Annotated in this window: 48 protein-coding genes (1 of these 48 cut by a window edge); 16 read left to right on the forward strand and 32 right to left on the reverse strand. The window is 72.6% G+C overall.

The window, feature by feature from the left end; translation table 11 throughout:
- Nucleotides 1–227: 227 nt before the first annotated feature.
- The 4 genes from ABZ861_RS07275 to ABZ861_RS07290 form a co-directional block, all read right to left on the reverse strand.
- Nucleotides 228–3,107 carry a DUF87 domain-containing protein gene (locus ABZ861_RS07275; protein WP_361625093.1) on the reverse strand — a complete coding sequence of 960 codons (2,880 nt, stop codon included), beginning with the start codon at nucleotides 3,105–3,107 and terminating at the stop codon, nucleotides 228–230.
- Complete coding sequence (locus ABZ861_RS07280; protein WP_361625096.1) at nucleotides 3,091–3,834, reverse strand: hypothetical protein; 744 nt, start codon at nucleotides 3,832–3,834, stop codon at nucleotides 3,091–3,093. The genes ABZ861_RS07275 and ABZ861_RS07280 overlap by 17 nt, the downstream gene beginning before the upstream one ends.
- A gap of 163 nt (nucleotides 3,835–3,997) precedes the next feature.
- Nucleotides 3,998–5,290, reverse strand: a complete 1,293-nt coding sequence (locus ABZ861_RS07285) for a hypothetical protein (protein WP_361625099.1) — start codon at nucleotides 5,288–5,290, stop codon at nucleotides 3,998–4,000.
- A gap of 237 nt (nucleotides 5,291–5,527) precedes the next feature.
- Nucleotides 5,528–6,139, reverse strand: coding sequence for a hypothetical protein (locus ABZ861_RS07290; RefSeq protein ID WP_361625102.1), 612 nt, complete (start codon nucleotides 6,137–6,139; stop codon nucleotides 5,528–5,530).
- Between the two features lie 693 nt (nucleotides 6,140–6,832).
- On the opposite strand from ABZ861_RS07290, the gene ABZ861_RS07295 reads away from it, so the two are divergent.
- The gene (locus ABZ861_RS07295; RefSeq protein WP_361625105.1) at nucleotides 6,833–7,549 is read left to right on the forward strand and encodes a response regulator transcription factor; all 717 of its coding nucleotides are present in this window, start codon (nucleotides 6,833–6,835) and stop codon (nucleotides 7,547–7,549) included.
- Between the two features lie 43 nt (nucleotides 7,550–7,592).
- Nucleotides 7,593–8,801: an ATP-binding protein gene (locus ABZ861_RS07300; protein ID WP_361625108.1), complete on the forward strand. Its 1,209-nt coding sequence runs from the start codon at nucleotides 7,593–7,595 to the stop codon at nucleotides 8,799–8,801.
- A 21-nt stretch (nucleotides 8,802–8,822) separates the two neighbouring features.
- Here ABZ861_RS07300 and ABZ861_RS07305 read toward each other — a convergent pair whose 3' ends face one another.
- Together ABZ861_RS07305 and ABZ861_RS07310 are read right to left on the reverse strand one after the other, a co-directional pair.
- Nucleotides 8,823–8,954, reverse strand: coding sequence for a hypothetical protein (locus tag ABZ861_RS07305; RefSeq protein ID WP_361625111.1), 132 nt, complete (start codon nucleotides 8,952–8,954; stop codon nucleotides 8,823–8,825).
- A gap of 56 nt (nucleotides 8,955–9,010) precedes the next feature.
- Nucleotides 9,011–9,463 (reverse strand): MarR family transcriptional regulator, encoded by a 453-nt coding sequence (locus ABZ861_RS07310; protein ID WP_361625114.1) that lies wholly within the window; start codon nucleotides 9,461–9,463, stop codon nucleotides 9,011–9,013.
- Nucleotides 9,464–9,572: 109 nt separating this feature from the next.
- On the opposite strand from ABZ861_RS07310, the gene ABZ861_RS07315 reads away from it, so the two are divergent.
- Both ABZ861_RS07315 and ABZ861_RS07320 read left to right on the forward strand, forming a co-directional pair.
- Nucleotides 9,573–10,877, forward strand: a complete 1,305-nt coding sequence (locus ABZ861_RS07315; RefSeq protein WP_361625117.1) for a multidrug effflux MFS transporter — start codon at nucleotides 9,573–9,575, stop codon at nucleotides 10,875–10,877.
- A complete protein-coding gene (locus ABZ861_RS07320) occupies nucleotides 10,874–11,857 on the forward strand; it encodes an amidohydrolase family protein (RefSeq protein WP_361625120.1) in 984 nt (327 codons plus the stop codon). Before ABZ861_RS07315 ends, ABZ861_RS07320 begins: the two co-directional genes overlap by 4 nt.
- A gap of 140 nt (nucleotides 11,858–11,997) precedes the next feature.
- Here the strand turns inward: ABZ861_RS07320 and mgtE are convergent, their stop codons facing one another.
- The 18 genes from mgtE to ABZ861_RS07410 form a co-directional block, all read right to left on the reverse strand.
- Nucleotides 11,998–13,353 (reverse strand): magnesium transporter, encoded by a 1,356-nt coding sequence (gene mgtE, locus ABZ861_RS07325; protein ID WP_361625123.1) that lies wholly within the window; start codon nucleotides 13,351–13,353, stop codon nucleotides 11,998–12,000.
- Between the two features lie 500 nt (nucleotides 13,354–13,853).
- Nucleotides 13,854–14,600, reverse strand: a complete 747-nt coding sequence (locus tag ABZ861_RS07330) for a VOC family protein (protein WP_361625126.1) — start codon at nucleotides 14,598–14,600, stop codon at nucleotides 13,854–13,856.
- A 273-nt stretch (nucleotides 14,601–14,873) separates the two neighbouring features.
- Nucleotides 14,874–16,058, reverse strand: a complete 1,185-nt coding sequence (aroC, locus tag ABZ861_RS07335) for a chorismate synthase (RefSeq protein WP_361625129.1) — start codon at nucleotides 16,056–16,058, stop codon at nucleotides 14,874–14,876.
- A 66-nt stretch (nucleotides 16,059–16,124) separates the two neighbouring features.
- Nucleotides 16,125–17,072 (reverse strand): methylenetetrahydrofolate reductase [NAD(P)H], encoded by a 948-nt coding sequence (gene metF / locus ABZ861_RS07340; protein ID WP_361625132.1) that lies wholly within the window; start codon nucleotides 17,070–17,072, stop codon nucleotides 16,125–16,127.
- Nucleotides 17,069–18,037, reverse strand: a complete 969-nt coding sequence (locus tag ABZ861_RS07345; protein WP_361625135.1) for a carbohydrate kinase family protein — start codon at nucleotides 18,035–18,037, stop codon at nucleotides 17,069–17,071. Before ABZ861_RS07345 ends, metF begins: the two co-directional genes overlap by 4 nt.
- A 1-nt stretch (nucleotide 18,038) precedes the next feature.
- A complete protein-coding gene (gene metK, locus ABZ861_RS07350; protein ID WP_361625138.1) occupies nucleotides 18,039–19,202 on the reverse strand; it encodes a methionine adenosyltransferase in 1,164 nt (387 codons plus the stop codon).
- Between the two features lie 130 nt (nucleotides 19,203–19,332).
- Complete coding sequence (wrbA, locus tag ABZ861_RS07355) at nucleotides 19,333–19,953, reverse strand: NAD(P)H:quinone oxidoreductase (protein ID WP_361625141.1); 621 nt, start codon at nucleotides 19,951–19,953, stop codon at nucleotides 19,333–19,335.
- A gap of 8 nt (nucleotides 19,954–19,961) precedes the next feature.
- Nucleotides 19,962–20,513, reverse strand: coding sequence for a flavin reductase family protein (locus ABZ861_RS07360; RefSeq protein WP_361625144.1), 552 nt, complete (start codon nucleotides 20,511–20,513; stop codon nucleotides 19,962–19,964).
- A gap of 30 nt (nucleotides 20,514–20,543) precedes the next feature.
- On the reverse strand, nucleotides 20,544–21,182 hold the full coding sequence (gene phzG, locus ABZ861_RS07365; RefSeq protein WP_361625147.1) for a phenazine biosynthesis FMN-dependent oxidase PhzG: 639 nt from the start codon (nucleotides 21,180–21,182) through the stop codon (nucleotides 20,544–20,546).
- Between the two features lie 10 nt (nucleotides 21,183–21,192).
- Entirely contained in the window at nucleotides 21,193–22,029 is an 837-nt protein-coding gene (locus ABZ861_RS07370) for a PhzF family phenazine biosynthesis protein (RefSeq protein ID WP_361625150.1), read from the reverse strand.
- The gene (locus ABZ861_RS07375; protein WP_361625153.1) at nucleotides 22,014–22,397 is read right to left on the reverse strand and encodes a hypothetical protein; all 384 of its coding nucleotides are present in this window, start codon (nucleotides 22,395–22,397) and stop codon (nucleotides 22,014–22,016) included. Before ABZ861_RS07375 ends, ABZ861_RS07370 begins: the two co-directional genes overlap by 16 nt.
- Complete coding sequence (locus tag ABZ861_RS07380; RefSeq protein WP_361625156.1) at nucleotides 22,387–24,300, reverse strand: anthranilate synthase family protein; 1,914 nt, start codon at nucleotides 24,298–24,300, stop codon at nucleotides 22,387–22,389. Before ABZ861_RS07380 ends, ABZ861_RS07375 begins: the two co-directional genes overlap by 11 nt.
- A complete protein-coding gene (locus ABZ861_RS07385) occupies nucleotides 24,297–24,920 on the reverse strand; it encodes an isochorismatase family protein (RefSeq protein ID WP_361625159.1) in 624 nt (207 codons plus the stop codon). Before ABZ861_RS07385 ends, ABZ861_RS07380 begins: the two co-directional genes overlap by 4 nt.
- A 43-nt stretch (nucleotides 24,921–24,963) precedes the next feature.
- The gene (locus ABZ861_RS07390; protein WP_361625162.1) at nucleotides 24,964–26,148 is read right to left on the reverse strand and encodes a 3-deoxy-7-phosphoheptulonate synthase; all 1,185 of its coding nucleotides are present in this window, start codon (nucleotides 26,146–26,148) and stop codon (nucleotides 24,964–24,966) included.
- A gap of 72 nt (nucleotides 26,149–26,220) precedes the next feature.
- Nucleotides 26,221–26,700, reverse strand: coding sequence for a PhzA/PhzB family protein (locus ABZ861_RS07395; protein WP_361625165.1), 480 nt, complete (start codon nucleotides 26,698–26,700; stop codon nucleotides 26,221–26,223).
- 43 nt (nucleotides 26,701–26,743) lie between these two features.
- Complete coding sequence (locus ABZ861_RS07400; RefSeq protein WP_361625168.1) at nucleotides 26,744–27,967, reverse strand: acyl-CoA dehydrogenase family protein; 1,224 nt, start codon at nucleotides 27,965–27,967, stop codon at nucleotides 26,744–26,746.
- A gap of 168 nt (nucleotides 27,968–28,135) precedes the next feature.
- Nucleotides 28,136–29,524, reverse strand: a complete 1,389-nt coding sequence (locus ABZ861_RS07405; protein WP_361625171.1) for an FAD-binding protein — start codon at nucleotides 29,522–29,524, stop codon at nucleotides 28,136–28,138.
- A gap of 419 nt (nucleotides 29,525–29,943) precedes the next feature.
- On the reverse strand, nucleotides 29,944–30,792 hold the full coding sequence (locus tag ABZ861_RS07410; RefSeq protein WP_361625173.1) for an SAM-dependent methyltransferase: 849 nt from the start codon (nucleotides 30,790–30,792) through the stop codon (nucleotides 29,944–29,946).
- A gap of 294 nt (nucleotides 30,793–31,086) precedes the next feature.
- Here ABZ861_RS07410 and ABZ861_RS07415 point away from each other — a divergent pair, with 294 nt between their 5' ends.
- Complete coding sequence (locus tag ABZ861_RS07415; protein ID WP_361625176.1) at nucleotides 31,087–32,112, forward strand: AsnC family transcriptional regulator; 1,026 nt, start codon at nucleotides 31,087–31,089, stop codon at nucleotides 32,110–32,112.
- Nucleotides 32,113–32,189: 77 nt separating this feature from the next.
- On the opposite strand, the gene ABZ861_RS07420 is transcribed toward ABZ861_RS07415, so the two are convergent.
- Nucleotides 32,190–33,641 carry an MFS transporter gene (locus tag ABZ861_RS07420; protein WP_361625179.1) on the reverse strand — a complete coding sequence of 484 codons (1,452 nt, stop codon included), beginning with the start codon at nucleotides 33,639–33,641 and terminating at the stop codon, nucleotides 32,190–32,192.
- A 390-nt stretch (nucleotides 33,642–34,031) separates the two neighbouring features.
- On the opposite strand from ABZ861_RS07420, the gene ABZ861_RS07425 reads away from it, so the two are divergent.
- From ABZ861_RS07425 to ABZ861_RS07475, 11 genes are all read left to right on the forward strand, one after another.
- Nucleotides 34,032–35,054, forward strand: coding sequence for an NADP-dependent oxidoreductase (locus ABZ861_RS07425; protein ID WP_361625182.1), 1,023 nt, complete (start codon nucleotides 34,032–34,034; stop codon nucleotides 35,052–35,054).
- A 41-nt stretch (nucleotides 35,055–35,095) separates the two neighbouring features.
- The gene (locus tag ABZ861_RS07430) at nucleotides 35,096–36,196 is read left to right on the forward strand and encodes a phenazine antibiotic biosynthesis protein (protein WP_361625185.1); all 1,101 of its coding nucleotides are present in this window, start codon (nucleotides 35,096–35,098) and stop codon (nucleotides 36,194–36,196) included.
- Nucleotides 36,196–37,581 carry an aldehyde dehydrogenase family protein gene (locus ABZ861_RS07435; RefSeq protein ID WP_361625188.1) on the forward strand — a complete coding sequence of 462 codons (1,386 nt, stop codon included), beginning with the start codon at nucleotides 36,196–36,198 and terminating at the stop codon, nucleotides 37,579–37,581. The genes ABZ861_RS07430 and ABZ861_RS07435 overlap by 1 nt, the downstream gene beginning before the upstream one ends.
- Before the next feature lie 145 nt (nucleotides 37,582–37,726).
- On the forward strand, nucleotides 37,727–38,737 hold the full coding sequence (locus tag ABZ861_RS07440) for an AsnC family transcriptional regulator (RefSeq protein WP_361625191.1): 1,011 nt from the start codon (nucleotides 37,727–37,729) through the stop codon (nucleotides 38,735–38,737).
- A gap of 203 nt (nucleotides 38,738–38,940) precedes the next feature.
- Nucleotides 38,941–39,753, forward strand: a complete 813-nt coding sequence (locus ABZ861_RS07445) for an alpha/beta fold hydrolase (RefSeq protein ID WP_361625194.1) — start codon at nucleotides 38,941–38,943, stop codon at nucleotides 39,751–39,753.
- A 163-nt stretch (nucleotides 39,754–39,916) separates the two neighbouring features.
- Nucleotides 39,917–39,991, forward strand: coding sequence for a putative leader peptide (locus ABZ861_RS07450; RefSeq protein WP_361625350.1), 75 nt, complete (start codon nucleotides 39,917–39,919; stop codon nucleotides 39,989–39,991).
- A gap of 217 nt (nucleotides 39,992–40,208) precedes the next feature.
- Nucleotides 40,209–41,300: an LLM class flavin-dependent oxidoreductase gene (locus tag ABZ861_RS07455; RefSeq protein WP_361625197.1), complete on the forward strand. Its 1,092-nt coding sequence runs from the start codon at nucleotides 40,209–40,211 to the stop codon at nucleotides 41,298–41,300.
- Nucleotides 41,301–41,398: 98 nt separating this feature from the next.
- Nucleotides 41,399–42,697, forward strand: coding sequence for an extracellular solute-binding protein (locus ABZ861_RS07460; RefSeq protein WP_361625200.1), 1,299 nt, complete (start codon nucleotides 41,399–41,401; stop codon nucleotides 42,695–42,697).
- Entirely contained in the window at nucleotides 42,672–43,559 is an 888-nt protein-coding gene (locus tag ABZ861_RS07465; RefSeq protein ID WP_361625203.1) for a sugar ABC transporter permease, read from the forward strand. Before ABZ861_RS07460 ends, ABZ861_RS07465 begins: the two co-directional genes overlap by 26 nt.
- Nucleotide 43,560: 1 nt before the next feature.
- Nucleotides 43,561–44,376 carry a carbohydrate ABC transporter permease gene (locus ABZ861_RS07470; RefSeq protein WP_361625206.1) on the forward strand — a complete coding sequence of 272 codons (816 nt, stop codon included), beginning with the start codon at nucleotides 43,561–43,563 and terminating at the stop codon, nucleotides 44,374–44,376.
- Between the two features lie 411 nt (nucleotides 44,377–44,787).
- A complete protein-coding gene (locus tag ABZ861_RS07475; RefSeq protein ID WP_361625209.1) occupies nucleotides 44,788–47,619 on the forward strand; it encodes a lectin in 2,832 nt (943 codons plus the stop codon).
- 101 nt (nucleotides 47,620–47,720) lie between these two features.
- On the opposite strand, the gene ABZ861_RS07480 is transcribed toward ABZ861_RS07475, so the two are convergent.
- The 7 genes from ABZ861_RS07480 to ABZ861_RS07510 form a co-directional block, all read right to left on the reverse strand.
- Nucleotides 47,721–50,072 carry an SWIM zinc finger family protein gene (locus ABZ861_RS07480; RefSeq protein ID WP_361625353.1) on the reverse strand — a complete coding sequence of 784 codons (2,352 nt, stop codon included), beginning with the start codon at nucleotides 50,070–50,072 and terminating at the stop codon, nucleotides 47,721–47,723.
- 485 nt (nucleotides 50,073–50,557) lie between these two features.
- Nucleotides 50,558–53,497: a DEAD/DEAH box helicase gene (locus tag ABZ861_RS07485; protein ID WP_361625212.1), complete on the reverse strand. Its 2,940-nt coding sequence runs from the start codon at nucleotides 53,495–53,497 to the stop codon at nucleotides 50,558–50,560.
- A gap of 131 nt (nucleotides 53,498–53,628) precedes the next feature.
- A complete protein-coding gene (locus tag ABZ861_RS07490) occupies nucleotides 53,629–54,204 on the reverse strand; it encodes a sugar kinase (protein ID WP_361625356.1) in 576 nt (191 codons plus the stop codon).
- A gap of 2 nt (nucleotides 54,205–54,206) precedes the next feature.
- Nucleotides 54,207–55,358, reverse strand: coding sequence for an ROK family glucokinase (locus ABZ861_RS07495; RefSeq protein WP_361625215.1), 1,152 nt, complete (start codon nucleotides 55,356–55,358; stop codon nucleotides 54,207–54,209).
- Nucleotides 55,359–55,475: 117 nt separating this feature from the next.
- Nucleotides 55,476–56,288: an ATP-binding cassette domain-containing protein gene (locus tag ABZ861_RS07500; protein WP_361625218.1), complete on the reverse strand. Its 813-nt coding sequence runs from the start codon at nucleotides 56,286–56,288 to the stop codon at nucleotides 55,476–55,478.
- Complete coding sequence (locus tag ABZ861_RS07505) at nucleotides 56,285–57,346, reverse strand: ABC transporter permease (protein WP_361625221.1); 1,062 nt, start codon at nucleotides 57,344–57,346, stop codon at nucleotides 56,285–56,287. The genes ABZ861_RS07500 and ABZ861_RS07505 overlap by 4 nt, the downstream gene beginning before the upstream one ends.
- A protein-coding gene (locus ABZ861_RS07510) for a sugar ABC transporter substrate-binding protein (protein ID WP_361625224.1) crosses the window boundary here: on the reverse strand, nucleotides 57,343–57,671 show its final stretch. It continues 676 nt past the right edge of the window; only the last 329 of its 1,005 coding nucleotides appear in the window; its start codon lies off the right edge, out of view — the gene reads right to left on this strand; its stop codon occupies nucleotides 57,343–57,345. Before ABZ861_RS07510 ends, ABZ861_RS07505 begins: the two co-directional genes overlap by 4 nt.

A 57,671-nucleotide genomic window follows, 5' to 3' on the forward strand; every position in this document is an offset into this window, starting at 1 on the left:
TCCGCCCATCGGACTGGTCAGCGCTCGAATCGCCCCCCGGCCCAGGCGGAGGCATGTCAGGCCGCTTACCCGAATGATCTGCCTGACTCGCTTTTTCTCCGGGAAAAGTGAATTCGGTATCACCTTTGATGCTTTTTTCTTCGCCGTGCTCACTCACGGTATTTCCTTCCACTGCTGATTTCCTGTACTAGATCCAATTTCGCGACAGACCCAAGATCCTGCAGAGCTCACGATGTGTGTTTCCGGTAGAGCCGGATCCAGGGCAGGATGTCGTTCCGGTAGGCGGCGCGGCTGGTGTGGACGAACACGCAGGCTTCGTAGTCCGCTGTCTCGGCGGGGGTCGCGTCGTGGGGGGCGAGGGGGTCGGCGGCGTCGCGTATGAACGCGGTCATGTCTGCCCACCAAGGGCCGCGATCTTCGGCCCGGTCCGGATAGCCGCCGATCCGCTTCCGGAACGCGAGTGCGTGTTCCGCGGTGGTCACCGTGGCGGCGCGGGTGCGGAATTGGCAGCGGTGGGTGCAGCCTTCGCATTCGGGGAAGGGGGCGAGGGCCTGGTCGATGGCGGGTTCGCTGGTGGTGACGGCTTCGAAGCGTCGGCGGAGTTCGGTGTCGTCGGCGAGGGGTGCGCGAGGGAGGCCGGCGGTGCGGGCGGCGTCGGCGCGGACGTCGGGGACCTGGATGAGGGCGGGCCGGTCGAGGGCGTCGTGGTGGGCGAAGGCGGTGAAGGGGGTGAGGGCGGCGGCGTAGCGTCTCTGGTCGTCGGAGAAGCGCATGGCCGATCCGACGACGGTGCGGTCGTCGTCGGCGGGCAGCCGGTGCATGATCTTGAGGTTGGTGTTCTTGTAGGCGTCCTCGACGAGTTTGCCGGGGACCTGTTCGACGATGACCAGCGCTTCGCCGTACTTGCGGTTCTCCGCGAGGGTGTTGACGAACGCCTGGGCGGCGCGGGCTTGGGCGTTTCCTTCCTTGGCGTCGCCGCCGGTGACGGGTTTGCCGAGCAGGCGGTGGGCTTCCTCGATGACGGTGACGTGGGCGAGTCCGCCGCCGGAACGGGTGGCCTTGTAGTGCTCGGTCATGGTCTGCAACAGGAGCGCGGTCAGGAGGGACTGTTCCTTCTCGTTGTCGCCGACGCCGGCGAGTTCGACGACGACCGGTCGCCGCAGCAGGTGGTCGACGGGGTAGGAGTGGGTGCAGTCCAGGGTGGTGGCGCAGGCGCCTTCGGCGAGGGACTCGGCGCGCAGGCGGGAGGCGGCGATGATGTTGGAGCGGACGTCGCCGGAGTAGTCGAGGTTCTCGGTGGCTTCGTGCATGCGGGTGACGAAGTCGGTCAGGGTGGGCCAGTTGCCGTCGTGGCGCGGTGCGGAGATGTCGGTGGTGACGATGCCGCGGCGGGCGTAGGCGGCGCGCAGGGCGCGGTTGTAGATGGCCGGCAGCGGGTCCCACAGGCCGAAGGCGGCGTCGAAGCAGGCCAGCAGCGCGGCGATGTGCCCGCTGATGCGGACGCCGTGGGGTACGGCGAAGGGGTTGAGCCGCAGGGGCGCGACGCTTTCGTCGCCGACGGTGAGGACCAGCAGGTCCTCCATGCCGGGGCGGGTGGCGAGCCAGCGGTAGTCGTCCAGGGCGGTGTTGACCGGTTCCAGGACGAGGAAGGGGATGCGGTGGTCGCGCCAGAGCTGTTCGCACAGGGCGAGGCTGGTGTTGGTCTTGCCGGAGCCGGTGGCGCCCACCAGCAGGGTGTGGCGGGTGAGGGAGGGCAGTTCGACGCCGAGCGGGCCGGTGGGCCGGTCGTCGACGAGTTGGCGGCCGAGGACGAGGTGGGGGCCGGTGGGGGTGTAGGCGGTCTCCAGAGCCATGCCGGGGCGGCGGACGGGGAAGCCGGGCATGTGGCCGTGCACGGCCAGCGGGAAGCGCAGGACGGCGCCGGCCTCGCGGGTGTCGGCCAGTTCGGCGGTCAGCCGGATGACGGGGGGCGGCGGTGCGGGCAGGTCCCGCAGGTAGGCGGTGTCCCAGCGGCGGTGGTCCAGGGTGACCACGTTGTGCCGCGCGATGCCGACCTCCTCGCCGACGGGCCGGACGACGATGTGGGCGGGGCCGTTGAGTGCGGGCCTGCGTTCGGAGTCCTCGGTCGCCCGCTCCGGTGGGGACATCACCGAGGCGACGAGTTGGGTGAGCGCGTCGGTCAGCGGGGCGGGCGAGGCGAGGGTGACGCGGGTGCGGAAGGCGCGGGCGGGGTAACGGCGGGCGGCGTCGGCGTACCAGCGGGCCGCGTCGACCGCGAACGCCTCGGGCGCCAGGTCGGCGCCCTGGGACCACAGGCCGTCGGGCTGCCGTCCGGCGGTGGCCAGCCGTCCGTAGGCCGTGGCCAGTTCGTGCAGGGCGATCCCGAGCTCACCCCGGTCGTCGTAGGGCGCCAGCCCCACTGCCAGCAGGACCGGTTCCGGGTGTGTGGCCAGTACCTGCCACAGGGGTTCCCAGGAGGGGGCGGCGGCGGAGAAGGGCTGGACGGCCAGGTAGTGGTCGACCCCGGCGTCCGGCCGGTTGGGCCGGCCCGGCCGGATCCGCTTGCGGATGTCGGCCAGGCCGGCCGGGTGCGGCGTGAACGGGGCCAGCCACGCGGTGAGTTCGTCGGTGTCGGTGATCTCGGTGGCCTGGACGTGGCGCGGGGTGCGGGCGAGCCGGGCGCGCAGAGCCGAGGCGGCGGTGACCGCCTCGGGTTCGCTCGGGGCGGTCACCCGGCCCAGCAGGGCGCACGAGATGCGCTGCGTCGCGGGGTCGTTGCGGTAGCGCAGTTCGACGCGGGCACGGCGTGCGTGCTCCCACTGGCCGGCCAGCCACGCCGCCTCCGCGGCGGCGGCCTTGACCAGGCGTTCCTGCTCGGGCAGGTCGGCGTACTCGCGGGTCTCGGTCAGGTCCGCCGCGGCGTCCACTCGCACCGCGACCCAGGCCGTGACCGCTCCCTCGCCTTGGGCGAGCAGCAGGCCGGGCGCGCCGGCGGGAACCGCCCCGCCGGCCGGGCTCGGCGCGAGGGCGGCGGGGCGCGGTGGGACGGCCGGAGGCTTGAGGGCCGGTGCGCCGGTCGTGCGGGCGCCGTCACGTCGTAGGCGCATCGGGGTCGTCCAGGTCGAGGATGGGCAAATCGGTTCCGAAGGTCGCGGCCAGCGGGACGTCGACGCCGTTCATGGCCGCCTCGGCGCCCTCCAGGACCGCGGAGTGCACCGCTTCGCGCATGGCCCGCACCTTCTCGGTGCGCAGCATCTGGTTGACGTCGCCGGAGCGCCCCCCGATGCCGCCCAGGAGGTCCTTCCAGATCAGGTCCTTCCAGTAGGTCCGGATCAGGACGTGGCGGCGGCGGTTGCGGTACATCGACCAGCCGATGTAGAGGCTGGTGCCGTAGGCGAAGACGGTCACGTAGATCTCGTAGGACCGGTCGCGGACCAGCAAGCGGTTGTTGACGACCTCGCGGGTCAGGATGTCGCTGCGGATCCGGGTGGGCTTGGCGCGGACCGGGATGTGCCGCCGGTCCAGGGCGGCGAAGACCGCCGCGTACGCCGAGGCCGCCGCGTCGGCCCGGTCCTCGATCACCGCCCGGTACTCCGAGATGGCGTCGGTCTCGATCGGCAGGAACTGCAGGATCGTGATCAGCAGCCACCACACGAGGAGCTGGTACCGGGGGGCGGTGGGCACGAAGGTGAGGCCGTGGGCGTGGAAGGGGACCACTACCAGGTTGACGACGATCGCGACGGGCAGGAAGGCGAGCGTGCCCAGCACCAGTGAGGACAGCGCGTTGTAGAGCACCCACTGGAAGGAGACGGCCTCGCTGAGGCCGGTCTCCACCGGCAGGTATCCGGGTCGCTGCGCGGGGAAGGGGCTGGCTCCGGCGGCGGCCCATCGGCCGGAAGGCGGAGCTGTCGCGGAGGGCGGCGGAGGAGTCATCGGAGTTCTCCTGTCGGTTGCGCGCGGCTGAGGGGCGGTCGGGTGGCGCCGGCGGGCAGCGCGGTCACTGGAAGGTGACGGCGATCCCGTCGGCGGCGGAGGCCGCGGCGCCCTGCACGTCGAAGTCCAGGTCGCCGGTGGTGTGGGCGGGTGTGCCGAAGTCGTCGTAGGCAGCGCTGTAGTGGACCCGCCCCTGGTGACCGTCGTCGCTGAAGTCGGCCTCGCCCGCGTCGCTGGACATCGAGTCGGGATCGGCGGCGGTGACGGTCAGGGTGGGGTAGCCGGAGATGCTCCAGGTGATGGCGGTGACCTCGCCGGGAACGGCGGTGAGCGCGTTGAAGGGGCAGCCCTTGGGGGCGCCGTCGTGGGAGGCGGCGCAGGCGTCGAGGGCCTGTCTGACCTCGGTGGTCACCAGGGCCTGTGCGCCGGGGAGCAGGTGCGGCTTCCCGAGGTCGGCGGTCAGTCGCGGGCGGTCGGGAGTGCTGTCCGGGTCGGTCCGGGCGGTGGCGCGCTGCGCGGCCAGCAGGGAGGTGGCGGGAACGGACGCGGTGTAGGCGCCGGGCAGTACCCGTAGCGGCGAGGAGGCGGCGTCCGCGGGAACCGGGATCCCGTTGACGGTCACCGTGCGGCCCGCCGCCGCGGTGAGGTCGAGACCGAGGAACGGGTCGTCCAGCCGGTAGCGGGAGTCCGCGGCGGAGCCCTTGCCGACGCCGAGGGTCTGCCGGACTGTGCGTCGGTGCACCTGGTAGGTGACCTCCACCTGCGTCTCGGACATGCCGCCGAAGCCGACCTCGGTGCTGCGCACGACCTTCAGCCCGGTGGGGCGGTCCGACGCCGCGGACAGCGCCTTGTCCACCAGCAGCGGGCTGTCGCCGGTCGCCGGCGCGTTCGACGGGTCCACCAGGGCGAGGGCGTCTGCGACGTCGCCGCGTGCCAGGTCGGAGAAGTACTTCTGCACGGTGGACGTCGCGGTCACCGGAGCGGGACGGGTGATCTCGTACGCGCTCACACCGGCGGTCAGCGCGACGGCCGTGGCGGCGGCGATCAGCGCGGTGCGCCGGCTCGGCCTGCGCAGCCGCAGGGCCGGCCGCGCGCTGTGGTCGGACAGGTCCAGCACCAGCCCGGGACTCGCCTGCCGGGTGGCCGGCGCCTCGGCGGCGAGCCGCGGGCCGGGGCCCGGCGCCGGGACGGCCGGGGTCGTGGGCGCCGCGGACGGCGCGTGGGCGGGCAGAGGAGGAGGCGTCGGCACGTCGCTCGTCGTGACGTGGCCGCACGCGGGGCAGAGCTTGTCGTGCGACGCCAGTGGCGCCTGGCACCGGTCGCACCTCAGAGCGGTGTTCGGTGTGGTGTGGTTCATGGCTCCCCCTCGCCTGTACGTCATCGGGTCGTCGAAGGACGCGCGGTCTGTTCCGGGCGGCGACCGAAGGCCGCGGCGCCCGCCTCCGGCCGCGATCCGGCGTCTGGAACTGCCAGAAACGTACGAGCGGGGCTGGTCGCGGAAACAGTCGGCCGGGTGTCGGCTGTTCGCACCACAGCGGTCGCACCACAGGGGCCGAGCGGGCTTGTGGCGCATTCTGGGATGAGGTCCTTGCGTCTAGAGCGGGCCCGTGGGCGGGGCGGGTCGCGTCTGGGAGTCGAACGCCTCGGGGTCGTCGACCGCCCGGCCGTAGCGGGTCGCCGGGTCGTCGCTGTGGGCGCCGTGGAAGCAGGAGACGGGCATCCAAGTGCGCAGGGCGGTGAGGGCGGCGGGCAGCCAGCGGGTGTGCCACTGGATCCGGGCGGTGCCGCTCGCGCCCTCGTCGGCGGCATTCCAGGCGTCGTACAGCGCGAACACGACGTCCGCTGCGGCGCGGTGGCGCCACCAGCACGCGGGCAGGTCGTCCGCCAGTGGGTAGCGGGTGTGCAGCCACTCCAGCCATGCGGCGACCGCCGGCCACGAGAGCCGAGCGTCCGGAACACGCCGGTCCGGCCCGGCGCGTGGTGTGCCACGCGCGCCGCCGCGGTCATCCGTCGCCCCCGCGACCTCGTCCAGCCGACTGGTGAGCGTGCCGAACGCCCGGTCGACCTCGGACAGCAGCAGGTGCACGTCCTGGCGTAGCTGGTCGATCTCCGTCTGCTGCCGTTCGCTTTCGCGTGCGACCGCGTCGAGCCGACGCAGCGATGCGGCGTGCAGGTCGTCGGCGTCCCCCGTGCCGCGGCCGGTCACCGTGCTCCCCGGCGCCCGGCCGATGGCCGCCGGACAGCGTCCGGTTGGGCCCGCCCCAGGTGACGGCGGGTGCACGCCGCGGCGGCCGCGGGACCAGGGGACGCCGGCCGCGCCCTGCCGGGCCCGCCGACCCGGCGGGCGATCGACGACCGGGCTGCCCGGGGAGGCGTGCGCGCACCGCCGCGCCCGGCGCCTTCCTTCATGGCTGGTCTTCGGTGGCCGGTGCCGCGGCGGTGCCGACGCATCGCATCCCCTGTCGCGCTCGGGTGGTCGGATCGAATCCGCTCAGCGTGGCGCGCTCCCCACCCGTGGCAACAGTCGGCTCTTCACAGGACACCTGGCGTGTGGTGCACCTGTCGTGCGCGCCCTTCGCATCGTCGTCTCCGTCGGGTCAGGGACGGCCAGGGGCGTGAAGCGGGCGCTGTGCGGCGGCCGGGAGAGAGCGGGGGCTGTGCGGCGGCCGGGAGAGAGCGGGCGCTGTGCGGCGGCCGGGAGAGAGCGGGCGCTGTGCGGCGGCCGGGAGAGAACGGGCGCTGTGCGGCGGGCCGGGAGAGAACGGTGAGACCCGTCACCGGCTGTCCCGGGGCAGGAGCGCGCGAGCGGTCGGACTCGTTCTGAACTCGATTGCACATCATTGCCGTTGGGCGTAGCGGACTCTTGCCCTGCCGCTCATCGCTCCGCCAAGGTGACCTCATGTCAGATGTCATTCGGATAGCGATCGTGGACGACCATCCACTGACCCGTCACGGGGTGGAGTCGATCCTGCGGGAGCAACCGGACTTCGAGGTCATCGGCTCCTACGGCGACGCCGGGGCGCTGCCGGACCCGGCACGCTTCGACGTCCTGGTCCTGGACCTGTACCTCGGGACCGACGAGCCGTCCCTCGACGTGGTCGAACAGTGGGCGGGACAGGCCAGGGTGCTCGTGGTCTCGGCCTCGGGCCGGGCCGCCGACGTCGTGGCATGCATCCGCCTGGGCGCGAGCGGCTACCTCACCAAAAGCGCCGGCACCGCCATGTTCGCCTCCGCGGTCCGCACCGTCGCCACCGGCGGCTTCGCCCTGTCACCTCAACTGGCGGACATCCTCAGCGGGGAACTGGCACGCGAGCGGCGGATGCGCGGCGGCCGCCCGGCGGCCTCCGCCGCGGCCGGCGGCACCGACCGCCCGGAGCTTTCCCCTCGGGAGGAAGAAGTCCTCGGGCACATCGCTCACGGCTACACCCACGCGCAGATCGCCACCCGCATGAAGCTCGGCAAATCCACCGTCGACACCTACGTCGAGCGCATCCGTCACAAACTCCAGGCCGGCAACAAGGCGGAACTCACCCGGCTTGCCATCGAACGCGACAGCGCAGGGCACGGGCCACCCGCTCACCCGCAGGCCACGGCCATGGACACGGACCCGCGGTGACCACTTCTCCAGCCGGCGCCCTCCGCTGCGCCCGCCTCGCGCGGTGACCGCTCCCGTGACCCAGGCCGTCACGCCCTCCGCCGCCCCTGCCGCCGAGTCCGCGCTGGCGCGGGTGGACCGCCTCGAAGTGCTCATCGCGATCCTCGCCAAAGCCTCCGGACTGGCCAACATCCTGATCGCCCTGCTGTCGGTGGGGTCGCGATTCCCCACCCTGACCGGGCCGCTGCTGCTCGCCCTCGCGGTGACCGCCGAGACGATCATCCTCTGCGGCTACGTCCACCACCGGGGCCGTCTGCCGCCCCGGCCGGTCGCCGCCGACACCCTCTTCTGCGCCACGGCCCTGACCGCCAACGCCGCGCTGGAGGCATCCGACGCCCAACTCCTGCACACTTGGGGCTTCTTCGTCTATCCCTTCAGCGTCATCAGCCCCGTCCTCATCGGCGCCTGCTTCCGCCGCTTCCCGGTGATGTACGCCTGGAGCGCGCTGCTGGGCCTGACCTACATCACCGTCTCCACCATTCTGACCGGCGAACCGGCATGGAACGCGGCGCCCAACTCCGTCACCTACTTCGTGGTCGGCCCGATCGCCTGGCTCATCGACCGCGAACTGCGCCGCACCGCCCGGTCAGCGGACGACAACCGGGCCGAGGCCGTCGCCCAGGCCGCCATCGCCGCCAAGGAACGCGAACGCGCCCGGCACCAACGCCTCCTGCACGACCGCGTCCTGCAGACCATGGAACTCCTCGCACAAGGCCGGCCCCTGCCGCCCACCAGGATCGCCGAGGAAGCCGTCTGGCTGCGCGCCCTGGTCGACGGCGCCGACCCCGAACAGCCCGGCGACCTCCTCACCGCCCTCAACGTCCTCGTCCAACGCCACACCCGCGACGGCCTGACCGTCGGCCTGCTCGCCTCCGCCCTCCACCAACCCGACAGCACCCACCACACCCTCACTCCCGACGCCACCGCGGCCCTCCTCGGCGCCACCCACGAAGCCCTCACCAACATCCGCAAACACGCCGGCGCCGACCACGCCGTCCTCCACGCCACCGCCGACACCGGCCACGTGACCATCAGCGTCCTGGACCACGGCCGCGGCTACGACCTGGCCACCACCACCCCCGGCACCGGCCTCACCCACTCCGTCCACGCCCGCATCCACGAAGCCGGCGGCACCGTCACCATCGACACCGCCCCCGGGGAGGGAACCCGCATCGAACTCCGCATCCCCTTGACCGACCCACTTCGCCCCTGATCACCCGTCAGCCCGAGACCATCACTGGCCGAACTGAGGGTCGGGGGTCATGACGTCGATGACGATGTCGGGTGCCGGATGCCCTGCGGCGCGGATGTCGCGGACGAGCGCGGCGACCGCGGATTCCACCAGGAAGGTGCGGCGCGCCCTCACGTGGGGGGGGCGAGGTCGTCGGCAGCCAACAGATCTCTGCGACCTGCGCGACCTGTTCAGTCGCGACGCGCACCGCTGCGGGTGCGGTCGAGGAGGTGCGACTCGATGCGTCGGAGCGTGGTGATCACCGCGTCCGTCTCCGCGGGGTCGGGCACGGTCTCGTCCAGGAGGCGGCTCCAGGCGTCCTGAAGGGAACCCAGGTTCTCGCCTGCCTTCTGCGTCGGATACAGGCGCACCCGCCGTGCATCGTGAGGGTCGGCTTCGCGGCGCACCAGGCCCTTCTCCGCCAGCTTGCGCAGCGCCCGGCTGAAATTGCTGGAGATCAGCTTGGTCGCCTCGGCCGCCTCGGTCGCCGTGGCCCCGGGCTGGTGGTCGATGAAGCGCATGACCGCCGCCTCCAGCGGCGTCCAGGGCTCCGCTGCGTCCGCCTTGGCGGCGTGAAGGTGCCGACCGATCGCCAGGATCAGGTCGGCCAGCTCGAACAGTCTGGCTTTCTGCTTCTCGTCCACGTCCTCAAGTGTAGGTTAACTGTCATTTAATAGGTATCATTTGACAGGCAACTGAATTTCGCCTAGCTTTACACCCGTATGGAAGGAATCGCCAGACAGGAGATGTGCGGTGCCGGTGTCCTCACAGGAGTCTGCGGGAAGCGAGATCACCGTTGCGATGCTCGCGACGCTCGCGGTGCTCGCCAGCGTCGCTCCGTTCGGGATCGACATGTATCTGTCGGCATTTCCGCGCATGGCGGTGGACCTGCACACGAACGCCTCAGCCATCGGACTGACGTTGACCGCATTCCTGCTGGGGCTGACCGGCGGGCAACTGGTGTTCGGACCGGTGTCCGACCGTCACGGGCGGCGGGGGCCGTTGCTGGTCGGTTCCGCCGTGCTCGTCGCCGCGAGCGTCCTCACGGCGTTCGCCCCGACCATCGGCGTCCTCTTGGCAGCGCGACTGCTGCAAGGAGCGAGCGCCTCGGCCGGGATGGTCATCGGCCGCGCGGTCATCGCCGACCTGGAGACAGGCCGTGCCGCGGCGCGCGCGTTCAGCATGATGATGATCGTGAGCGGGGTGGCGCCGGTGGTCGCTCCGTTGCTGGGCAGCGTGCTGATCGGTGCGATCGGATGGCGAGGCGTACTCCTGGCGGTGGCCGTTCTGGCCGTGGCCATGCTCGCCGGTTCCGCCGCGATCGTGCGCGAAAGCCTGCCGCCCGAGAAGCGCGGCACGGGCCGCCGAGGCGGATTCCGCCTGCTGGGGCGCCGGGCCTATCTGTCCGCTACGGGGACGCTGGTGTTCTCCTTCGCGGTCCTGATGGCGTACATCTCAGCGTCGCCGTTCGTGTATCAGACGGTCATCGGCGTCGGCGCCGTCTCCTACGGTCTGCTGTTCGCGCTCAACGCGCTCGGCCTCGTGGCGAGCAGCGCGCTGTCATCCCGGCTGCTGCGCCGCGCCGACCCGCACCGCGTCGTGGCCGTCGGCATCGCCTGGCTGCTCCTGGCCTCGCTCGCGCTGCTCGCGCTGGCGCTCCTGCCCATCGGACCCGTCTGGCTGACCGTGCCCCTCTTCTTCGCGGTCGCCTCGCTGGGCTTCATCCACGGCCCGGCCACCGCCCTCGCCCTCGATGCCGTGCCCCAGGCGGCCGGCGCCGGATCGGCCGTCGTCGGAGCAGCCCAGTTCGGTCTCGCCTCCCTCATCACCCCGGTCGTCAGCCTCGCAGGCCCCCACACGGCCCTTCCCATGGCGGCCGTGATCGCCGCGCTCGCCGTCCTCGCCGCCGCCTCGTACGCGCTGATCCCCCAGAGCGCGCCCGCCTTGCCGTCCCCCTCCACGGCCGGCGAAGCAGCCGACGAAGTCCCTCGCCCTCGACACACCTCCACCGACGCGCAAAAGCTCGCTACCGTGACACGGAAGGAACGCCGACCATGACCCTCATCGGCATCGAAGAACACTGGATGCTGCCGGAGCTGACCTCCGCCCTCAAAGCCGTCGCCCATCCGGATGAGAGTCTCGCGTTCAATGAGCGGGGCGACGCCCTCCAGCGGCTGGAGGACCTCGGCGCCGGCCGGATCGCCGCCATGGACGCCCAGGGCATCGACCTGGCCGTCCTCGCCCTCACCCCGCCGGGAACCCAGGCGCTGCCCCCTGAGGAGGCAGTGGCGCTCAGCCGCCTGGCGAACGACACCGCCGCCGAGGCGGTCAGCGCGCACCCGACCCGGTTCCGGTCGCTGTCGACCCTGCCGATGTCGTCCCCGCGCCACGTCGCCCAGGAGCTGGAACGCGCCGCGGCCCAGGGTCACGTGGGAACCATGGTCTACGGCCGGTCCGGCGACCGGTTCCTCGACGATCCCGCCTACGAGGACTTCTTCGCCGCCGCCGCCGACCTGCGCCAGCCGGTCTTCATACATCCGCAGATCCCCTCCGACGCGCTGCGCGACGCCGCCTACCGGGGCTTCGACCCCATGACCGACCTCGGGCTGGCCACGTTCGGCTGGGGCTGGCATCTGGAAGCGGCGACTGCGGCACTGCGGCTCATCCTGCGCGGCGTCTTCGACCGGCGCCCCGACTTGCAGATCGTGCTGGGCCACTGGGGCGAGCTGCTGCCGTTCTGGCTCGACCGGGCCGACAGCCTCTCCCGGCTCGCCGGCCTCCAGCGCCCGGTCTCGGACTACATCCGCACCAACGTCTTCCTCACGACCTCGGGAATGCTCAACCCCGCCCTGCTGCACCACGCCCTGACGGTGACGACCACCGACCGGCTGATCTTCTCCACCGACTACCCCTTCCAGCAGCCCAGCCGAGCGGAGATCGACGCCTTCTTCGGCCACCTCGCCACCGACGCCGACCGGCACAAGGTCCGCTCCGCCAACGCCGCCGCCCTCTTCGGCATCGACCACACCGCACCCTGACCGCCCGCCCAGCCCACCTCGGCACCACCCGCCCTCGACACCACCCGCCTGAGACGACGAAGCCCTCGCGAGAGATCGCCCCACCGGCACGGAGACGACGCGACATGTCGCAGCACGTGCGGGGACCGGCCTCCCTCCGGTCAGATCCCCAGCACCGCACGGGCGGTGAGGAAGTAGATCACCAGTCCCGTGGCGTCCACCAGGGTCGTCACCATCGGGGCCGACACCACCGCGGGGTCGATGCGGAGGCGTCGGGCCAGCAGCGGCATGGCGCCGCCGACCGTCGCCGCCCATCCGCAGATGATCACCAGCGCGACGCCGACCACGACCGCGATGCGCGCGCCCACGAACAGCGTGCCCAGCACCATCCCGAGGGCCGCCAGCATCGTTCCCAGCACCACGCCCACCCTGCACTCGCGCCAGATGACCGCCGGCAGATCGGTGACGCGCACTTCGCCCACGGCCAGCGCCCGGACCGCGGCGGTGGCCGCCTGCGCCCCCGCGTTGCCGCCGGTGCCGATCAACAGCGGGATGAAGATCGCCAGTTGGGTGACCTTCGCAAGGGTGTCCTCGAAGACCTCCGTCACCGTCACCGTGAGGGTCGCCGCCAGCAGCAGGAGCAGCAGCCACACGACGCGGTAGCGCGCCAACTGCCACACGGACGCCGCCATGTAGTGCCCCATCCACGGAGCGGACCCGGACTGCAACGCGACGTCCTCCGTGTCCGCCTCCTCGATGACCTCGACCGCGTCGTCGATGGTGAGCAGCCCCACGAGCCGCTCCTCGCTGTCGACCACGGGCAGGGCCAGTGCGTTGGTCTCACGCATCAGACGCGCGGCCTCCTCGGCGGAGTCAGCGGCGTGCGCTCGGGCGGCGCCCGTGACGACGTGGTCCGTGACGACGTCGGCAGGCGCGCTGAGCACCAGCTCGCGCAGGGTGACCACGCCGGTCAGGCGGCGCCCCGAGTCCACGACCGGCAGGGTGTAGACCGTTTCGGCGTCCGCGCCCCTGCTGCGGACCTCCCGGAGTGCCTCCCGCACCGTCATCCGAACATTGAGAGCGATGACTTCCGGGGTCATGTACCGCCCGACCGATCCCTCGGGGTAGCCGAGCAGCGCGGCGGTCACCTGCCGCTCGCGCACGCTGAGCCCGGCCAGGACCCTCCGGACCACCTTGGCGGGCGCCTCGCGCAGCATGCGCACCCGGTCGTCGGGGTCGAGCCCCTCCACCAGTTCACGGAACGCCACGTCCCGCAGCCCCATCAGAATGGCCTGCTGGTCCACGGGCTCCAGTTCCTCGAAGACCTCGATGGCCTGGTCCTTGCCCAGCAGCCGGAACGCGACGACCGCGTCCACGGCGTCCATCCGGGCCAGGTCGTCGGCGATCACGTGCGGAGGGCGCCGCCACAGCAGGTGCTGTGCGTCGCGCAGGTCGTGGCGTTCCAGGGCGTCCTTCAGCTCGGTGGACGGTTCGTCGGGCAACTGGGTGTGCGTCATGGCGGGATCACCTCGGCGGGACGGAGGGGCGGGGCATGCTCTCCTGCTCGAAGGCGCGCACCGGAGCCCGTCACCCGCCCGGACGAGGTTCAGCCGTGAACCGTCACGGCACGCCCAGGTGTGGGGCGGCGGTACGCGGGCGCTGACTGGGAGGCTCGCTCTGCACGGCGAACCACCTCCTTCCGCGTACGAAACGTCTTGGACCAGCCGCGGACCAGCACCGGACCACCAACGGACCAGCAACGGACCAGCAACGGGCCCGCAGGCAGATCGTGCTCACGACGACGGACACGCGCGAGCTGTGCGGCCGATCTGCGGGGTTTCTTCCGTGCCGGATCGGTCGGCTGAAGGATGCGTGCAGATGATCAGGGCCTCGAAGCGACGACGAGCCGCGCCGCACCCCCACCCCCACACCCGCATGGGCAGGCAAGCCCCAGCGACAGGCAGGCGGCACCCCGGCGGGACGGGGCGCCCAGGCCCGCCGGGGCGGCCCGCCGCCGTCAGGCGTGTTGGACCAGGGCGAACGTCACGCCCGCCGGGTCCTTGAGCAGGACGACGCGTCCGACGCCAGGCGTGTCGGCGGGCTCGGACACGACGGCGCCGCCCAGTGCGACCGCCTTGGCCGCCGCGCCGTCGACGTCCTCGACGCCGAAGTGCAGCGTCCAGCCGACCGCGCCCTCGGGCCCGCTCGTGATGCCGCCGAACGGCGCGACTCCGCCGACGAAGGTGAGGTGAGCGGCGGCGCCTCCGGCCGGGGGCGCGGCGGCGGTCCAGCCGAAGACCTGGGCGTAGAACGCCTCGGCGGCGTCGGCGTCCCCGGTGCTCAGCCCGAACCAGGACAGCGCGCCGGGCTCCCGCACCAGTCCGGAACCGGGGTGCTTGTCCGGCTCCCAGGCGCCGAACACCGAGCCGTCGGGCGCCTCGTAGACGGCGGCGCTGCCGGCGACCGAAACCTTGCTGGGCGGGCTCACCACGCGGCCCCCGGCCTCCTCGACGGCTTTGGTCGTCCCCTTCAGGTCGTCCGACATGAAGTAGACGCTCCAGCCAGCCGAGTGCTCCTGCCCTTCCTTGAGCTTGACCGCTCCCACGATCTTCTCTCCGCGCAGCGTGAAGTTCACGTAGCCGCTGGGGAGTTCGACGGCGTCCCAGTCCAGCAGGGCGCCGTAGAAGGTGCGGGCGGAGGCGACGTCGGGGGTGTCGAGGTCCGCCCAGCACGGTGCGCCGGCAGGGTGACGGGTGATCTTCATCGGTTCTCCTCGGGTCGCGACGGTCGATCGTCAGTCAGAGTGGCCGCGTCGCACGGCAGGGCTCCAGCGACAGCCGGCAACTCGTCGGTTCCTTCCGTCCCTCGGGTCCTTTGCGAAGAATTCGTCCGTCGCCCTCCGGCGAGTGCGTCGACGACGACGCGAGCGACTTCGTGGGCGGCACGCTGTGCGGCAACCGGGCGGGGCTCGCTCCCGGGCGCCGCGATCCGGTGAACCCGTACGGTCACAGCGCTGGGACGACCACGGGCGCCGGGCTCATCGGATGGCCAGGGCGTCGAGGTACGACCGGACGTTGCGGCGGGTCTCGGCGACGCTGTCGCCGCCGAACTTCTCCGCTACCGCGTCCGCCAGGACGAGGGCCGCCATCGCCTCGGCGACGATGCCCGCGGCGGGGACGGCGGACACGTCGGAGCGCTGGTGATGCGCCCGTACCGCCTCGCCGGTGGTGACGTCCACGGTCCGCAGGGCCCGAGGGACGGTCGCGATCGGCTTCATGGCCGCCCGCACCCGCAGCAGCTCGCCGGTGCTCAGCCCGCCCTCGGTGCCGCCGGAGCGGCCTGAAGCGCGCTTGACGCCCTCGGGCGTGCCCACGATCTCGTCGTGCGCCTTCGAGCCGGGCGCCCGCGCCAGTTCGAAGCCGTCGCCGATCTCCACGCCCTTGATCGCCTGGATGCCCATGAGCGCGCCGGCCAGCCGGGCGTCCAGCCTGCGGTCCCAGTGCACGTGCGAGCCGAGGCCCACGGGCACCCCGTAGGCCAGGATCTCGACCACGCCGCCGAGGGTGTCGCCGTCCCTGTGGGCCTGGTCGATCCGCGCGACCATCGCCTTCGACGCGTCCGCGTCCAGGCTGCGCACCGGGTCCGCGTCCAGCCTGTCCACGTCCGCCGGTGTGGGGTACACCCCCGGCGGGGCCTGCACCGAGGCCAGCTCCACGACGTGGCTGACGATCTCGACGCTGGCCGTCTCCTTCAGGTACGACCGGGCCACCGCACCCAGCGCCACCCGGGCCGCGGTCTCCCGCGCGGACGCACGCTCCAGGATCGGGCGGGCCTCGTCGAAGCCGTACTTCTGCATGCCCGCCAGGTCGGCGTGACCGGGGCGGGGGCGGGTCAGCGGGGCGTTGCGGGCCAGGCCGCCGAGGACGTCCGGGTCGACCGGGTCGGCCGCCATGACCTGCTCCCACTTCGGCCACTCGGTGTTGCCCACCATGACCGCGACCGGGGAGCCGAGGGTCAGGCCGTGCCGGACGCCGCCGAGGAAGGTCACCTCGTCGCGCTCGAACGTCATGCGCGCACCGCGTCCATGGCCGAGCCGGCGCCGGGCCAGGTGGTCCGCCACCATCTGCGTGGTGACGGGCACCCCGGCGGGAAGGCCCTCCAGCGTCGCGACAAGGGCGGGACCGTGGGACTCGCCCGCGGTCAGCCAACGCAGCCTGCTCAACGATGCTCCTCATTCGACTCTTGTACAGAAAACGGAAGTTGCGGTGCCGGACGCGGTGTCCCGTGATCAAGTGAGCGATTCCGGGGTGCGGGGCGGTGTGCGGGGCGGTGCGGGCAGGCGCAGTCCGCGGTGGATGTCCATGGCGGCGGACGACTGGTTGAGGGTGATGTAGTGGAGTCCGGGGGCGCCCTCGTCGAGCAGCCGCTGGGCGAGTTCGGTAGCGTGGTCGACGCCGATGCGGTGGGACTCGGCGGGGTCGTACTGCGCGGTCCGCAGGCGCAGCGCGAGGTCGTCGGGGAACGTCGCGTCGCTGAGGCGGGCGAAGCGGGCGATCTGTGCGTAGCGGGTGGCGGGCATCAGGCCGGGGATGACCGGGGTGTCGCACCCGGCGGCGGCGAGCCGGTCGCGCAGCCGGAGGTAGTCCTCGACGCGGAAGAACATCTGGGTGACGGCGTAGTCGGCGCCGGCCCGGCACTTGGCCGTGAAGTGGCGGATGTCGCTGTCCCAGTCGGGTGACCGGGGGTGGCGTTCCGGGAAGGCGGCGACGCCGATGCTGAAGGCGCCGCACTGCCGGATGAGTTCGACCAGCTCGGCCGCGTGCCGCAGGCCGTGGGGGTGCGGGGTCCACGGGCCCTGCGGGTCTCCGGGCGGGTCTCCGCGCAGGGCGAGGACGTCGCGGATGCCGGCGTCCGCGTAGCGGCCGATGATCGCGCGCAGTTCGGCCGTCGAGTGCGCGACGGCGGTGAGGTGGGCCACGGGGCGCAGCGTGGTGTCCTCGGCGATGCGCTGGGTGAGCGCCGTGGTGCGTTCGCGGGAGGTTCCGCCGGCGCCGTACGTCACCGACACGAAGGACGGGTTGAGCGGCTCGACCCGGCGCAGCGCGTCCCACAGCGCGCGCTCCCCTTTGCCGGTCTTGGGAGGGAAGAACTCGAAGGAGTACGAGCGGCGGCCTGCCGCGATCAGTTCGGCCGGGCCCTTGCGGGCCCGCTCGGTCACCGGTGCGGGCGCTGTCATACGGTGTCGCCTCCCGGCGGGGTGTGCGGTCCGTACGCCGCGGTCGTCAGGTCGCGCAGACGTGCGGCGGTCGTGGTGTAGGTCTGGGTGCCGACGCAGGACAGGGCCTGGGCGGCCAGCGCCGAGCCCGACTGCGCGCACCGGGCGGCGCCCTCGCCCGCCGCCAGGGCGGCCAGGTATCCGGCGCGGAAGGCGTCGCCGACGCCCGTCGGGTCCGTCGCCTCGGCGGTCGCGACGGCGGGGACGTCGAGCGGGGGGTCGTCTGCGCGTTCGACGCGGCTGCCCTTCTCGCCGAGGGTGGTGACCCAGACGCCGACACGGCGCAGGACGTCGGCGTGGGACCAGCCCGTCTTGGCGAGGAGCAGCGCGTGTTCGTACTCGTTGGTGAACAGGTGGTCGGCGCCGTCGACGATCTCGCGGATCTGGGGGCCGTCGAGCCGGGCCAGTTGCTGGGACGGGTCGGCCGCGAAGCGGATGCCGTGGGCGCGGCACGCGCGCGTGTGGCGGAGCATGGCGGCCGGATCGTCGGCGCCGATGAGGACGAGGTCGGCTCCTCCGCCTGGGCGCAGGGCGTCGAGGAGGTCGATGTCGGCGGCCTCGGTCATCGCTCCCGGGTAGAAGGAGGCGATCTGGTTGCCGTCCGGGTCGGTGGTGCACAGGAAGCGGGCGGTGTGGCGGGTGCGGGAGACGCGGACTCCGGAGACGTCCACGCCGAGCGCGGACAGCCGCTGTCCGTACGGGGCGAAGTCCGCGCCCACCGCCGCTGCCAGCAGCGGACGGTGGCCCAGTCGCGCCAGGCCGTAGGCGATGTTCGCGGCCACCCCGCCGTCGCGGATCTCCAGGGCGTCGACCAGGAAGGAGAGCGAGACGTGGTCGAGGCGGTCGGCGAGCAACTGGTCGGCGATGCGGCCGGGGAACGTCATCAGGTGATCGGTGGCGATGGAACCGGTGACGGCGATCCGCATGTCAGGCCCCGGCCGCTTCGCGCAGGGCGTCGACGCGGTCGGCGCGCTCCCAGGTGAAGTCGGGCAGCTCACGGCCGAAGTGGCCGTACGCGGCCGTCTGCGCGTAGATCGGACGGAGCAGGTCGAGGTCGCGGACGATCGCGGCCGGGCGCAGGTCGAAGACCTGCCGAATCGCGTCCTCGATCGCCGTGTCCGGCACGGCAGCGGTGCCGAAGGTCTCCACGAACAGGCCGACCGGCTCGGCCACTCCGATGGCGTACGCCACCTGGACCTCGCAGCGGCGGGCGAGTTGCGCGGCGACCACGTTCTTGGCGACCCAGCGCATCGCGTACGCGGCCGAGCGGTCCACTTTGGAGGGGTCCTTGCCGGAGAAGGCGCCGCCGCCGTGGCGGGCCATGCCGCCATAGGTGTCGATGATGATCTTGCGGCCGGTCAGGCCGGCGTCGCCCATCGGGCCGCCGATCTCGAACCGGCCGGTGGGGTTGACCAGGAGGCGGTAGCCCTCGGTGTCCAGTTTGACGCCGTCGTCCGCCAGCCGGGCGAGTTCGTGCTCGACGACGTGGGTGCGGACGTCGGGGCCGAGCAGGCCGTCCAGATCGACGTCCGCGGCGTGCTGCGCGGAGACGACGACCGTGTCCAGACGGGCCGCGCGGCTGCCCAGGTACTCGACGGTGACCTGGGTCTTTCCGTCCGGGCGCAGATAGGGGGCGATGCCCTCCTTGCGGACCTGGGTGAGCCGCTGCGCCAGCCGGTGGGCGAGTTGGATGGGCAGGGGCATCAGTTCGGGCGTCTCATCGCAGGCGTACCCGAACATCAGGCCCTGATCGCCCGCGCCGCCGGTGTCGACGCCCTGGGCGATGTCCGGGGACTGGGCGCCGAGGGACACGGACACCCCGCACGACCGTCCGTCGAACCCCTTCTGGGACGCGTCGTAGCCGATGTCGAGGATGGCGTCCCGGACCAGGCCGGGGATGTCCGCGTAGGCGGTGGTGGTCACCTCCCCGGCGACGTGCACCTGCCCGGTGGTGATCAACGTCTCCACGGCGACCCGCGCGCGCGGGTCCTCCTTGAGCAGGGCGTCGAGGACGGTGTCGCTGATCCGGTCGGCGGTCTTGTCGGGGTGTCCCTCGGTCACGGACTCCGAGGTGAACAGGCGGCGGGACATGGCTCTCCCTGGGGTCGCAGCGGCTGCTGACTGATGAAGGGCGGTGCGAGAAGGCGTGAGGGCGTCGGGCCGGAGAGCCGCCCGGGGGAAGGAGAGGCTCTCCGGCCCTGCTGGGGGGGGTGAGGGATGGTCAGAGGGCGGCGGTGGCGGTGACGAGTGCTCGGGCGAGGCGCACCACGCGTTCGGCCTGGACGCGGGCCGCGTTGCGGGTGACGTCGCCGACCGGGACGGCGCCGCCGGCGTCGTGGTGGGCGGTGCCGTAGGGGTTGCCGTCGACGAACTTGTCCGGGTGGGTGAAGCCGGGGGCGACGACGATGCCGCCGAAGTGGTGGAAGGACTGCATGAGGGCGAGCAGGGTGGACTCGTTGCCGCCGTGCGGGCTGCCGGTGGAGGTGAAGCCGCTGTAGATCTTGTCGGCCAGCTCGCCTCGCTTCCAGGCGCCGCCGAGGGTGTCGAGGAACTGCTTGAGCTGGGCGGCGATGTTGCCGAACCGGGTCGGGGAGCCCAGGAGGACCGCGTCGGCCCAGACGACGTCCTCGACGGCGGCGAGCGGGATGCAGGCGGTCGCCGCCGCGTGCGCGGCCCACGCGGGCTGGGACGCGACGACGTCCTGCGGCGCCAGTTCCGCGACCCGGCGGAGCCGCACCTCGGCGCCGGCCTTCTCGGACGAGTCGGCGATCTCCCGGGCGATGTCGGCGACGTGGCCGGTGGCGGAGTAGTAGACGACGGCGACCCTCACGGCGGTGTCCATGCCCGTGCTCACCAGTCCGCCAGGTGAAGGGACAGCAGCGGATCCGGCAGGTCGAGCGCGGAGGCCGGGTGGGTGAACGTCCGGCCGTAGTAGACGAGCGGGGTGCGGTCGTCGTCCGCATGGGTGTCCAGGACGCGGCCGACGAGGATGCTGTGGTCGCCCCCGTCCAGGACGGCGTGCAGCGCGCAGGCGAGCCGGGCGCACGCTCCGGGCGAGCCGGGCAGGCCCAGCTCACAGGGCACGACGTCCCCTTCGACGTCTCCTTCGGCGAACCGGTCGGCGCCGGACCGGGCGAAGCGGAGCGCGACGTGGTCCTGGCCCTGTGCCAGGAGGTTGACCAGGAAGCGGTCGGCGGACGTGAACGCCTCGTGCGTGCTGGCGGTCTTGTTCAGGCAGACCAGCACGAGGGGCGGGTCCAGGGACAGGGAGCTGAAGGAGGTCGCGGTGAATCCCCAGCGCCGGCCGGCGCGGTCGACGGTCGTGACCACGGTCACCGGTCCGGGAACCCTGGACATGACGTGGGTCAGGGCCGCGTGAGCAGTGCCTGCTGTGCCGTTCATGAGGCGATCACCCTCCGGGTGGCGAGCGGATCAGGGCTGGAGGCGGCTCGTACGCCACCCTCGGTCGTCGCGGTCGTAGCGCAGCCTGCGGTGCAGTCGGTCCGCGTCGGCGCACCAGAACTCCACGGCGACCGGGGCGAGCAGGTATCCGACGAAGCGTGCGGGGCGCGGCAGCGGTGTGCCCGGGGCCGCGAGGCGGTCCGCCTCGGCGCGCAGAGCGGCCGCGTCCGGCAGGGGCTCGCTCTGCCGGGAGGCAGCGGACATGGAGTGCAGGGGGATCGGCCGGCCGGACCAGAGGGCGTCGGAGTCGGCGTCGCTGAGGGGAGCCACCGGGCCGGAGAGGACGAGCTGCTGGCCGGTCTCGCGCCAGTAGAGGAGTCCGGACGCCCAGCCGGTGGCGGCGATCTCCCGGCCCTTCTGGCTGGTGGAGTGGCTGGTGAACACCAGCCCGCGCGCGGTGACGTCGGTGACGGAGACGACGCGGTTGGAGGCCCGTCCCCGGCTGTCGGCGGTCGCGAGCGCCAGGGCGCGCGGTTCGCGCACCTCGCGTGCGGTCGCCTCGCCGACCCATCGCCGGACGAGGTCCATGGGCTCGGCCGGCGGGGCGTCGTACTCGGGGAAGTCCAGGTCGACTTCGCCGGTGAGGCTTTCGAATCGGCTGCTGTTCACGCGTTCCTCGCTAGACGTAGAGGGCGCCGCGGGCGGCGACGACGCCGTGGCCGCCGACCTCGACCGTGCGGACCGTCTCGCCGGCGCCTTCGGCGGTGGCGAGCATCAGGGACGGGCGGCCCATCTCGACGCCCTGGAGGATCTCCAGCCGCTGCCCGTAGTCGGCGAGTCGGTGCCGGGCCAGGTGGACGGCGAGGGGGCCGGCGGCCGAGCCCGTCGCCGCGTCCTCCACCACGCCGTAGGCGGGCGAGAACATGCGGGTTCGCCAGTTCGTGCCCGAACCGGCGAAGCAGTTGGCGGCCATGTCCGGGAAGCGGCCGAGGGCGCGGTGGTCGGGCCGGAGCGCGGACAGGGCCGCGACGCTCGGGAGCCCCACGAAGACGTGCCGGGGGCCGTTGCGGTAGATCTCCACGGGCGCGACGGTCTCCTCGACGCCGAGCGCCGCGAGGAGTTCCGCACGGTGCTCGTACGTCTCCCAGGTGGGGACGGGCTGTCGCATCCGCACGGTCGTCACGCCGTCGTCGTCGGCGGCGAGTTCGAAGGGGATGACGCCCATGGCGGTCTCCAGCCGCAGCCGGTCCTCCTTGAGCGTGCCCCCGAGCGCGACCGCCGTCCCGAGCAGCGGATGGCCCGCGAACGGCAGTTCGTTGACGGGGGTGAAGATGCGGATGCGGGCGTCGCCGCCCTGCTCGGGCGGCAGGACGAAGGTGACCTCGGAGAGGTTCATCTCGCGGGCGATGCGCTGCATCAGGTCGGTGGTCAGGGCGGCGGCGTCGAAGAAGACCGCCACCGGGTTGCCCTCCAGCGGCCTGCGGGCGAAGGCGTCGACGACTATGTATTCCAGCACGGTGATGCGTCCCCCGGTCGAGGTGCGGTCTCTGAGGCGGTGGCCGTGAACACGGGTCCGAGTCCGGCGAGTTCGGGCAGCATGTGCATGCCCTCGACGGTGGCCTCGACGTCGAAGCAGGTCCGGTGCGCGGGCGGGCGGCCGATCAACTGCGCGGCCCGGTTCGGCGGCAGGTCGGCGGGGCGGTCCGCCTCCCAGAGCATCACCGCGCCCCACCGGTTGCGCCGCCGGTCCGCCATCCAGAACTTCAGTCGCAGCCCCGGCACGTCGCGCCACGCGGCGGCCGCGCCGTCCCGCAGGTGCTCCCGCAGGGTGTCGATGGTCTGCGGCGTGCCGTCGAGGTCCCACCAGGCGATGTCAACCCGCACGGCCGAGCACCTCCTGGATGGCACGGCCCAGGATGCGCGGCCCGTCCACGGTGAGCACCGACTCGGCGTGGAACTGCATCGAGGCGAAGCCGGGGCCGCGCAGGGCGTGCACCTCGCCGGTCGCCGGGTCACGGCTCACCTCCACGGGCCCGATCCCCGCGATGTCCTGCTTGTCCTCGCTGCTGTGGGCGGCGAACGTGTTGTAGAAGCCGACCCGTTCCCGGCTGTCGAAGAGGTCGATCTCCCTTTGCACGCCCTGGTTCGGGACGTCCCGTCGGATCAGGTCGAGTCCGAGGCTCAGGCTGAGCACCTGGTGGCTCAGGCACACGGCGAGGAAGGGCCGCTGCTCGGTCAGCAGGCGGTCGACGGCCGAGCGGAGGCTGCGGATCTTGCGGTCGTCCGCCGCGCGGGGGTCTCCGGGACCCGGGCCCATCACGACGAGGTCGTGGCCGTCGAAGGCGTAGGGGTCGTCGTACTGACTGACCGTGACCTTGAGTCCGAGAGAACGCAGTTGAACCTCGATCATGGCGGTGAAGGTGTCCTCCGCGTCGATGATCAGAGCGTTCAGCCCCTCCAGCCCTGTCACCGCCGGCTTCTGGCAGGTGCTCTCGTCGAGCCAGAACCGGGCGATGCCGCTGTTGCGCCGGGTCAGCGCCGCGCGGATGTCCGGGTGCGTGCCGTAGCGCGCGGCGCGTCCAGTCTCCAGGGCGCCGAGGAGCACGGACGCCTTGGCCCGGGTCTCGGCGACCTCGGAGTACGGGTCGGAATGGCGTACCAGCGTGGCGCCGACTCCGATCCGCACCGTGCCCTGGGCGTCGATGTCGGCCGTGCGGATGAGGATGGCCGAGTCGAGGGTGCGCTCGCCGCCGGCGTCCCGGCCGATCAGCGCGGCCACACCGCTGTAGTAACCGCGGCCCGCGGGCTCGTACTTGCGGATGATCCGGGCCGCGCTCTCCAGCGGGCTGCCCGTGACGGTGGGCGCGAACAGCGTCTGGTGCAGGATCTCGCGCACGTCGCGGTCGGTGCGCCCCTCGATGAAGTACTCGGTGTGGGCCAGCCGGGCCATCTCCTTGAGGTAGGGGCCGAGGACACGGCCGCCGCCGTCGCAGATGCGGGCCATCATCTTCAGTTCCTCGTCGACGACCATGTACAGCTCGTCGGTCTCCTTGCGGTCGGCGAGGAACTCGGTGACGCCTTCGAGCGTGGGACCGGCCGGCGGGTATCGGTAGGTGCCGCTGATCGGGTTCATGACGGCGGCGCCGCCGCTCACCGAGATGTGCCGCTCCGGGGTGGCGCCCACGAAGGTGCGCTCACCGGTGTGGATGACGAAGGTCCAGTACGCGCCCTGCTCCCGCTCCAGCAGGCGGCGGAAGAACACCAGCGCGTCGCGCGGCGAGTAGTCTCCGACGTCGGCCAGGAAGGACCGCTTGGCGACGAAGTTGGCGCCCTCGCCGGCGCCGATCTCGTCCGCGACGATGCGGCGCACGGTCTCGGCGTACTGCTCGTCGTCGATGTCGAAGCCGTGGGCGGTCACGGAGGTCGGGGTGTCCGGGAGCCGGAGGAGGAGTTCGGGCGTAGAGACCCGGTCCTGGGCGGTGACGGACAGGGCGATGAGGGGCGCCCCGTCGTCGGGAGCGGCGAAGCCGCGCTCGGTGATCTGGCGGTAGGGCACGACGACCAGGACCTCGTCCTCGGTCCCCGCGCTGCCGGGCGTCGAAGGGTCGGTGAGGGGGATGTCGGCCAGAGTCTCCGGCAGCGTCACGCCGCCGACCAAGACGTCCACGGTGTCCGGGACGCCGGTCTCCGGACGGTGCAGCAGGGCGAACGCGGGCGCCTGAAGGTTCAGTACGCGGTCGAGCAGGTCGCCGGCGTCTCGGACGTCGCGGCTGTGCGGCGCGGTCACTGGAACACCTCCGTCGACGGGAGGACCACCGCGCAGCGCTGGGCCGCGTAGTCCAGGGCCATGCGGTGGTGGGCCTCGGAGAAGTCGCCGAGGGCGTCGGCGGCGAGGAAGGTCTCGATGTCGTGGGTGAACGCCTCCAGCGCGGTGGCCAGGACGCCGACATGGGCGTACACGCCGCACAGCACGAGCTGGTCGCGGCCGGCGGCCCGCATGCGGGCGAGCAGGTCGGTGCGGAAGAAGGCGCTGTAGCGCCACTTGGTGAGCACCCAGTCGTCCTCGGTGGGCGCGAGTTCCGGCGTCACCTCGCGGTCGGCCGGGTCGGTGCGCATGCCGGGGCCCCAGAAGTCCTTGAGCAGGCCGCGCTGCTCGTCGGTCATCCGGCCGGGCTGCGCGGTGTACGCCACCGGGACGCCGAGGGCGGTGGCGCGCTTGCGCAACAAGGCGGCATTGTGGACGAGTTCGTCGCGCAGAGGGGCGGGCAGCGCCTGGAGGAAGTAGCGCTGCATGTCGTGGACGAGGAGGACGGCGCGGTCCGGACGCGGGGTCCAGGCCGCCACGTTCTCGGGCAGGCGCTCGGCGGTGGGCAGGGTGTACGACGCGATGGGGGGAAGGCCGGCCATGGGATCAGCTCCTTTCAGCGGGTGGCCGAGTCGGCGGGGCGCGTCAGAGGGCGTCGGCCCATGCCGTGACCAGGGAGACGGCCTGCCGGGAGTTGAGGCGCGGGTCGCAGAAGGTGGTGTGCCGTTCGCCGATCCGGCCGAGCGCCGCGGCGTCCGCGGCGCACTCCGTCACGTCGTCCGGCGTGGTCTCCAGGTGGAGCCCGCCGGCCACGCCGCCGGCCACCGCGACCGCTTGGCCGAAGTCGTGGACCTCGCGGGCCATGGTGGTCAGCAGGCGGGTCTTCCTGCCGCCGGGCGCGGTGACGGTGTTGCCGTGCATCGGGTCGCACAGCCAGATCACCGGGTGGCCCGCGGAGCGCACCGCCGCCACGAGGGAGGGAAGACGCTCGCCGACGGCGTCGGCGCCCATGCGGGAGATCAGGGTGAGGCGCCCGGGCTCGCGCAGCGGGTCCAGGCCCTCGCACAACGAGGTGATCTCCTCGGGGGTCATGCTCGGGCCGACCTTGCAGGCGACCGGGTTGACCACGTCGGACAGCAGGTCGACGTGGGCGCCGTCGATCTGCCGGGTGCGCTCGCCGATCCACGGCCAGTGCGTGGAGCCCAGCCAGCGCGTGGAGTCGCCGAGCCCCCGGATCATCGGGACCTCGTAGTCCAGCAGCAGCGCCTCGTGGCTCGTCCACACCAGGGGTTCGACGCCCGGCCAGGTGCGCAGCGCGGGGGCGCGCCAGCCGAGGTGCTCCACGATGTCGCCGGCCGCCATGTACCCGGTGAGGATGCGCAGCGGGTCGGGGCGCCTGCTCTCCGGGTCGGGCTCCGGGCTGTTGATCATGTGCCCGCGGTAGACGGGCAGCGTCAGGTCGCCGATCTGCTCGAACTGCTGCGACCGGGGCTTGGCGAACTGGCCGGCCATCCGTCCCACGCGCACCACGGGCTTGCCGGTGAGCATCTTCAGGGTGGTGGCCAGCAGGTCGAGCACGGCGGTCTTACGCCGTACGTGCCCCGGCGTGCACTCCTCGGGGTCCTCGGCGCAGTCTCCCGCCTGGAGCACGAGCGCCTCCCCCGCCGCGACGGAGGCGAGCAGCGACCTCAGAGTCTGGACGTCGTCGATCCGGACGAGCGGGGGCCGGGAGCTGAGGATCTCCCGTACCCGCTGGACCTGTGCGAGGTCGGGCCAGTCAGGCTGTTGCAGCGCCTTGGACCTCTGGATTTCGGTGAGTGCGTGTCCCACGACAATGCCCCCGTGAAGCGGAGAGGATTTACGTTCGGGTCTGGCATACCGCGCGTGCGGGCCGGCGACGGATCAGGTGGGGATGCCTTCGCGCTCGACGCGCGGGACGTCTATTCCCAGGGCCCTGAACTGCTGGCAGGGATTCATGAACTCGCGCTGCTGCTTTATCTTCCCGCCCTCGAAGAGGAAGGAGTGCAGGAAGTGGTTGCGGTAGTGCCCGTCCGGATATCCGGGAAAAAGAATCTTCCCTTCTCCGTCGCATTCGACCCAGAAACGGTCGGGGTCCTGGGAGTCGAAGATCTCGACGTTGGTCCAGACCCAGTCGGGGAAGCACTTGAGCGACCAGACGGCGTGCTCGCCCAGGCGGTCGCGGCCGCGGATGACGATCGGCTCACCGCTCTCCGTGGTCCACAGACCGCCGGCGCCGTCCTCGGTGAACAGCAGGTGGCGCCGGAGCCGGTCCTCGCCGCGGGTGTTCATGTACTGCTCGACGACGGCACGGTTGTGGGCGCGCAGCCCGGTCTGGTCGGTGGGTATTCGAGGCTCTGACATGGATCTCCTCTGGTGGGGGGTGAGAAGGGGGCGGTGCGCGGCGTCAGACGATGAAGCTGATCTCGCGCGGGTCACCGCCGACGAGGGCTCGGCCGTAGACCTGCTCGGGGATGCCCATGCCGAAGCCCGCGTGCCGGCTGCCGACGTTGACGTCGCGCCAGAGCCTCTGGAGGGGGTTGGACTCGTTGAAGGCGGAGGAGCCGTGGGCGGTCAGGAGGGTGTCGACGGCCTCCCGGCACAGCCGTCCGACCAGCGTGGACTCCAGCCGGTTGCGGGCCCGGACGGTGAGGTCGGCGTTGACGCCGGCCTGGGCGAGTTCGTCGACGGTGTCCGCGATGCGGGCGGCCACCAGCTTCGCCATGTCGATCTTCGAGGCGGCGTCGGCGAGGTCGAGCTGGAAGGTCGGCGACTGCGTCTGGTCCCGGTAGGAAGAACCGGCCACGGGCCGGGTGGGGCCCTTTTCGCGGACGAAGTCGAGGGCCGCCTCGGCGCCGCCGATCAGGGCGCCGATCAGTCCGATGGAGAACAGGCCGGTCAGGCTGTTGCGGTAGGGCAGCGCCGGATCGACCACGCCGTCGGTCTCGCCGTTGAGGATGGGCACGTACGGCACCAGCCGGTGGTCGGGGACGAAGATCCGGTCGGCCACGACGGTGTTGCTGCCGGTGCCGCGCATGCCGGCGAAGTACCAGGTGTCCTTGACGGCGACCTCGTCGGCCGGCATCAGGGCGAAGCGCACGTCCGGGCGGCCCGTGTCGGCGGGGACGGCGATCAGAGCGCTGACCCACTGGGCGTGCAGGCAGCCGGAGACGTACGCCCACTCGCCGCTGACGATCATGCCGCCGTCCACCGGCTCGACGGCAGGCGAGGGCAGCCCCAGGACCAGCGCGCACCGGGCGTCCGGGGCGCCGCGCCAGACCTCGTCCCCGGCCGCGGCCGGGAACAGCGCGGCCATGAAGTCGCCGGCGTTCAGGACGCCCGCGATCCAGGCGGCGGAGGGGCAGCCCCGGCCGAGCGCGGTGGCGACTTCGAGCAGGGTGCGCATGTCCGTCTCGTAGCCTCCGAGCCGTCGCGGCGTCTGGAGCCGCAGCAGCCCGGCCTCGGTCATGGCGGCGAGGACCCGGTCGGAGACGCGCCGTTCGCGCTCGCATTCGACGGCGTCCTCCCACAGGAGTTCCCGCAGACCTTCGGCCCGTGCGACCAGCTCCGCCCGGTCGGGAATCAGCGCCGCACTGGCGGCCGAATCGGCAGGGGCCGTGGAATTCGACATTCCGAATCATTCCTTTCGTGTTTCTCGGCGAGTAGCACGCTAGGGGCCTGAAAACCCGGGAGTCAAGGGGTTTCATTTCTGACTCGCCAGGAATGTGAAATGCTGAAGACTGGCATATTTCAGCCACACGGCACGCTTCTCGTGCCGCGTTCTCGGAATTCTTGTCTCTCAGCGCCGCCGAGCGGGACGGCGCCGGCTGCCGCGCACGACCCGGCCGACGGTGACCGGTTTGAGGAGGATCAGGGGCGAGGAGAGCAGGGAGCTGACCTTGACGAACTCCTGGGTGAGCGCGGGGTCCCGCTCGGCGGCGTTCAGCAGCCGTCGGACATAGGCGTTGGTCAGCCGGACGGGCAGCGGGCGGTCCCCCTGGACCTGGGGAAGGGCCAGGTCGCTGCCGACGGCCATCTGCCAGGCCACCTCGATCCGGCGCGCGGCGGCCCGGAAGAAGCGGTGCGGCAGCCGCTCGCGCCCTCGGCTGAGACACTCCCGCAGGGCGGCGGCCTGGAGCGCGGCCACCGACATGCCCTGCCCGTAGACGGGGTTGAAGCTGCAGATCGCGTCGCCGAAGACCAGCAGCCCGTCGGGGAACCTGTCCAGCCGTTCGTAACGGCGGCGCACGCTCGCCGGATACCGGTGGGCGACCGGGTCGTCGAGGGGTTCGGCGGCGCAGAGGGCCTCGAAGACGTCGGACGGCACGATGGGCTTGGCGAACTCCAGGAAGTCGGCGGGGTCGGTCGGCGGGTGATGGCCGCCGTAGCCGATCAGGGTGAGCATCCAGCGGTCCGGCTCGTGCTGGAGGAAGGTCGCGCCGGTCGGCCGGCCGGGCTCGGCCCCCACGATCACGACCTTGCGACGGCCGAGGGCGCCCGGCGCGAGCCGCAGGGTGCGGCTGACGTACTTGATGTCGACGGCGATCCGGTCTTCGCGGGGCGGTTCGTAACCGAGGTCGGCCAGCCAGCGGGCGGTGCGTCCGCCGCGGCCGGTCGCGTCGACGACGAGGTCGGCGGCCAGCTCCCTCGCCTCCCCGCTGTCGCGCTCCACCACGCGGACGCCGGTGACGCGCGTCCCCTCCGGAGTGCTGAGCAGCGCGGCGGCCTCGCACCGGTCGACGATCTCCACGCCCGGCAACTCCCTTACCCGCGCCCGGACTTGCCTCTCAAGCTGCGGACGGGTCGGCTGGTAGGTGGGGGTGGGGTCGGCGTAGCGGCCGTCCTGGCACAGCAGGTGACCGCCGGGGGCGAAGTGCATCTCGGTGGGCTCACGGACCACGGGGACCCCGGCCGCCTCGAACTCCTCGAGCAGGCCGGGGAACATCTCCTGCAGTCCCCGGGTGCCGGCCGGCAGGATCGCGTGGGCGTGTCGCCCCTGCGGCACACCGCGCCGGTTCTCGTCCGTCTCCAGGAGGGTGTCCCGGTCGACCACCGTGACGCGGTCGAACGCGTCGGACAGCACGCGGGCGGCGAAGAGACCGGCGATGCTGGCCCCGAGCACCACGCAGTGGCCGCCGCGGGCGCGCTGCTCCTCGGGGTCGTGCGGGCGTGCGGTGTCGTCAGACATGCGAGTCCTCTGCTGTCCGTAAGGCGAGCGACGGGGCCCGATTTCCCGGTTGCACCGAAGAGGAGAGCCCCATGATTGCCGGTGAATCTCACGTTCCGGGCCAGGGAACGGTGACTTTCGATAAGCGGATGCGATAAGGCCGAAATCCGTCGCCGAGCCGCCCCTGATCAACAGGGAGATGAATCGCAGGCAAATACACTGCGGGCGGTCATACCCGGCGTCCTCCCCGCACGGCGTCTACGGCAAACCAACGCCGCACCGCACGTCTCAGCCAAAATCCCGGCGGTGGAGGAAAGGGCGTGACCCGCGACGGAATATTGAATTCCGAATTACCGCCCGAACGGCTCGGCTCCCGGCGGTTCCCGGGGTTCCCGCGGTTTCCACGCGTCCCTCGGTTCCCGCGGGTTCTGCGGGGTCCTTCAGAGCGTCCCGCCGGCCAGCTCCGCGGCCGCCAGCCAACAAGCCGGGAGGGGGGCCACCGTGCGCCCGTGACCGATGCGCGGGTCGTCGCCCGCGTACACCCGGGCCCGCCAGCCGTGGCGGCCGAGCCACTCCTCGAGGTCGTCGCGGGCGGAGAGCCATCTGGCGCCCTGCTCCTCGACGCGTTCGCGCACGGGCCTGCCCTCCTCCCCGAGCATGGCCGCCTGGAGGTGCTCCAGCATGAGGCGGCTGCCCGGCGCGGACAGCTCGGCGACGCTGGCGAGCAGCGCCTCTCCGGCCGCGTCGGTCAGATACATCAGCAGGCCCTCGATCAGCCAGACCGTCGGCTGCGCCGGGTCGAAACCCGCAGCTCGCAGGGCTGACCGCCAGTCCTCGCGGAGATCGGCGGCGACCCCGCGGCGCTCGCACGCCAGAGGCAGTCCGGACCGGGCGATGAGGGCGTCCTTGAACTGAGTCATCTCCGGCAGCTCGACCTCGAACCAGCGGGTCCCGGCCGGCAGGCCCAGCCGCACCGTGCGGCCGTCCACCCCCGCGGCCAGCGTGACGACCTGGCGGGCCCCGGCGGCGACCCCGGCGAGGATCTCGTCGTCCAGGAACCGCGTGCGCACCGCGAAATACGTCGGGAAGCCGGCCGCACTGGTGTGGGTCTGCTTGATCACCTCGGCCACGTCGGCCAGCACCGGGTCCTCGGCCAGCGCCGAGAGCATCGCGGCGGCCAGCGGGTCCCGGAACAGCGCATCCGGACGCTCGCTTTCCAGTTGCCGCATCCAGGCGGTGAAGAGCGCGGTCTGACCGACCCCGACGGAAGGCGTCTTCAGCTCCACCATAAAATCCTCCCCAAGGCGAGTTCAACTCGACGAAAAGACACGGCCTGCGCACGGAGATCGCCGACCGTGAGCATCCGTGAAATGCGCTGACCGCATTCCTGGCGGAGGGGGCGCGAAAGCGGACCGGAAGACAGCCCGTTCGTTCGCTGTGCATGCCCCCGCTATGCCCGGTCATCTCGACCCGGGCGGTCGAACTGATGGAATTCTGCGGGGCCTTGCGGCTGCGATGGTAGCGTGCTCTGCGCTATCTTCAACTTTATTCCACGGAGCGGGCCCCCACTGAAGGATGTGTGCATGCTGGACGACCTGGACCGTGCGCTGATCCACGCCCTGCACATCGACGGCCGCGCGCCTTTCAGCCAGATCGCCGCCGCCCTCGACGTCTCGCCGCAGACCGTCGCCCGCCGCTACCGCCGCCTGCGCACCGAGGCGTCCTTGCGGGTCGTGGGGCTGCCTGACCCCCATCAGGCGGGTCAGACGCAGTGGCTCGTGCGGCTCACCGCGGCGGCGAGTTCCGCTCAGGACCTGGCCTACGCGCTGGTGCGCCGGCAGGACACCTCGTGGGTGAAACTCACCTCCGGCGGCACCGAGATCGTCGCGATCATCCACACGCCGACCGACGCGGGCGCGGGCAGCGGCAACTCCCTGCTGCTGCGCGACATTCCGCGCACGGCCAACATCACCGCGGTGTCCGCGCACTGCATCCTGCACACCTACCTCGGCGGCTCGACGAACTGGCGCCGCAGCGCCGACACGCTCGACGCGGAGCAGCAGCGGCTCCTGCGCGAGCACGAGTCGGCCGACACCTCGTATGCGCCCGTGCCGCGCCAGCTCGCCGAAGGCGACGTGGACCTGCTGGTCGCGTTGCAGAAGGACGGGCGGGCCACCCACGCGGAGCTGGCCCAGGCGACCGGCTGGTCCCCGGTCACCGTGGCGCGCCGGCTCGCGGATCTTCAGGCGGGCGGCGCCGTGTTCTTCGACGTCGAGGTCGACACAGGTCACTTCGGTGCCAACACCAGGGCGCTGCTGTGGATGTCGGTGAGCCCGGCGCACCTGGAGAACGTGGCCACGACTCTGGCCGGGCACGACGAACTGGCCTACGTGGCCGCGACCACGGGCCCCACCAACCTGGTGGCCCAGGCCCTGTGCCGCGACCCCGCCGACCTGCACCACTACCTGGCCCGGCGGCTGGGCTCCCTGGACGCCATCCACGCTCTCGAGACGAGCCCGGTGTTGCAGAACCTGAAAGCGGCGAGCCCCATCATCACGGATCTGGCCCGTACCCGAATGCCCCCCGCCTCGGCCCGCACCCGGATCTGACGGCCGGTGGGCCGCCCGTCACGGGCACGCCGAAGCGGCGGCCCGGAGGCCGCCGCACCTGGGGGAAAGGGCTCGGGCTAGTGCTCCGCCGCCGCGTCGGCCGAAGCGCTCCTGTCCGTCATCATCAGGCTGGTCACGAAGCTGACCGCGACCAGTGCCGCGGCGACCCAGAACGCGAGCTGGACGGCGTGCAGGGCGGCGGGCGCGCCGCCGGACCCGGCGCTGCTCAGGTAGACGCTGCCCAGGACCGCCACTCCGAGCGTGGCGCCGAGCTGCTGGACGGCGTTCAGCAGACCGGCGGCCGAGCCGATCTCCTGCGGCTGGAGCGGCTTGAGGGCGATGGTGAAGAACGCCGGGCTGAACAGACCGACCCCGACGCCGACGACCCCGAGCGCGAACAGCAGCGGCGTCGGATAGGTGTGCGGGTCCGCCGCGTGGTAGACGGCGACGGCGGCGAGCGCACCGGCCAGCAGAACGGTCAGCCCGAGGGACATCATGCGGTGGCCGTACCGCTTGACCAGATGCGCGCCGGCCACCCAGGACGCGACGGCCAGGCCCACCGACCACGGGGCGAGCGTCAGGCCCGCCTTCAACACGTCGATGCCCAGGCCGAGCTGGAGCTGGAGCACGATGACCATCATCAGACCGTTGGTGACGGCGAAGAAGGACGTCGACGTCACCAGGGCGGCCGGGAAGCCGCGGTGGGCGAACAGGCTCGGCTCCACCAGCGGGCTGCGCCCGGCGGCGGCCACCGCACGCTGATGCACCGCGAAGACCGCCATCAGGCACAGCCCGGCCGCGATGGCCGCCCAGCTCCACCCCGGCAGAGCGGTCAGGTCGGCGCCGATCAGCGGGTAGACGACGAGCCCGATGCCGGCCATGGCCAGCAGCGTGCCGGTCACATCGAGAGTGGGCCGCTTCGGGGCGCGGTTCTCCATCAGCTTGGGCGAGATCGCCAGGACGACCAGCGACACGGGGACGTTCACCAGGAACGCCGCGCGCCACGAGGAGCCGAACAGGTCGGCGTGGGTGAGCACACCGCCGAGCACCGGCCCGCAGACGGCGGCCAGGCCCATCACCGGACCGATGCTGCCCAGGGCCTTGGACATCTCGGGCCCGGAGAACATCGTCTTGATCAGGCCGATGGTCTGCGGGATGATCACGGCCGCCGCGGCACCCTGCACCACCCGGAAGGCGATCAGCAGCCCCACCGAGGGCGCCACGGCGCAGGCGGCGGAAGCGATCATGAAGCCGGTGACACCGGTCACGAACAGCCGCTTGCGGCCGGCGATGTCGCCCAGTCGGCCGCCGGTGATCAGCAGCACCGCGAACGGCAGGGTGTAAGCGGTGGTGAACCACTGGATGTCGGACACCGACCCGCCCAGATCGGCGTGGATCTTCGGTGCGGCGACCTGCACGATGGTCGCGTCCAGCAGGTTCATCGCCTCACCGAGCAACAGGGCGGTGAGCGCCAGCCACCGCCATCGGTACGCCGCGGGAGTCGGCGTCAGCACACGCTCAGCAGTCATCGGGAGTTCCTCTCCACCGTCGTCGACACGCCGGTCCGGCCCCGGCGAGCGGGGCGTCGGAGCCGACCACGACTCAGCGTGAGGGCACGTGAACGAGGTGTTCCAGCCAGCGCCGGGAGATTGCGGATTCCTTCCACCGGCGTCGCCCCCGGTGTCGATTTCCCCCACCCCCGGCGGGTGCGGGTCCGCCGTCGCCGACGCCGTCTTCCGCACGTGAGGGCGGCGGCGCGGTGTCGGGTTCCTTCACTGGGGCGCCGTCGATGGAAGAAATGCTCCAGTCCGCCGCCGCGACTGGAGCGGTCGGGCTTGATCACCACACGCTGGATTCCCCCGGTCACCCTCGGCGCTCCGGGGCACATCCCGTTACGTTCGTCCTGTTCAGGAGCGTGCATGGCTGTCCTGCCCACCACCCAGAGAGAAGTCCGCCTCCTCACCAAGCCGACCGGGCTGCCCAGGCCGGAGCACTTCCGCGTGGTCGACGCCCCCGTCGTACCGCCCGGGGAGGGCGAGGTGCTGGTACGCAACCTCTTCTTCCACGTCTTCGCCACCCTGCGCATCCTCATCGCGGGCGCGACCCGGGACACCCCGTTCCCGGTGCTCGACGCCGGCGACACCCTGGTGGGCGCGGCGATCGGCGAGGTCGTCGAAGCCCCCGAGGGCAGCGGCTTCGGGCCGGGCGACCTGGTCTCGCACTGGCTGGGCTGGCGCGAGTACGCCGTCGTGCCGACGGCCGAGTGCACCCTGCTGGACCGTGCGGTGCTGCCGGATCCGGTCGCTCACCTCCAGCAGGGCTGGACGGCGTACGCGGCGCTCACCCGCGGAGTCGAACTCCGGCCCGGGGAGACGGTGTTCGTCTCCGCCGGAGGCAGCGGCATCGGTTCGATGGCCGGGCTCATCGCCCGGCGGCTGGGGGCCGGGCGGGTCATCGCCAGCGCCGGTTCGCGGGAGAAGGCCGAGCGGCTGCGCACCGAACTCGGTTACGACGACGTGGTGGTCCGCGGTGCGGGCCCGCTCGCCGAGCAACTGGCGAAGGCGGCGCCCGACGGCATCGACGTCTGCTTCGACAACGTCGGCGGAGAGCAACTGCGGGCGGCGGTGGACGCGGCGCGTCCGGGCGCCCGGTTCGTGCTGATCGGCGCGCTGTCCGGGCAACTGGCCCCGGACGGCACGGGGACCACGGCGCCCGTCGAGCTGGACTCCCTGCCGCTCATCCACAAGCGCATCGAGATGCGCGGCTTCAGCTCAGACGACTACGACGACAAGGACGAGTGGACCGAGCGCTTCGGCGCCTGGCTCAGGGCTGGGGAGATCACCTTCCCCCACGTGCGGGTCAAGGGCATCGAGAACGCGCCGCAGACCCTGCTGGAGGTGATCGAGGGACGGCACGTCGGCGCCGTCGTCATCGAGCTGTAGCTCCGCAACCGCCCCCTCTCCCCACCGAGTCAGGAGTCCCCGTGTCACGAGCTGCAACCGAGGTCCTCGACATCCCCCTCGACGTACGGCCTGAGCCGGACGAGCTGATCCGGGCCGCCATGGCGTGGCACTTCGGTCCCGGAACGGGCTCGCCGTTCTGGCTGGAGCGGGCCAAGAGCCTGCCCTTCGATCCCCTGACCGACGTCAGGACCCACGACGACCTCGCCTTGTTCCCCAACGTGACGGCCGAGCTGCGGGACGTGCGCGCGCGGGACCTCATACCCCGCGGGTACGGTCAGTCCCCGGACGTCGTGGGCGTGTTCGAGAGCGGCGGGACCACGGGAGCGCCGAAGCGCGTCGTCCTGCTGCGGGACTGGATGGAGCGGATGCTCCACTGGAGCAACCGCAACCTCGACGCGCACGGTTTCGAGCGGGGCGTCGACTGGCTCGGCCTCGTGCCGACCGGCCCGCACATCGTCGGCGAGTACTTCCGCCGGTCCGCCGCCACGCACGGACGGCACGGCTTCACCCTCGACCTCGACCCGCGGTGGGTGAAGAAGCTGATCGCCTCCGGACGCGGGGCGGACGCCGACGCCTACGCCGAACACCTCGTCGACCAGGCCGCGTTCGTGCTGCGCACCCAGGAGATCGGCGTGCTGACGATCACTCCGCCCCTGCTCGAACGCATCGCCCGGCGGGACGACTTGGCCGAGCTGGTCAACGAGAAGGTGCGGGCGATCCGCTGGGGCGGCACGCAGTTGGACCCCGACTCCCGGCACCTGTACAGGACCGAGGTCTTTCCCGGCGCCGTCCTGTGCGGGAACTACGGCAGCACCATGATCCTCGGCTTCGCCGGCGAGCGCCCGGGGCTGCCGGACGACGCCGGCTGCGTCTTCGACCCGTACAGCCCGTACGTCACGTTCTCCGTCGTCGACCCGGAGACGCTGCGCCCGGTCGGCTACGGGGAGCGCGGCCGCGTCCTCGTGCACCACGTCAGCAAGTCGTTCTTCCTGCCCAACAACCTGGAGCGGGACGTGGCGACCCGGGTCGAGCCGCTCGCCGGGCAGGCCGGGGACGCCGTGGCCGACATCGCCCCGGTGGCGACCTTCGAGGACGAAGCCGTGATCGAGGGCGTGTACTGATGGCGGGACCCCGTTCCGACGTCGTCACCCTCGACGCCCTGGGCGCCCGGGGGCCGTACCGCGCCCGCAACCGGCTGACCGTGACCGACGTCGCGGGCCGGGCGAGTGCGGAACTCAGCCTCGTGCCCTCCCTCTTCGTCGACCGGACGATGAAGGCCATGCACCGGGCGGTCGCCCCCGCGCCCGACGACCGGATCGGCATGATCGGCCGGGCCGCCGAACTCTTCGCCGCCGCCGCCCTGAACGGCCTGACGCCCGACGAGTACGCCTGCCGGGCCAGTCGGGTCGGCGGAACGCCCGTCTCCGTGGTGCGGGCCACCGCCGCGGCCATCGCGGCACGGCTGAGGAAGGCCCACTACAGCGTGGAACACGCGCGGCCGGCCGGGGCGGTGAACCGGTGGGACGACCCGCTGACCCGCACCGGGCGCGCGGTGTGGGTACGGCGCGGAAACGTGTTCGCGGTGCACGCGGCGGGCAACCACCCCGGGCCGCACAGCCTGTGGCCCGAGGCGCTCGCTCTGGGCTACCGCGTCGCGGTCCGCCCGTCCCGGCGCGAGCCGTTCACCCCCCACCGGCTGGTCACGGCGTTGCGCGCGGCCGGTTTCGGCGACGACCAGGTGGCGCTCCTGCCGACCGACCACGACACGGCGGACGCGCTGCTACGAGGCGCCGATCTCGGGCTGGTCTACGGCGGCGAGGACGTGGTGCGCAAGTACTCCGGGGATCCGCGGGTGCTGCCGCAGGGCCCCGGCCGGTCGAAGATCCTGCTGACCCGGGAGGCGGACTGGCGGGAGCACCTCGACACGATCGTCGACTCGGTGAGCGGCCACGGCGGCACGGGCTGCGTCAACACCACGGCCGTCTTCGTGGAGGGCGACCCCGCCCCGTTGTGCGCCGCGCTCGCCGAGCGCCTGTCGGCCGTGCCGAGCCTGCCCCCGGAAGACCCGGCGGCGGTCTTCCCCGTCCAGCCGCTGGCCACCGCCAAGGCGTTAGAAGCCCATCTGCTGCACCGGGCGGCCGGCGCCAGGCCGTGGCTCGGCGGCGACGGCGTCCTGGACGACCTCGGCGACGGCAGCGCCGTCCTGCGTGCCGCGGTCCACCAACTCGGCGGCCCCGACGCGCCGCAGGCCGGTGTGGAACTGCCGTTCCCCTGCGTGTGGGTGGCGCCCTGGACGCGCGAGGCGGGCCTCGCGCCCCTGCGGAACACTCTGGTCCTGACGGCGGTCACACACGACGAGCGGCTGGTGGCCGAACTGGTGGAGGAGCCCTCGATCGGCAACGTGTACGTGGGCGACCACCGGACGTACTGGATGGAGTCCGGGCTGCCGCACGACGGTTACCTCGCCGAGTTCCTGATGCGCTGCAAGTCAGTGATCAGAGACTGACCGATTCCGTGGCCGGCGGCAGCGGCGGTGAATCCCCACCGCAGCCGGCGCCGCCACCGCCGACGGGGAAGGGGAAACGCTCCTCCTCCCCGTCGGCGGCCGTTTACCGCCCTGCCCGCACAGGGCGCCGAAGGATGGTGTGCGAATGCTCGACGAACTCGACCGCGCCCTGATCCACGCGTTGCACGTCGACGGACGCGCCTCCTTCGCCCACCTGGCCGCCGTGCTGGCGGTGTCCCCGCAGACGGTCTCCCGCCGCTACGAGCGGCTGCGCGAGCAGGCGGCTCTGCGCGTGGTCGGGCTGCCCGACCCACAGCTCACGGGGCACGAGCAGTGGCTGCTGCGGCTGACCGCCGACCCCGACACCGCGCTGGACCTCGCGTACGCCCTGGTGCGCCGCCCGGACACCTCGTGGGTGTATCTCACCGGCGGCGGCACCGAGATCGTGGCCGTGCTGGAGACCCCCCTCGGCACCGCGCACGGCCACTCCCTGCTCCTGCGTGAACTGCCGCCCAGCGTGGGGCTCACGGCGGTCTCGGCCCACCACCTGCTGCACCCCTACCTGGGCTGGCGCACCCCCTGGCGGATGAGCGCGAACGCGCTGACCCCGCGACAGCAACGGATGCTGGGCGGCACGAGGTTCGCCGGGCACGGCGGGACCCCGCCCGCGGACCCCTGCCGCCAGGTGCGGCTCTCCCCCGCCGACCACGCCCTGATGGACGCGCTGCGGCGGGACGGGCGGGCCGCCGTCGCCGAACTCGCCGCCGACACGGGCTGGTCACCGGCGACGGTCTCGCGCCGACTGGACTGCCTGCGCGCCTGCGGGGCGGTCTTCTTCGACATAGAGATCGATCCCGCCCTGCTGGGCGGCAGCGTGAAGGTCCTGCTGTGGATGTCGGTCGCCCCGGCCCATCTCGACGAGGTGGCCACGACGTTGGCCCACCACGACGAGCTGGCCTTCGTGGCGCACACCACGGGCCCCACCAATCTCGTGGCGCACGCACTGTGCCGGGACAGCGCGGCCCTCTACCGCTACCTCACCCACGGCCTGGGCTCGGTCAAGGCGATCCGCACCCTGGAGACGGCCCCGGTCCTGCGGACGCTCAAGGCGGTGGGCACGATCCCGACCCCCGGACCGCCCTCCCACCGGGGGTGAACCACACCCTGGCCCCGCGATCGGATCGGACCGGCGGCGTGCCGTGGTCGGGCGCGCCGCACCTCGTCGGACGTGCCGAGCAGGCCAAGTGAGGGCGGCTGAAGGGCCCGTGCGTCCCGTGAGCCGGTTATCCGCTTGTCCGGGCGGGAGAAAGCCGCGTACGGTGCCGCGACAGCGCCGACGACCCCGCAGGGAGCGCCCCGATGAGTCGCATGACGGTGGACGACGCCGCACTCCACTACGACGATCTCGGCCCCGCTGACGGCATCCCGGTCGTTCTGGTCCACGGGCATCCGTTCAACCGCACGCTGTGGGCGCCGCAGGCCCAGGCGCTCGTCGCGGCCGGGCACCGGGTGATCACGCCCGACCTGCGCGGCTACGGGGACAGCGGCGTCACGCCCGGCACGGTGTTCCTCTCCGTCTTCGCCGACGACCTCGCCGCCCTCCTGGACCACCTGGGCGTCGACGGCGCGGTGATCGGCGGAGTGTCCATGGGAGGCCAGATCGCCATGGAGTTCCGCCGCCGCCACCCCCGGCGGGTACGGGCGCTCGTCCTGTCCGACACCTCCGCTCCCGCCGAGACCGACGAGGGCAAGGCGTTCCGCAACCGTCTCGCCGACCGGCTGCTGGCCGAAGGCATGAGCGGCTACGCCGACGAGGTCATCGACAAGATGCTCGCCCCCTACAACGTCACCGCGCTTCCCGAAGTGGCCGCGCACGTCCTCGGCATGATGCGCGCCACCGACCCCCGCGGCGCCGCCGCCGCTCTGCGCGGGCGGGCCGAACGTCCCGACTACCGCGCCACCCTCGACGCCGTCGACGTGCCCACGCTGATCGTGGTCGGGGCGGACGACGCCTACACGCCGGTCACCGACGCGGAGCGGCTCAGACGCCATGTTCCGCACGCCACGCTGAGCGTCGTCGACGGCGCCGGACACCTGCCGGGCGCGGAGCAGCCGGAACGCTTCAACGCCGTCCTGCTGGACTTCCTTCGCGAGGCGCGACTCGGTCTCTGACGACGACGGGACGTCAGCTCAGACAACGGGCGAAGAAAACGGCCGAGTCGTCCACTTCGTGGGACGGCGAAGACGCTCGGAGGACGGGCCGGTCGCGCGGACTGTCCGCAGAGCAAGACGGCCGTCTCGCTCGAACACGTGCTCGTGTGTATAGTCCCGGCCCATGGGATCAGGTGTCGAGCTGGTGAAGCGCGTGCACGTAGACCTGCTCAGGGTCGCCACCGCGCTGTGTAGCTGATCCGTCGCGTCGCCCTCCGGCGCACGCTCCTCTGGGACGCCCCTCCCCCTCCCTCGTTTCTCCCCCTTTTTCCTTCCTTCTTCTTCCTGTTCCGAACCGCACGCGCGCGCCGCCGGCCGGGCCCTGTCCGTCCACTGACGCAACGTCATACCGACGTGGCACGCGACTTGGACGGCGTCTTCCGGACGACGTCCTCCGCACTCCGATTGGAAGCCCCATGACCGTGCGTCTGCACTGGTTCCTGCCGACCTCCGGCGACGACCGCTCGGTGGTCGGCGTGACGGCGCGCGACTCCCTCGAGTCCCGCACCACCGCACGCCCGCCGACCCTCGACTACCTCGCCCAGGTGGCCCGCGCCGCCGAATCGGCAGGATTCGAAGCGGTGTTGACCCCCACGGGCAGCGACTGCGAGGACTCCTGGCTGACCACGGCGGCCCTGATACCGCAGACCTCCCGGCTGAAGTTCCTGGTCGCCTTCCGCCCCGGGGTGATCGCGCCGCCGCTGGCCGCGCAGATGACCGCGACCTACCAACGTCTCAGCGGCGGACGGCTGCTGCTGAACATCGTCACCGGCAGCGACGCGGACGAGCAGCGCTCCTACGGCGACTTCCTCGACCACGGGGCCCGTTACGCGAGGACGGACGAGTTCCTGGAGCTGCTGCGCACCGCGTGGAGCGGCGAGTCGTACGACTTCGACGGCGCCCACTACACGGTGCGGGGCGGACGCCTGCGCCGGCCGCCCGTCGAGCAGCCGCCGGTCTTCTTCGGGGGCTCCTCCGACGCGGCCCTGCCCGTCGCCGCCCGGCACGCGGACACGTATCTCACCTGGGGAGAACCGCCGGAGGCCGTCGCCCGCAAGATCGGCCGGGTCCGCGAACTGGCCGCGCGGCAGGGCCGCGAGCTGACCTACGGGATCCGGCTGCACGTCATCAGCCGGGACACGGCCGAGGAAGCCTGGGCGGAGGCCGACCGCATCCTCGCCACGCTGGACCCGGCGGCCATCGCGGCGGCGCACGAGCGGTTCCGCACCTCCGACTCCGCCGGGCAGCGCGCCATGGCCGCGCTCAGCGGCGGCCGCACCGACCGGCTGGAGATCCATCCCAACCTGTGGGCGGGCTTCGGCCTGGTCCGGCCCGGCGCCGGCACGGCTCTGGTCGGCAGCCACGAACAGGTCGCCCAGCGCATCGAGGAGTACGCGGACCTCGGCATCGAGCACTTCATCCTCTCCGGCCAGCCGCACCTGGAAGAGGCGATCCGGTTCGGGGAGTGCGTACGACCCCTCCTCGGCCACCGGCTCGCCGCCGCCTGACACCGGCCGCGACCACCTTCCGCGCATCGCCCCCGGCGGGGCCCAGCCCGCGGCGCCGGGAACCCTCGCCGAGAACGCCTCACAGAGAGATCACCACCATGTCCCGCTCGTTCGACAGACGTTCCGCTCTCCGCCTCTTCGCCGCCGCCGGACTCGGCGCCGCCGCCACGGCCTGCGCCGGTCCCGGGGGCTCGGCCTCTTCCGCGGCGAGCGCCTCGCCGCACTCCCTGGCCACCTCCGGCGCCGTCGACGGCGCCGTGTCCTTCGCCCACTGGCGGGCCGAGGACAAGGCGGTGATCGCCGACCTGATCAAGGCGTTCGTGCGCCAGCACCCGCACGCGGGCGTCGAGCAGGACATATCGCCGTCCGCCGACTACCAGTCCACGGCGCTGCGCCGCATCCAGGGCTCCCGGACCGGCGACCTGTTCACCGCCTTCCGGGGCGCCCAGTTCGAGCAGATCGTCAAGGCGGGCGTGTACTCCCCGCTCACCGGCGCGAAGGTGACCGGCAGGTACCGGGCGGACCTGATCGAGCCGGGCGCCCACCGCGGCGTGCAGTACGGGCTGCCCTACCAGCTCGTCTTCAACATGCCGCTCGCCAACGCCGACGCCCTCGACAGGGCGGGCCACACCTCGGCCCCCGCCGACTGGGACGGCTTCCTGCGCCTGCTCGACGACCTCAAGGCCAAGGGGTACGTCCCCCTCGCCTGGCCGGGCGGCGACTCGGCCAACGCCGGTCAGCTCCTCAACACGATGGTCATGAACAACGCGCCCAGCGACGACATGTTCACCAAGATCGAGTCGGGCGCGTACAAGGTCACCGACGACTGGTTCCTGACCACCCTGAAGCAGTACGGCCAGTTGAAGCCGTACTTCCAGGACCGGGCCACCGGCTCGACGACCGACGCCGTGGCCCAGCTCTTCGCGCAGGGCAAGGCGGCCCTCCTGGCGACGGGCTCCTACCAGATGGCCGGTGTGCGCGCCCTCGGCGCGAAGTTCCCCTTCGACCTGGTCGCGCCCGTCACCACGACGGCCGCCAAGGCCAGATACCAGGGCGTGTTCAACACCACGTTCATCCTGGGCGTCAACAGCGCCTCCAAAGTCCAGCCGACCGCCTACGCGTTCCTGGAGTTCCTCAGCGATCCGGCCAACGCCGGGGCGTACGCCAACCGCACCGGACAGCACGTCACCGTCGAGGGCGTGGAGTACACCAACCCCGACCTCAAGGCCGTCGCTCCCTGGCTGCGCAAGAAGACGCTGCTCGCCCCGCGCTTCCAGTTCCTCGACCTCGACATCCGCACGGCCGTCGAGAACGCGGCGGCCGCCGTGGTCGGCGGCAAGAAGCCGGAGCAGGCCGCCGAGGAGGCACAGCGTGTCATCGACCAGAAGCGCGCGTAAGCGGCGCACCGCGCGCACCCTGTGGCTGTTCCCCGTGCCCGCACTGGCCCTCTACCTGTTCTTCTTCGCGTATCCGACCGTGCAGGCCGTGCAGTACGCGCTGACCGACTGGGACGGCTACAGCGCGACCTTCCACACCGTCGGACTGCGCAACCTCACCCGGCTCACCGCCCACGACGACGTGTTCCGGCACGCGGCTGAGAACAACCTGAAGCTGACGCTCACCGTCGTGCTGGTCCAGACGGCGCTGGCGCTGCTGCTCGCGCTGTACCTGGCGCGCACGACCAGGGCGTCCACGCTGCTGCGAGCCGTCTTCTTCCTGCCCACCGTCCTGTCGTCGGTCTCGGTCGCCTTCGTCTGGCGCTTCGTCTACGACCCGGACAGCGGTCTGCTCAACTCCGCCGCGCGCGCCGTCGGATGGGGCTCGCTCCAGTCGGTCTACCTCGGCGACCCGTCGACCGCGGTGTTCTGGCTGGCGCTGACGCAAGTGTGGTTCCACGCGGGCCAGATGACGGTGGTCTTCATCGCCGGCCTCCAGGCGATACCGAGGGAGCTGTACGAGGCCGCCGACCTGGACGGGGCCGGGCGCTGGACCCGGTTCCGCTACGTCACCTGGCCCCTGGTGGCGCCCGCGACCGGCATCGTGGTCGCCTACACCACCGTTCAGTCCTTCAAGGCGTTCGACCTGGTGCTCGGCCTGGGCGGCAACCCGCCCGGCCCCGCGCTGGACATCCTCTCCACCCGGATCTACACGACCTTCTCCAACGACGAGTTCGGCTACGCGGCCGCCCAGTCACTGGTGTTCATGGCGCTGATCGCGCTGCTCACCTGGGTGCAGCGGCGGACGCTGCGGAGGGCCTGACGTGCTGCACAAGACCATGCGACCGCTGGTGCTGGGGGTGGGCGCCGTCAGTGTGGCGGTCCCCCTGCTGGTCGTGCTCTTCGGAACCTTCAAGACGCTCCCCCAGCTCTTCGACGCGCCGCTGTCCCCGCCGAGCGCGCCCACGCTGGACAACTACCGGCAGGCGGTGGACGAGGGCGGCCTCGGCACGGCCTTCGTCAACAGCCTGACGGTCACGGCCGGCGCGGTCGCCCTGACCCTGGCGGCGGCGGGCCTGGCGGCGTTCTTCTGCGCCCGGGTGCCCGGCAGGGTGAGCTGGGCCGTCTTCGGCGTCCTGGTGGCGGGACTCGCGGTGCCGACCCAGGCGGCGATCGTGCCCCAGTACGTGCTGTTCGACCGGCTCGGCCTCACCGACGACCTGCTGGGCCTGGTGCTGGTGGACACCACGATGACGCTGCCCACGGCCGTGTTCATCCTGGGCGCCTTCCTCCGGTCCGTTCCGGAAGACCTGTACGAGGCGGCCGAGTTGGACGGCGCGGGACCGCTGCGCTCCTTCCGCTCGATCGCCGTGCCGCTGCTCAGGCCAGCGCTGGCGACCACGGGCATCTTCCTGTTCGTGATGGACTGGAACGACCTGCTGTACCCGCTGCTGTTCATCCGCTCCCAGCAGCACCGCACGCTGCCCCTGGCCCTGCTCGACTTCCAGGGCGAGTTCCAGACCCGCTACCCCGTGCTCTTCGCGGGCGTCGTCATCGCCTCGGCGCCGGTGGTCGTCGTCTACGTGCTGCTCCAGCGCCACTTCGTGTCCGGACTGACGGCGGGCGCCGTGCGCGGCTGACGGGGGCGGCGCCGGCACGGGGCTCGGCGCGCTGCCGCCACGCCGCGAGGACGCCGACGGGACCGGATCACGTCCCCGGCCCTTGCGGCGCCGCGTCCGCCCGGAGGGAGGCGTCCTGTTCGGGTCAGGCCGGCGTCGCTCGTTGTATTGACGTGAGCACGACCCCTTGACTACGTTGCGACAGTTCCGCTTCGAAGGGTTCCAACCTCCCGTCATCGACGACAGGCCGAGAACTCCGGGCTCGCTCCGACAACGTTGTCAACGTCGTCGGCGGTGATCCCGTAGCGGCCTGCCCGGCCCGGGAGTCCGTTGCCGCAGCCAGCCCGCCACATCCCGCTCACCGGGTCGTCCCCCCGTCCCTCGGCCGACCCGGCGCGCTCCCGATGGCGCCCACCTTCTGGAGGCAGATCGATGTTCCCGATTCCGGCCGGAGGCCGCCGACCCGGCCCGCGCAGACGCACGGTGCGAGACCTCCGGTTCCGCCCTGCGCTCGGGGCCGCCTTCGGCGCCGTGCTCCTGGGCGCGTACGCGCTTCCCGCTGCCAGCGCCTCGGCCGCGCCCGCCGCGGCGCCCAAGCTGGTGACGGCGCCGGCCGACCTGGTGAACCCGTTCATCGGCACGACCAACGACGCCAACGACTTCCCGGGCGCTGACGTCCCGTTCGGGATGGCGCAGTGGAGTCCCGACACCTCGTCGCGGCCGCCCGGCGGCGGATACGAGTACAAGGACTCCTCGATCACGGGCTTCAGCCTGACCCACATCGCGGGGCCGGGCTGCGGCGCCGCGGGCGACGTGCCGGTGCTGCCCACGGTGGGCGCCGTGTCCAACGGGGCGACCGACTCCTTCTCGCACGCCAACGAGTCCGCCACGGCCGGGTCCTACAAGGTCGCCCTGGACAACAAGGTGACCACGGAACTCACGACCACGAGCCGCAGCGGCATGGCGCGGTTCACCTTCCCCGCCAGCTCCCAGGCCAACCTCCTCTTCAAGCTGGCGAACAGCCAGAACGGGGCCAGCTCGACCCAGTTCAACGTCGTCTCCAACACCGAGGTCAGCGGCCAGGTGACGAGCGGGAGGTTCTGCGGCGCCGGGAACTCCTACACCGTCTACTTCGACATGGTCTTCGACCGGCCCTTCGCGTCCAGCGGCAGTGCGCTCGCGCCCGCGGCGAAGACGCCCCAGCCCTCGGGCCGGGCGGACAAGAACGCCCCGGAGAAGCCCAACAAGCCGCGTCTGCACGGCGTGATGCCGAAGTCCTCCCCCGCCGCGGCCCGACGCGCCTCGGGCGCCGCCCCGGCGGCGGCCGCCTCCAACGGGCACGTCACGTTCGACACCACGTCCAACCCGGTCGTCCAGGCCAAGGTCGGCCTCTCCTACGTGTCCGTCGCGAACGCCTCCGCCAACCGGTCCGCCGAGAACAGCGGCTGGAACTTCGACGCCGTCCGCAGCGCCGCCCACTCCGCCTGGAACACCGCCCTGGGGAAGGTGCAGATCGCCGGCGGCACGGACGACCAGCAGAAGATCTTCTATACGGCGCTCTACCACTCGCTGCTGCACCCGAACGTCATCAGCGACACCAACGGCCAGTACTACGGCTTCGACGGCCGCACCCACACGGTGGACACCGGGCACAACGCCGCCTACGCCAACTACTCCGGCTGGGACATCTACCGCTCCCAGGCCCAGTTGGAGGCGCTGGTCAGCCCGCAGGTCGCCTCCGACACCGCCCAGTCGATGACCGACGACTACGCCCAGACCGGGATCTTCCCCAAGTGGTCGGAGAACAACGGCGAGTCCTACGTGATGGTCGGCGACCCGGCGGCCGCGATCATCGCCGACTACCACGCCTTCGGCGCGCGGAACTTCGACACCGCCAAGGCACTGGCCGGCCTGCTGAAGCAGGCGAGCACGGCGAACAACGACCGGCCGGGCCTGAACTACCTGAACAGCCCCGGATACATGCCGCACGACGGCAGTTACGGCTGCTGCAACTTCTACGGCCCGGTGGCCACGACCCTGGAGTACGACACCGCCGACTTCGCCCTCTCCTCCTTCGCCGGCGCCCTCGGCGACACCGCGAGCCAGCAGACGTACGCCCACCGCGCGCAGGACTGGCGCAACACGCTGAACCCGGCCTCCGGCTTCGTCGAGCCCCGTAACGCCAACGGCTCCTGGACCGGCGGCTTCGACCCGACCAGCGGCACCGACATGGTCGAGGCGGACTCCTGGATCTATACCGGCATGGTGCCCTTCAACGTGGCCGGGCTCGCCACCGCCAAGGGCGGCGACAAGGCGATGACCCACTACCTCGACACCGTGCTGCGCAGCTACACCGGCGCCAACGGCTACGCCTGGGTCGGCAACGAGCCGAGCATCGAACTGCCCTGGGAGTACGACTACGTCGGCGCGCCCTACAAGACGCAGGGCACCGTGCGCTCCGTCCAGGACCAGATCTGGTCGAACAGCCCGTCCGGCCTCGCCGACGGCAACGACGACCTCGGCGCCATGAGCGCCTGGTACGTGTGGTCCGCGCTGGGCATGTTCCCGATGACGCCGGGCACCTCCGACCTGGCCCTCGGCTCGCCGCTGTTCTCCCAGGCGGTGATCACGCTGCCGTCCGGGAAGACCCTGACGATCAACGGCAACGGCGCCGCGGACAACGCGCCCTACGTGCAGTCCGCGACGTTCAACGGGACCGCGTGGAACAACGCCTACGCCCCCACCTCCGCGATCACCTCCGGCGGCACCCTCAGCTACACGCTCGGCGCCAGCCCCAACACCTCGTGGGCGACCGCCGCGTCGGCCGCTCCGCCCTCCTACCCGGGCGACACGGGCGCCCCGGCGAAGCCGCGCGTCGGCCCCATCGCCTCCGGCGTCACCTCTACGCAGTGCATCGACGACTCCAACTCCAGCACGGCCGACCACACCGCGATCCAGCTCTGGACGTGCAACAACACGGCCGCCCAGGACTGGACCGTCGCGGCCGACGGCACCCTGCGCACCCTCGGCAAGTGCCTCGACGTCAGCAACAGCGGCACCACCAACGGGACCCTGGTCCAGCTCTACACCTGCAACGGCAGCGGCGCCCAGAAGTGGACCGCCGGATCCGACGGCTCCCTGAAGAACACCAACTCGGGGCTGTGCCTGGACGACCCGAACTCCTCCACCGCCGAAGGCACCCGGCTGCAGATCTACACCTGCAACGGCACCGGGGCGCAGAAGTGGACGCTGCCTCCCGCCTGACGCGGCGGCCTGACAGCACGCACCGACTGCTGGGGCTCGTGTCCGGTTCCGCCACGGACACGAGCCCCAGCGGCGTGTCCGGCGCTCGTCTCCCGCGAGGGTCAGAGGTCGTCGGGCATCGCCAGGCCGGTGAGGGCGCCGACCGGGTCGAGATCGGGGGCGCCGCGCGGCCACCAGTCCTCGCGGCCGGGCTCGGACTCGTACGCGTACCACAGGCCGTCGCGGCCCAAGCGGAGCTGGACGTGGCCGCGGGGGTGGGTCAGCCGGTTGCGTCCGGGGCGGAAGGCGGGGAGGTCCGCGGCGAGCAGCAGCGGACGGGCCCGGTCGAACCGGCCGGCCGGCGGGTCCCACGGCTCGTCGAGCACGGCCAGGCCCTCCAGGCCGCCCTGCCGCCAGGCGGCCACCGCGCGGGCCAGCTCTGACGGGGTGCGGCCCGCGGCGGAGGCGAGCTGGGCGTACAGGGCCCGGGTGGCGGCGGTGAGTCCCGAACCGGGGCGGGCGGCGGCCAGGCGCACCGCGTCCTGCCACAGGGTCAACCCGCCGACCGGATCACGGCCCGTGGTGAGCAGGGCGTGCGCGCGGGCGGCGGCGTCGGTCGCCAACTGGTCCAGGGCGAACGGGTCGGGGCCGCCCGGGGCCGCCGGGTAGACCGGAGGCTGTTCGGGATGCGGCGGGGGCGGCAGCGGCGCGGGCGGGGGCGGGCGCCGGTCTCGGCGGGCGAGGACGTCGGTGGCGCGGATGCCCGGCAGCGCCGCGGGGGCGCGCTCCCGGGCGGCGCGGGCGGCCCGCGTGGCGTTCAGCCGGGACAGCGCGTCGAGCAGTTCGCGCTCGCCCCGGCCGCGGAGCAGCAGCAGGACGAACGGGTCGGCGTCCAGCAGGCGTGCGGTCTGGTAGCACAGGGCGGCCGCGTGCTTGCAGGGGTGGCCGCTGTCGGGGCAACTGCACTGGGGGGCGAGGTCGCCGGGCTCGGGGAGCAGCGGCACTCCGCACTCGGTCAGGGAGTGCGGCATCTCCTTGTCGAGCAGCGCGGCGATGTGCCCGGGGCGTTCGGCGGCGGCGTCCAGGAAGCGGCTCCAGTCGGCGTCGTCGAGCGTCCGCAGCCGCACCTGGACCCGGTAGGGGCGCGCGCGGCTGCCCTGCACGTAGGCCAGGACCAGCCCCGGGGTCACGGTGATGGCGTCCACGTGTCCCCGTTCCGCGTAACGCCGTCCCCGGGCCAGTCGTGCGGCGTCCAGGGCGCCCTGCTCCAGCGCGGTCAGCCACGCCCGGCCCCACCACGTGTCCGCGAAGTCGGACGCACCGCCTGTCCGGGCGGGGAAGGCGGGGAAGGTACGGCGCAACGCGCCGTCACGCCGAGGTGAGGCCATGGTCGCGGGCGCCAGGGGGGCGGGAGGCGCGGGGGTCCTGGGCGCGGACTCCGTGGGCGCGGACTCCATGGGCGCGGACTCCATGGGCGCGGACTCCGTGGGCACGGCGGACGGGGTGGTCGGCTCGGTGGACGCGTGAAGCGTGGACGGGTCCGGGGGCATGCGAGGCGTGGGCGGGGCGGCGGACGCGTGAAGCGTGGACGCGTGAGGCGTGGGCGGGGCGGCGGACGCGGGAGGCGTGGGCGGGTCCGGGGGCGTGCGAGGCGGGGTTGAGTCGGGGCGCGTGGCGGACGTGCGAGGTGTCGGCGGCGTCTGGTGCGGGCCGCCGTCCGGCTCGTCCTCGGGGTGAGCGCCCTCCTCCGGGTGCGGATCGGCCGTCGCCGTGACCGGCATGCGGAACGCGTCGGCGAGCAGCGCCCGCACGGCACGGACGCTCGCTCCGGCGGCGGCGCCCGAGGCGACGCCGGGAACCGCGCCCGAGGCAGGGCTGCGGCGCCGAGCACCGCCGGTCGTCGACCGCGACGCGGGCTGCGCGGACGAGGGGGTGCGCTGCGGGGCGTCGGCCTGGTCGGAGGCGGAGGTCACCGGCTGAGCGGCTTCCCCGGCCCAGACGGACGGCACTGGGCGAGTGGTCCCCTCGGCCCGGACGGACGACTCTGGGCGGGTGGACTCCTCGGATCGGACGGACGTCTGTGGTCGACCGGGCTCCTCGGCATAGACGGACGACTCCGGCCGAGCAGTTTCCCCGGCCCGGACGGACGTCTCTGGGCGACCAGACTCCTCGGATCGGATGGGCGACTCTGGGCGACCGGACTCCCCGGACCAGACGGACGACGACCCTGGTTGACCGGACCCCTCGGTGTAGACGGACGACTCTGGTCGAGCGACTTCCTCGCCCCGGACAGACGACTCCCGCTGGGTGGACTCCCCCGGCTGTGTCGGCACGTCGTCCGCTCGCGCGGACTCCTCGGCTGGGGGCACCCTCCCCGATCGCGGCGGGTCTTCCTCTTCAGGAGCGGACGCGGAACCGCGGGCGGGTGCGGCATGCTCCGCTTCCGCGTCCCGGCGGGCGAGTGCGGCGCGCAGGGCCGCGCGGGCGGCGTCGGACGGCCGTGTGTCCGTCGGCCGGTGAGCGGCCGCCTCGCCGCCGACTGGCGGGGCGGCGGCGGGCTGCGGCTCGTCCTCGGCCGCCGGTGCGCGTCGCACCGGTTCGCGGGCAGAGTCTGCGCTGGTCTCCGACATAGCCCACCGCGCCGACGCAGGGGCCAGCCGCACCGGTTCGCGGGCGGGGCCCGCGGAGGCGTCCTGCGGAGTCTCCTGGGCCGCGTCGGTCGTCGAGCGGTCGAGGCGGCGCGCGGCCACCGCCTCGCGCAGCGCCTCCCGGGCGGCGTCGGCGGGCTGGTCCACGTCGTCTCCAGGACCGGCCGACGACGAGGCACGGCGCTCGCCGTCGGCGGCCGGGCGATCTGCGCCGGGATCCGGCTCGCGCGGGACGGCCCGGCCGTCCTCCTGGGACTGCTGGCGCCGGGCCTCCCGCAGCGCTCGGCGTGCCGCGTCGGCGGGGCGCGCGCTCATCGGGTCCCCCGCCGCAGCGACACCAGGTCGGACAGCTCACGGTCGGTCAGCTCGGTGAGCGCCGACTCGCCGCCGCCCAGAATCGCGTCGGCCAGGGCGCGCTTGGCGGCGAGCATCTCGGCGATGCGGTCCTCGACGGTGCCTTCGGTGATCAGGCGATGGACCTGGACGGGCTGGGTCTGGCCGATGCGGTACGCGCGGTCGGTGGCCTGCTCTTCGACCGCCGGGTTCCACCAGCGGTCGAAGTGGACGACGTGACCGGCCCGGGTGAGGTTCAGGCCGGTGCCGGCGGCCTTCAGGGACAGCACCAGGACGGGCGTCGCGCCGCTCTGGAAGCGGTCCACCATGCGCTCGCGCTCGGGGACCGGTGTGCCGCCGTGCAGCAGGTCGGCCGGGACCGCGCGGGACGCGAGGTGGGAGGCGATCAGGCGGGCCATGCCGACGTACTGGGTGAAGACGAGGGCGGAGCCGTCCTCGGCGAGGAGGGTGTCCAGCAGTTCGTCCAGCAGGGCGAGTTTGCCGGAGCGGGCCGCCAGCCGGTCGTCGGCGCCGCGCGGGCCGTCCTCCTTCAGGTAGAGCCCGGGGTGGTCGCAGATCTGCTTGAGCGAGGTCAGCAGTTTCAGGACCAGGCCGCGGCGGGCGATGCCGTCGGCCGCTTCGATGACCGCCATCGACTCGCGCACCACCGCCTCGTACAGCGCGGCCTGTTCGCGGGTGAGGGGGACGGGGTGGTCGGTCTCGGTCTTGGGCGGGAGTTCGGGGACGATGCCCGGGTCGGACTTGCGGCGGCGCAGCAGGAAGGGCCGTACCAGGCGGGCCAGCCGCCGCGCCGCCTCCTCGTCCTCGCCGTTCTCCACGGCGCGGGCGTGCCGGGCGCGGAAGGACTTCAAGGGGCCGAGCAGGCCGGGGGTGGTCCAGTCGAGGATGGCCCACAGTTCGGAGAGGTTGTTCTCCACGGGCGTGCCGGTGAGGGCGACGCGCGCGGGGGACGGGATGGTGCGCAGGGCCTTGGCGGTCGCCGCGTAGGGGTTCTTGACGTGCTGTGCCTCGTCGGCGACGACCATGCCCCAGGGCTGCTCGGCGAGCTGGGCCGCCGCGGAGCGCATGGTGCCGTAGGTGGTGAGCACGAAGCCGCCGTCGAGGCCGTCCAGGGTGCGGTCCGGGCCGTGGAAGCGGCGGACGGGGACGCCGGGGGCGAACCGGGCGATCTCCCGCTGCCAGTTGCCGAGCAGGGAGGCCGGGCAGACGACCAGGGTGGGGTCGGGGTGCGCACGCTTCAGATGCAGGGCGATGAGGGTGACCGTCTTGCCGAGGCCCATGTCGTCGGCGAGGCAGCCGCCGAGGCCCAGGGAGGTCATGAGGTCGAGCCAGGCCAGGCCGCGCGCCTGGTAGTCACGCAGCGAAGCGTGCAGTCCCGGCGGCGGCTCGGCGGGCGGCGCCCCTGCGGTGATGCGGTCCCGCAGCGCGGCCAGGGCGCCGACGGGCACCGCCTGCACGCTCTCGCCGTCGACGTCGGCGGTGCCGGTGAGGGCGACCGAGAGCGCGTCGACCGGATCGAGGAGCCCCAGGTCGCGTTTGCGGGCCTTGCGCACGAGGGCGGGGTCGACGAGGACCCAGCTATCCCGCAGCCGTACGACCGGCCGGTGGGCCTCGGCGAGCGCGTCCATCTCGGTCTCGGTGAGCGGGTCGCCGCCGAGCGCGAGCTGCCAGCGGAAGCGGAGCAGCTCCTCGCTTTCGAGGAACCCCGCGCCGTCGGTCGCGGAGCCCGGCGCGTACGACACCACGGCGGTGGCGGTGAGGTCCTGCGCCAGGTCGCGGGGCCAGTGCACGGCGACCCCGGCGGCCGCGAGCCGGGTCGCCGCCGCCCCGAGCAGGTCGCTCACCTCGTCCGCGGACAGGGCGAGGACGTCGGGCGCCTCCTGCTCGGTGAGCCGGTCCAGCGGGGGCCAGACGCGGGCCGCGCGCCGTACGGCCAGGGCGGCGTCCACCCGCGCGCGGGGGCCGAAGACCGCTTCGGCCTCTCCCGTCCACAGGGCCGCGGCGTCGGCCACGAGGGTGGGGTCGGCCAGGCTGTGCACCTGGACGATCGCCGCGCCCGCGCGGCGATCCGCTCGGCGGCCGCCGGCTGCGGCGGGGGGTTCGGCGTGGGGTGCGGCGTCGAACAGGTCGTAGGACGACAGGTCGAGGCGGAGCGAGATCCGTACGCCGGCGTCCATGCTCGCGGCGACCTCGGCCGCCCAGTCCCGGGCGGCCGGCAGGTGCTGCGGGCGGCGGTCGGCGAAGGGGCGGCCGGCGGCGTGCGGCGCGGCGGGGGTGCGGGGCAGGGAGTCGGCGACGGCGTCGAGGAAGGCGCGCACCAGCGCCTCGGGGTCGGGCAGCCGGATCGGCCCCGCGCCGGGCAGCGGGACGGCGTGGCCCTCGTATGGGAGGGCGTCGGCGATCGCGCGCAGGTGGGCGATGTCGTCCGGGTCGAGGGGGCCGGCCCGCCAGGCGTCGTGCCCGTCGGCGGTCAGGCCGGGCAGCAGCCGGCCGCGCGCGGTGAGCCGCAGCGCGTGCAGGGCGGCGGCGCCCCAGCAGGCGGTGGCGGGGTGGGCGGCCGGGTCGTGCCGGGCGCGCACGAGGTGCGGCAGCGCCGCGTCGACCGGCAGGGTCAGCGCGGGAGCGGTGCGGCGGCGGACGCCCGCGCCGTGCGGACGCACGACCGTCAGTTCGACGGCCTGGGCCGCGGCGGGCGCGGGGGCGGCCGGGTGAGCGGGCGGGGCCGGGTGAGCGGGCGGGGCGTCGGCCGCGCGCTCGGCGGGCCGCGTCTCGGCGTCGGGGTCCCAGAAGGCGACGCGGCTCTCGCGCGGCAGGGGTGCGGGCAGGAAGACGGCGGCCCGGCGCGCGGACACCAGGTCCGCCGCACCGGCCGTCTCGGAAACAGCCGTGTCGCTCATACGTCCTGTCACCTCCCGCCCTCCGGTCGCATCAGTCGTCTCCGACTCTACGGGCGGGGTCTGACAACCGGCTCCGGCGCGGGCCCGGCCCGCCGTTCGCGGGCCGCGGAGCCGCCGGGCGCGGAGGCGGGTTAAGGCACGGTGCGGGAGACGACGTAGACCATCGGCAGGACCGGGTGGGAGAGGTTCACGACGACGTCCTGGGTGGGAGCGGGGTTCTTCTGGCTGTGGCTGAGACCCCACCAGGGGCCCGGTCCCGTGAACCGCCAGCCGGTGATCTTCTGGTCGCGTGCGCCGACGGCGACGTCGCCCTGCTTGAGGTCGCTCCGGTCGACGCCCATGGCGTCGAGGAAGGTGTCCAGACCGGCCTGGGTGGTGCGGAACTGGACGTAGAGGCGGCTGGTCTTCCAGTTGTTCGTCTCGTAGCTGGCGACCCGGTCGGCCGGGTGCGGGATCGGCACCTGGTAGAGGAGGCGCTGGACCTTGGCCGGGTAGACCGGCGTCAGGCCGGTCGCCGCGTACTTGGCCTCTTTGTCCTTGCCGCTGTCGCGGCTCTGGTCGGCGGAGATCACCAGGTAGCCGGCCGGGACGCCGATCAGCAGCCCGATGATCAGCAGGGTGAGCGCGCGGCGCCGGTTGCGGCGCCTGCGGTCCTCGGCCGCCGGGGGCGCCGCGTCCGAGTGTCGCGTCTGGCGGGGCAGGGACATCGTCACGGCGTCTCCCGGGTCGCCCGCCGGGCTTCGGCGTACCGCTGCCCGTAGCGCTCCAGGCGCTCCGTCCGGCGGCGCTTGGCCCGGCGGAAGCGGCGGGCGACCAGCCGGGCGAGGTCGGCGGCGCCCACCATGCCGGCCTCGGGGCCGAGCTGGGCGCGGACTATGCGGGCCTCGGGGCGGTAGCCGCGGCCGGTGAGGTGGCGCTTGAACGCCTCCCGGGCGGGACCGATCAGCAGGTCGTCGGCTGCGGAGACGCCGCCGCCGACGACGAAGCAGGAGGGGTCGAGGGCGGCGGCGAGGTTGGCGATGCCGACGCCGAGCCACTGGCCGATGTCCTGGAGCAGTTCCACGCACATGGCGTCGCCCTCGCGGGCCAGCTCGGTGATCATCGGGCCGGTGATGTCGGAGATCTGGCCCTTGACGTGATCGATGATGCCGTAGGCGACCGGGGAGTCGGCCGCGGCCAGCTCGCGGGCCTCGCGCACCAGGGCGTTGCCGGAGCTGTACTGCTCCCAGCAGCCGCGGTTGCCGCAGGGGCAGCGGTGGCCGCCGGGCACGACCTGCATGTGCCCGAACTCGCCGGCGACGCCGAACTTGCCCCGCTTGACCTGACCGTCCTCCAGGATCGCGCCGCCGATGCCGGTGCCGAGGGTGATCATGACGAGGTGGTCCTCGCCGCGGCCGGCGCCGAAGCGCCACTCGGCCCAGGCGGCCGCGTTGGCGTCGTTGTCCACCAGGACCGGGACCGAGAGGCGCTCGGAGAGGCGGTCGCGCAGCGGCTCGTTGCGCCAGGCCAGGTGGGGGGCGAAGAGCACGCGGTTGCGGTCGGCGTCGACCCAGCCGGCCGCGCCGATGCCGACCGCGTGCACGTCGTGCCGGTCGGACAGGTCCAGGACCAGCTCGGCGATGGTGTCCTCGACCACCTTGGGGCTCTTGGACTTGTCCGGGGTCTCCGTGCGGAGCCTCTCCAGGATGTTGCCGTCGGCGTCGACGACGCCCGCCATCACCTTGGTGCCGCCGATGTCGATGCCCACCGTCGGCACCCGGGGCGCGGACAGGTGGGAGCGGCGCTCCCGGGTGCCCGCCGTGCGCAGCGCGGTCGCCCGGCGGGAGCCGATGGGGGCGGTGAGGTCGCGGTAGGTGCTCATCGGCCCCGATTGTGCCGCACGTGCGGTAAGGGTGTCGTACAGGGCGCGGAGCGACCGGCGCCCTGCGGAGACGTGCGGCACGCGCGCGTACCGCCCCGCGGGGCGCCGGTCGGCGGGCTAGGAGGCGTTCTTCTCCAGCTCGTGGCGCAGGGCGTCCAGCTCGCTGCCGCCCGCCATCTGACGGGTCAGCTCCTCCCGGGTGATCTCGTCCCGGGTGTGACGGCCGACCATCGTGCCCCGCTTCAGCAGCACGAACCGGTCCCCGACGAGGTACGCGTGGTGCGGGTTGTGCGTGATGAGGACGACACCCAGGCCCTGGTCCCGGGCCGCCGCCACGTACTTGAGCACCACGCCGGACTGCTTCACGCCGAGCGCCGCCGTCGGCTCGTCCAGGACGAGCACCTTGGCGCCGAAGTACACCGCCCGCGCGATGGCCACGCACTGGCGTTCGCCGCCCGACAGGGTGCCGATGGGCTGGTCGACGTCCCGGAGGTCGATGCCCATACGCAGCAGCTCCCGCCGGGTGGTGCGGCGCATGAGGTCGACGTCCAGGCGCTTGAAGGGACCGGCGCCCTTGCGCGGCTCGGAGCCGAGGAAGAAGTTGCGCCACACCGGCATCAGACCGACCACGGCGAGGTCCTGGTAGACGGTCGCGATGCCCCGGTCCAGGGCCTCGCGCGGGGAGGAGAGCCGGGTCTCCTCCCCGTCGACGCGGAGCACGCCGCCGTCGTGCGCGTGGAGCCCCGCGATCACCTTGATCAGGGTGGACTTGCCTGCGCCGTTGTCCCCCAGCACGCAGGTGATCTCCCCCGCGTGGACCTCCAGGGAGACGCCCTCCAGGGCGCGGACGGCGCCGTAGTGCTTGCTCACGTCGGACAGCTCCACGAGCGCCGTGCGCTCCGTGGGCGGCGTCGTCGTCGGCTCGGTCATGTCGCGGCCTCCGCCCGCTTGCGGACCCAGGCGTTGAGCAGGGTCGCGAGGAGCAGCATCGCTCCTAGGAAGAACTTGAACCAGTCGGGGTTCCATTCGGCGAAGACGATGCCCTTGCTGGTCATGCCGAACAGCAGCGCGCCGACCGCGGACCCGACGGCGCTGCCGTATCCGCCGGTGATCAGGCAGCCGCCGATGACGGCCGCGATGATGTACGTCAGCTCGTTGCCGACGCCCTCGCCGGACTGCACGGCGTCGAAGGAGAACAGCAGGTGCTGGCCGGAGATCCAGGCCCCCAGGGCTACGCCCATATAAAGACCGATCTTGGTCCTGGCGACCGGCACGCCGACCGCGCGGGCCGCGTCCTGGTTGCCGCCGACCGCGAAGATCCAGTTGCCGGTGCGGGTGCGCAGCAGGATCCAGGAGGCGACGGCGACCAGCGCGAGCCACCACAGGATGGTGATCTTGAAGTCGACGCCGCCGACGGTGAGGGTGGAGGCGAAGACGGCGTGCGCGGCCGGGAAGCCCTCCATGTCGGCGATCGTCTTGGTGGACACGGTGCCGTCGATCAGCTTGGTGAAGCCGAGGTTCAGGCCGGCCAGCATCAGGAAGGAGCCCAGCGTGACGATGAAGCTGGGGAGCTTCGTGCGGGTGAGCACGAACCCGTTGAAGGCGCCGATCGCCAGGGTGACCAGCAGGGACACGCCGACGCCGACCCACACGTTCGCGGTCATCTGGTAACTGAACATCGACGAGATCAGCGCGGACGAGGTGACCATCACACCGGCCGACAGGTCGAACTCCCCGCCGATCATCAGCAGCGCCACCGGGACGGCCATGATGCCGATGGTCGAGGACGCGTACAGCACGGTGCTGAGGCTGGAGGCGCGCAGGAAGCCGTCGGCGGCGACGGCGAAGAAGACGAGGACCGCGAGAGCGCCGACGACCGATCCCAGCTCGGGCCGGGACAGCAGCCTGCGCGGCGCCGAGCTGCGCAGAGCCCTTTCGTCGGCCGTCTCGCCGTCCCCGGCGGCGGTCTTCTCGGCGGCGGCGCTCATCGGGTGCCCCGCTTGGCGTAATCCTCCAGCGCGGACGCCTGGTCTTTGGTGACGATCTGCGGGCCGGTCAGGACCGGACGGCCGCCGCCGAGGACGTCGCCGTTGTACTTGTACAGCCACAGCAGGTCGACGGCCTGGTAGCCCTGGAGGTACGGCTGCTGGTCGACGGCGAAGCCGAGCGTGCCGTTCCTCAGTCCGGCGGCCACCTCGGCGTTCAGGTCGAAGGTGTCGATCTCGGCCTTGCTGCCCGCGTCCGCCCTCGCCTTCACGGCCGTGTCCGCGTACGGCGCGCCGAGCGTGACGACCGCGTCGACGGATCTGTCCG

It is taken from the genome of Streptomyces sp. NPDC046985, from assembly GCF_040644415.1.
GTDB lineage: Bacteria > Actinomycetota > Actinomycetes > Streptomycetales > Streptomycetaceae > Streptomyces.

Excerpts from the sequence above, each read along its gene's own strand:
- ABZ861_RS07275 (WP_361625093.1), bottom strand. The coding sequence starts at position 3,107 with ATGCGCCTACGACGTGACGGCGCCCGCACGACCGGCGCACCGGCCCTC.
- ABZ861_RS07285 (WP_361625099.1), bottom strand. The coding sequence starts at position 5,290 with ATGAACCACACCACACCGAACACCGCTCTGAGGTGCGACCGGTGCCAG.
- ABZ861_RS07295 (WP_361625105.1), top strand. The coding sequence starts at position 6,833 with ATGTCAGATGTCATTCGGATAGCGATCGTGGACGACCATCCACTGACC.
- ABZ861_RS07320 (WP_361625120.1), top strand. The coding sequence starts at position 10,874 with ATGACCCTCATCGGCATCGAAGAACACTGGATGCTGCCGGAGCTGACC.
- mgtE (WP_361625123.1), bottom strand. The coding sequence starts at position 13,353 with ATGACGCACACCCAGTTGCCCGACGAACCGTCCACCGAGCTGAAGGAC.
- ABZ861_RS07330 (WP_361625126.1), bottom strand. The coding sequence starts at position 14,600 with ATGAAGATCACCCGTCACCCTGCCGGCGCACCGTGCTGGGCGGACCTC.
- metF (WP_361625132.1), bottom strand. The coding sequence starts at position 17,072 with ATGACAGCGCCCGCACCGGTGACCGAGCGGGCCCGCAAGGGCCCGGCC.
- ABZ861_RS07345 (WP_361625135.1), bottom strand. The coding sequence starts at position 18,037 with ATGCGGATCGCCGTCACCGGTTCCATCGCCACCGATCACCTGATGACG.
- metK (WP_361625138.1), bottom strand. The coding sequence starts at position 19,202 with ATGTCCCGCCGCCTGTTCACCTCGGAGTCCGTGACCGAGGGACACCCC.
- wrbA (WP_361625141.1), bottom strand. The coding sequence starts at position 19,953 with ATGGACACCGCCGTGAGGGTCGCCGTCGTCTACTACTCCGCCACCGGC.
- ABZ861_RS07360 (WP_361625144.1), bottom strand. The coding sequence starts at position 20,513 with ATGAACGGCACAGCAGGCACTGCTCACGCGGCCCTGACCCACGTCATG.
- ABZ861_RS07385 (WP_361625159.1), bottom strand. The coding sequence starts at position 24,920 with ATGGCCGGCCTTCCCCCCATCGCGTCGTACACCCTGCCCACCGCCGAG.
- ABZ861_RS07395 (WP_361625165.1), bottom strand. The coding sequence starts at position 26,700 with ATGTCAGAGCCTCGAATACCCACCGACCAGACCGGGCTGCGCGCCCAC.
- ABZ861_RS07400 (WP_361625168.1), bottom strand. The coding sequence starts at position 27,967 with ATGTCGAATTCCACGGCCCCTGCCGATTCGGCCGCCAGTGCGGCGCTG.
- ABZ861_RS07405 (WP_361625171.1), bottom strand. The coding sequence starts at position 29,524 with ATGTCTGACGACACCGCACGCCCGCACGACCCCGAGGAGCAGCGCGCC.
- ABZ861_RS07410 (WP_361625173.1), bottom strand. The coding sequence starts at position 30,792 with ATGGTGGAGCTGAAGACGCCTTCCGTCGGGGTCGGTCAGACCGCGCTC.
- ABZ861_RS07415 (WP_361625176.1), top strand. The coding sequence starts at position 31,087 with ATGCTGGACGACCTGGACCGTGCGCTGATCCACGCCCTGCACATCGAC.
- ABZ861_RS07420 (WP_361625179.1), bottom strand. The coding sequence starts at position 33,641 with ATGACTGCTGAGCGTGTGCTGACGCCGACTCCCGCGGCGTACCGATGG.
- ABZ861_RS07425 (WP_361625182.1), top strand. The coding sequence starts at position 34,032 with ATGGCTGTCCTGCCCACCACCCAGAGAGAAGTCCGCCTCCTCACCAAG.
- ABZ861_RS07435 (WP_361625188.1), top strand. The coding sequence starts at position 36,196 with ATGGCGGGACCCCGTTCCGACGTCGTCACCCTCGACGCCCTGGGCGCC.
- ABZ861_RS07440 (WP_361625191.1), top strand. The coding sequence starts at position 37,727 with ATGCTCGACGAACTCGACCGCGCCCTGATCCACGCGTTGCACGTCGAC.
- ABZ861_RS07445 (WP_361625194.1), top strand. The coding sequence starts at position 38,941 with ATGAGTCGCATGACGGTGGACGACGCCGCACTCCACTACGACGATCTC.
- ABZ861_RS07455 (WP_361625197.1), top strand. The coding sequence starts at position 40,209 with ATGACCGTGCGTCTGCACTGGTTCCTGCCGACCTCCGGCGACGACCGC.
- ABZ861_RS07460 (WP_361625200.1), top strand. The coding sequence starts at position 41,399 with ATGTCCCGCTCGTTCGACAGACGTTCCGCTCTCCGCCTCTTCGCCGCC.
- ABZ861_RS07475 (WP_361625209.1), top strand. The coding sequence starts at position 44,788 with ATGTTCCCGATTCCGGCCGGAGGCCGCCGACCCGGCCCGCGCAGACGC.
- ABZ861_RS07485 (WP_361625212.1), bottom strand. The coding sequence starts at position 53,497 with ATGAGCGACACGGCTGTTTCCGAGACGGCCGGTGCGGCGGACCTGGTG.
- ABZ861_RS07490 (WP_361625356.1), bottom strand. The coding sequence starts at position 54,204 with ATGTCCCTGCCCCGCCAGACGCGACACTCGGACGCGGCGCCCCCGGCG.
- ABZ861_RS07495 (WP_361625215.1), bottom strand. The coding sequence starts at position 55,358 with ATGAGCACCTACCGCGACCTCACCGCCCCCATCGGCTCCCGCCGGGCG.
- ABZ861_RS07500 (WP_361625218.1), bottom strand. The coding sequence starts at position 56,288 with ATGACCGAGCCGACGACGACGCCGCCCACGGAGCGCACGGCGCTCGTG.
- ABZ861_RS07505 (WP_361625221.1), bottom strand. The coding sequence starts at position 57,346 with ATGAGCGCCGCCGCCGAGAAGACCGCCGCCGGGGACGGCGAGACGGCC.